Source organism: Streptomyces sp. NPDC020780 (assembly GCF_044334475.1).
Lineage (GTDB): Bacteria > Actinomycetota > Actinomycetes > Streptomycetales > Streptomycetaceae > Streptomyces.
The window spans coordinates 1-57671 of sequence record NZ_JBIRTB010000006.1; the positions used below are offsets into that span (position 1 = coordinate 1).

Genomic DNA, 57671 nt, shown 5'->3' on the forward strand with positions numbered 1-57671 from the left:
AGGACCTCGACAATCCTCATTCTTGCTGGTCAGAGGCACTTTCTGCGTTTCTGATCAACCACTGGACAGCCCACCTCGTGAAAGCGCGAGGCTAAAGGAGCAGTTCCTGCTTCTCGCGGTCGATCACCTTCGCCAGCTTGAGCGACCTCGCCGTCGTCGGGTGACTGAGGGAAGTAAAGGGCATCCACCATGACGGAGATCATTCGCGCGCTGTCACTTGTCCGAGAACTTCGGTGTACGGCCCAAACTCCGACACCGGCCTCAGCCGCCCCAGCTTCCGGTAGTCCACTTGTACCGCGAGTGCCACGTACAGTGAACATCCCAACGGCTGCCACTGCCGGCTCGCCCGTCTGGGAGATCGAATATCAGCCGACCTGCGGCTCGCTTGCTGTCGAGAGGTGGGCGGGTCCGGCGTACGCACCGGACGTGACGGGTCACGGGGTGACGGTCGCCGGTCGATGAAGGCGAACCGCGCCCAGCTCAGTGAGTGTCCGGAAGGAGCGGCGGGGCGCCGGCCTCATGCCGAGGACGAAGGTCACCGTCTAATAGAGTTTTTGTTAGAGTCTTTCCATGACTACTCCTGCCCATGTTCCCGGGGAAGGGCCCACCAAGTCCGTATCCGTGTCCATCCACGAGGGCACCATCGAGGCTGTGCGCTCCCGTGTCGGCAAGCGTGGGATCTCCGGATACGTCGAGGCCGCCATTCAGCGCCAGATCGAGCGCGACGATCTCGCCGAGTTGATCGCCTCGAACGAGGAGATCCACGGCCCGCTAACCCCCGAGGACATCCGCACAGCCGAGGAGAGACTGCTCGGTCCTACCCACAAGGGCGACAGCAGCGCTGAGGCCGCAGCGTGAGCGGTACGTGGGTGCTCGACAGCGAGGCACTGTCCCTCTATCTGCGTGCCGACAGGGCAATGACGGCTCTCCTGGCCGTGGCAGCCAAGCGGGACATCCGCGTCATCGTCAGTGCGGTCACCCTCGTAGAGGCCGACCCCAGCGGTGCTCACAAGGCACGCATGTCCTGGGCTCTCTCCCGGCTCGTCGTCGTGCCTGTGACCAAGGAGACGGCGGCCCGCGCGGTCGATCTGCTCCGGAATACCGGCGGGCTCGCTGGCCATAAGTACGCCATCGACGCGATGGTTGCTGCTACCGCGCTCCGTGAGCCAGGGCCGGTAACGGTGCTCACCTCAGACACGGAGGACATGCTCATGCTGTGCGGCACGGCAGTGGCCGTCGTCAAGGTCTGACTGGCCGGACCGACCGGCCCGGCCGACGCATCGGCGAATGACTCCTCGGCCCGCGTCGGACAACTGGGCACTTCGCGACTGGTCGGGCAGATCGTTCGGGCACTTGGCGATGTCGGTCCCGCGGCGCAGCAACAGGAGGTAGCTAATAAATGACCACCTTCCATTCCTGGGACGAAGTGAAGCGCGAGGTCTTCGATGCCAGGGATCTTCAGGAGATCGAGCGCGGAGCACAGCGCTTGGTGGCTGAGGCACCAGCCCGAGACGCGCAAGAAGCTGGGGCCTGCCCCGGAACGAGATGAGGCTGCTCAGCTCAGCATTCCCGTCGTCACAGCTTCCCCGTGTCCGCTGCCCAGTAGGCGTCCGTGACTGCGATCGAGCGGATGCTGCCGCCGCCCACCAACCCGGACCCGTCCGCGTAGAAGCGGGTCCAGGTCCGTACCCCGTGAGAGCAGCCGGCCTGCCCCGGCGAAGGCGTTGACCGGAAGGGGCCCGGTTCATGACCAAGTCGAGCAACTCTCGCCAGTCTGATCGCTGACGCGGCAAGGGCTCTTCCGATCGGCCACGCGGTAGATCCCCGAGTGCGGGTCCGCCCCCGTCTATCTCCTCCAATGCCTGCAAACGGGCAGTGGTCCTCGCCCTTCGTAGGGCAAGGAACCACTGCCGACTCCGGTCAGCGGGCTCAGTTTGTGGACGTGTACGCCACGAAGACCGCCCACGCGTGGGGCGTGAACCCGAGCTCCGGGCCCCGCACGTTCTTGGAGTCGCGCACGTGGACCGCGCTGGGGAGCGCTGCGACCTCGACGCAGTCGGGGCCGTCGGCCGTGCTGTGGCTGCTTCTTATCCACTCCAGCGCGGGCCTGTCCTCGGCGGATGACTTGGTGATCATGTTTCCCCCAGCAGCTTCTCGATGAAGGCCGTCGACTCGTGAGGCGTAAGAGCCTGCGCCCGGATGATTCCATAGCGGATCTCAAGGATCTGTACCTCCTTGGGATCGACGATTACGCGGCTCATGAACTGGACTTCCGTGTGACCGACCGTGCTCCCGTCCTTGAGCCTGAGCAGCCGGAACGGTCCGTCGACACCGGAGTTCTCTTCGCGACTCAGCGGCAGGACCTGCAGATCCACGTTCCGCGACTGCCCCACCTCCAAAAGCCGTTCGAGTTGCCGCCTCATCACTACCCTGCCCCCGAGGAGGCGCCGCAGCGAGGCTTCGCACTGCACAAAGCTGAAAACAGGCCGTGCGGTGGAACCATGCATGATCTCCTGGCGGGCCATGCGAGCAGCCACGCGCTGTTCCAACTCGTCCTCGGTGAAGCGTGGACGACGACCGGCGAACACCGCTCGCGCATAGTCCTCGGTCTGCAAGAGGCCGTGGACGACCGAGTTGTTGTACGCCCCCAGCTCGCCTGCGTCCGCCTCCAACTTGGCCAGATCCCGGACCTTCTTCGGGTACCGCGCCTCCGCCACGTCGCCCCGCATCGCCGCGATCTTGCCGCCCGCCTCCAGGACCCGGTCCGCGTTGTCCAGGAACTCCGGCTTCGGGGCGCGTCTTCCCCGCTCGACGCAGGAGACCATCTCCTCGCTGTATCCGATGGCCGCGCCCAACTCCGCCTGCCGGAGCCCCGCGGACTCCCGCCACAGCTTGATCTGCCGGCCGACCGCCTTCATCACCGCACCGGAGTCGTCCTCCAGACCGCTGTCCCAGCGCGAACCGTCCGCACCGTCCGCACCGTCCGTCGTGTGACCCGCCCGCCCCGCACCACAACTCTCCACGCCCATGCACACCGTCTCCCTCGTACTCGTGACCAACCGCGCCCGCTGTCGGCACGTCACGGCGTACAGGCCGGACCGCTCCCGTACGCGGCCGGACAAGGACTCCCCGTACGGGCATCGCTCCTTCCGAGAGTAGGCACGAAACGACCACGCTGAGTGACGTGAACCAAGAAATCACCCGAACCGAACATTCCGCTCCTACCCGGCAGTTCACCGTGCTGCTGTCCCCGACCCGCCGGGCGGCCCGGCTCGCCCGGCTGCTCACCGTCGCGCACCTGGGCGACTGGGGGCTGCCCTCAGGGGCGGCCGCGCACATCGTCGCCGAGCTGGCCGGCGACGCCCTGATCCATGGCCGGGTGCCGGGCGGGACTTCCGGCTGGATCTCACCGTCCATGACGCCGTCCACCACGGCGGCACACTCCTGCGGATCGAGGTGACCGACACCCGGGGCGAGCGAATGCCCTCCATGGCCACCCCGCCCGACGACGCGGAGTCCGGAGCAGGGGCTGCTGATCGTCGAGGCGTTCGCCGACCGCTGGGGTGTGACCGCCGGGCCCGCGCCGCGCAGGACGATCTGGGCGGAGATCGACCTCGTACCGTGACCGCCACCACCGGGTCGCGGAAACCCACGACCCGGTGACCCGCGACACGGAATCCCACGACGTAAAAGGCTTTAAAGAACCAGGGAAATTACCCTTCCCACCCAGACCCGTCCCCACCCTCGCTCTCGTCACTCACACGGGTGACATATACCAACTCAGCTGGATTTTGGATGGGTTGGTCGGCAATGCTCGCCGCGACAACCACAGACATGCGACGGCCCCCGGCCGGGACTGCGAATCCCGATCGAGGGCCTGACCAACGAGAAGAGCAACCTTCCCGATGGATACCCAGCAGATTAGCGCGCCCCCGTGCGCCCCACCCCCTGTTCCTGGGGGCTCCACCCCGTCAGCCGGTGTCATTCACATCAACTTCCGGCACGCCGTCGGCTTTACGGTCATCGGCAACCACCTGGCCCAGCACCGCGGTCTCTCCCTCGTCGCCATCGGGCTCGCCGTACACATCCAGTCGCTGCCCGCCGGAGCCAGGATCAGCATCAAGGTCCTCGCCGACCGCTTCCCCGAGAGCGAGACCCGCATCGCCGCCGCCCTGCGCGAGCTGGAAGCCACCGGCTACCTCCACCGCAGCCGCATGCGCCTCCCCGACGGCCGCATCACTACCCGCACCGTGTCGTACAACCAGCCGGGCGCGGCCGTATCGGCGGGCGCGGGAGCGAGTGCACCAACGGGCGCAACTACCGGCGCAACGAGCGAACTGCGAACCAGACGCAGCAGACCGGCCGCCCCGCTTCCCGTACCACCGCCGCCGTTGCCGACGCGCGAAGTCGCTCTCACCCCTGCGCCGCAGCCCGCTCCGGCCCCGGCGCGCACACACGCTCCGCAGCCCGCCTCCGTGCCAGCACCCACCGCCCGCAGGACGCCGCCGCCACCACTCCCCCGGCCGCAGACCGACAGCCCGGAACTGCACCACAGGGCTGCCGCCCTCCTCGCCGACCTACGCCGCGAGGCACCCCAGCTTCTCCTCTCCGAGGGCGACGTCCACACCCTCGCTCCCGGCGTCGCCACCTGGCTCGAACGTGCCGCCCACCCCGACAGCATTCGCCGCACCCTCACCGCCGACCTGCCGATTCCGCTGAAGCACCCGGCGAAGCTCCTGCGGCACCGGATCACGACTCTCGTCCCACCCCCGCTGCCCGGCACCCGCGACCTCGCTCCCCTGCACCATCGCGTCACACCCACCCCATTCCAGGAGTGCGACGGCTGCGGCCGGCCGTTCCGCTCCCGCACCCAGCACCCCACCCGCTGCCGCGACTGCCGCGACGACCTGCACACCGCCGCCTGACCACCGGGAACACCACCCATAACCCGAACGGACCGCAATGGTCAGCTCGCCCCACGAAGCAATGCACCGCATCTTCCAGGAGTACCCCGGCCTCTTCTCCCGCCTCTCCGAAGTTCTCGGAGTCGACTTCCCGGAGTCCACCTCCGCCACAATCGAACCAACGGACCTCACCGAAACCCGGCCACTCGAACGCCGGGTCGACACCCTCCTACGCATCGAAACAAAAGACGACGGACCTTTCCTCCTGGCCATCGAGGCCCAAGGCAAGAAGGACCTCAGCAAGCCGGCGAGCTGGGCGTACTACTGCACCCACCTGCTCGAGAAGTACCGACTCCCCACCATGCTGCTGATCGTCTGCCAGGACCGCGTCACCGCAGAATGGGCCGCCCGCCCGGTCCCGCTCGGCTTACCCCAATGGCCCGTGATCACGCTGCACCCACTCGTCGCGGGACCGCACAACATTCCGGTCATCACCGACGTGGCCGAAGTCCGGAAGGACCTCGCCCTCGCCACACTGTCCGCTATCACACACGCGGCTGATCCGGACGTGGATGCCATACTGAAAGCAGTGTCTACCGCGCTCCGGGACACGCCGGAGACGATCTCCAACCCCCTCGTCGAACTCATCGCACAGGGCCTGGGCAACCGCCCGGCCGCACAACAGTGGAGGAACCTGGTGGCCGTGGACCTCTCTTTCTACAAGTCACCGCTCTCGGAAGAAATCCGGGACGAAGGCCGGGTACGGGGCCAAGCGGAAGGCCTTCTGCTGATCCTCGATCTGCGCGGCATCGTCGTCACCGACCAGACCCGTGAACGCATCACCACCTGCGACGACCCCCAGCTCATGAGCCAGTGGCTCCACCGCGCCGCCACCGCCACCTCCGCGAGCGAGATCTTCGCCGACGAGTAGGCCCCACGCCGCCGCGTCGCTCCAGCCCCTGGAGCGACGCAGCACAAGGCCAGGGCAACCGCCCCACCGCACTGGAAGAAACGGCCGTCGCGGTCGGGCAGGGCATGGAGGACGACAAGCCGTCACCGAGGTGGCAGCGATCCGCGCACATCGCCGCGTACATGCTCAGGAGACGACTACGCGAGTCCTGCGGGAGGTGGCGACCCTCCCCAGTCGGCCGCCCAACTCGCTGCTCACCCCTGCACGAGCCCCAGATACGGGCCGAACTCCGAGGCCAGCGTCAGCCGGCCCAGCTTCTGGTACTCCCGCTGGATCGCATGGATCAGCGTCGACATCGTCACCGCTCCCCCCGTGTCCGCCGCCAGGTACGCCGCCGTCACCGCGATCGAGCGGATGTTGCCACCGGCCAGCTCGAAGTTCTCGGCGCAGAAGGCCAGATCCAGGTCCGCACCACGAGGAAGAAGCGGGCCCAGGCAACGTTCCCAGAGGGTGAGGCGCTGGTCGGGGTCCGGGACCGGGAAGTCGACCACCAGGTCCAGGCGCCGGGTGAAGGCGTCGTCGAGATTGGCGCGGAGGTTGGTGGCGAGGATCGCCAGGCCGTCGAAGGACTCCATGCGTTGCAGGAGGTACGCGCTCTCGACGTTGGCGTAGCGGTCGTGGGCGTCCTTCACGTCGGAGCGCTTGCCGAAGATCGCGTCGGCCTCGTCGAAGAGCAGAACGCCGTTCACGCCGGCCGCCTCGGTGAAGATGCGTTCCAGGTTCTTCTCGGTCTCGCCCACGTACTTGTCGATGACCGTGGCCAGGTCGACCGTGTAGAGGTCCAGGCCCAGGTCGGCGGCGATCACTTCCGCCGACATCGTCTTGCCCGTACCGGAATCCCCCGCGAAGAGGGCCGACACGCCGCGGCCCCTCCCGCCTCCAGGACGCATGCCCCATTCCCCCAGGACCCTGTCCCGGTGACGGGCCCGGGCGGTGAGTTCGCGGAGCTGAGCGTGGGCGTCGGCTGGGAGGACCAGGTCATCCCAGGTCACCGCCGGTTCGATGCGGCGGGCCAAGCGGTCAAGGCCGGCGGCGTTCTGGGCGCGGGCTCCTTGGCGTACGTGGTCCGGGGTGAGGGTTCCGCCGTCGAGCCGGGCGGTCTGGGCCGCGCTGCGGGCCGCCCCCGTGACCTGCTCCGGAGTGAGGAGGAAGGGGGAGAGCAGATGATCCGGGTCGATCGCGGCCGGGACAGGGCCCGCCGTCGTACGCCGGTAGGCGTCCGCCCACAGGGCGCCTCGCGCCGACGGCTCAACCCTCGGGGCGTGCAGGAGGAGAGGGGGCCTGGTCGACCAGGATGCGTCCCAGGGCACCCTGCCCACCATGACCGTCGGTACAGGGGTGGTCGTGAGGTGCCTGAGCAGGTGCGGGCGTTCACGGGACACGGCTTCCACGGGGGCGCAGACCAGACCCGCGTTCGTCAGGCGGGCCTCGCGTACCAGGGAACGTATCGCCTCGGCGGGCGACGGGTCCTCGACCAGGCGGTCCAGATCCAGACCCAGGACCGCCCGGCCCGCCAGGGTGAGCGCCGAGGCGGCCAGGGCCGTGCCGGCCCCACCCTGGTCCTCGCTGAGGTAGGCCAGCGGGAGGCCCCCTGCGAGTACCCCGGCCAGGGGCGCCGGGTCGCCCACGCCGGCCACCGCATGCCAGGGGACCAGGAGTTCGGCGAGGCGCGGGTCAGGGGTGTCGTCCCCCAGGAGGTGGGCCGTGACCCGGTCCGGGACGCGGAGGGCGCGACTCAGGAAGGGGCGGTCCAGGTCCTCGACCAGGAGCAGCCCGCCCTCGCGGAGGGGGGCGCGGGCCGACAGCCTGCCACGCGCCACCTGATCGGCGGGGGACAGGCCGCACAGGCCGAGGGCCAGGCCGACGGACGGGCGGCGGCGGGTCACGTCGTCGTTCAGGTAGCCGTAGAACGCCTCGAAGCGGTCGTCCAGATCCGGTACGAGCGCGACGAGCAGGATCTCGACATCCAGCGGAGTGAGCCCGAACCCGTCCTCCAGAGACGTGAGACGGGAGGTGGGGACCGGCTCGGAGGGGGTTTCCGGGAGCGGCGCGGGAAATCCGCGCACCCCCTTCTCGTCCAGCAGCCTCACGACGTTCTCGTCCGTGAGGTAGAGGCCGCGGAACGCGTCGTCCGGATCCGGGTCGGTGTGCCGGCGGGCCTCCACCGCACGGCGGACGCGCTGCTCCACGGCGACCGCCCGGCCGAGGAGATGGCGCAGGTTCGGGTCGTCGTCCGGGGGGCCCGGGGGCGGCGTCATGGGGTGCTGTCCTCCGTATCGCCGTCCGGCGCAACACGGTTCTCGGTGATCCGGAGCGACAAGCTCCGGCGAGGCCCTGCCGTCCCGGCTGCCGCGGGTTCCTCGCGGACGGGGCGGCCCGGGTGGCTGCCGTACACCGGCAGGCTCCCGTGGCCCGGCATCGGCTGCCGGGGCTGGGGCGGAGGTGCGTGGATGTCGCCGAAGCGTGCCTGGAAACCCTCGTCCCCCACCGGGGGACCCGCCGTGTAGCTCGGCGAGGCCGTCACCGGCACGCTGATCACCAGGTCCAGCGAGGGTTTCAGCTCACCGCCCAGCGCGCTCCACACGTCCGCGAAGGAGCGGTCCTCCGGCGGCGGCAGTGCGATCGACATCGGTACGGCCGCTCCGATCTCCGCCAGGGAGCCCGCAAGCCGTTCCGGGGGCAGGGTCTCGTGCCGCAGCAGGCACGCCAGCAGGGAGGACAGCAGCCGGTGCTCGTCCTCCGGGCGCTTGGTCCATGCCGTGATCAGGTACGACAGCTTGAAGTAGCGGGGCGGGCGGCGCCGCGCGACGACCGCGCCACGCTCGTCGTACTCGTTGTGCAGGCCACGCTCCCGGCGCCGTACGTCCTCGCGGATGTCGTAGAGGTAGAGGTTGACCATGGGTGCGTTGACCTTGGCCGCCCACTCCCTGGTCGGTGCGTCGAAGACGACCGCGATCTGACCGCCCTCGATCACTTCCGCCCTGATCAGGGCCCGTAGGACGTCGTCCACCTCATGGATCATCCAGCGACCTCCCCCCTCATGATCGGCCCGCGAAGTCCGGTGGCTGGAGGTTGCGTTGCACCACCAGGACCGGTTTCTGCAGGCGCGGAAGGTCGCGTACGTCCGCCCGCAGCATGCGCGGGCCGAGCGTGTCCTTGCGCAGCACCAGCATCTGCACTTCGAAGGTGCCGTCGCGGCTCACCCGCAGGCCCGAGCGATCGGCTGTGATGCCGATGTTCCACGTGAAACGTACGGTCTCCCCGGGTGGGTAGTCCTTGCCGCGGGCCAGCACGGGCTGCCCCGGCCTGGCAACCTGCGGAGTGACGGTGAGCGAGGGCTTCAGGACGCGCAGCCGATCCGTGTCCTTGTTGTTGCCCGTTCGACGGTCGGGCAACTTGCCGCGCACCGTGGCCCGTACGTCACCGGCGATCGCCGCGCGGTAGGTCGCCGTCTGTGTCACCTCGATCCGGCCGCCTGCGGGGATCGTGCACGGTTCGGCCGTCGTGCAGCGCGTGAGCCCGGCCAGACTGCGGTCCTTCGCTTCGGTGGGCTTCGGCCAGGCCGCGCCGATGACGACCCCGGTCGCCGCATCCGGGCCGGCGTTGGTGACCGTGACGCGGGCACGGGCCGGGCGGCCGACGTACGTGCGGTCCGGGCTGATGTCCACCTTCACCGCCACGTCCGCCTCGCGCAGCACAGGAGGTGGTGGCTTCGGCGGATCCGGTGGCACGGGCGGTTCGAGTACCTCGAACTCCGCGGTGTCCGTGCCGGTGTTCCCCGACGCGTCCGTCGCCGAGCAGGTGACCGTGGTCTTTCCGACGGGGAAGAGCGAACCGGAGGCGGGCGTGCAGGTCACCGGCAGCGTGCCGTCCTGCGCGTCCGTCGCCGTCGCGGTGTAGCTGATGCGTGCGCCGTCGTCGTCCAGTGCCCTGGCGATGCGGTCGTCCACCGTGACGACCGGGGCATTGACGTCGTTCACGTCGATGCTGATCTGCTGCTGGAAGTCCGGATCGGGCACGGCGGCCGGCCCGACGGTGTCCGTCCCCGGCGCCTGGGTCCCCTGCAGGAACTGCACGGTGCAGGTGAGCGTGGTGCCCTGCGGCGCATCTGCCGAGACATCGATGGTCTCGGCGAAGTGCGCGGTCTGGCCGCTCGTCAATTGGCGGAGGGGCGGGTCGAGGGTCACCGTGAGATGCGGGTCACAGTCGTCGAGGCGGTGACCGACGGAAGTGGGGAGGTTGTCGAAGCCCTCCATGATGGCCTCAGCCACCTCGTTCCCCTGAATCTCCTTCAACAGACGGCCGTTGGTGGCGTTGATGATGCGGGTGGCCTGGCCGGGTGCGGTCCGCGGATTCTCGATGTATTCCGGGTTGCCTGCGTATCCGGTGCCGTCCAGGCCATCGCCGATGGTGCTCTCCACGTCGACCCCGATCACCCGGACGCCCTTGTCCTGAAGGTCGAAGATGGTGTCGTCGATGGTGTGGTTGTTGCTGGGCGCGTGGCTGGAGGCGTCACCGACCAGCACGACGACCGGGTTGGAGCCTTCGCGGAAGACGGTTTTCCCTCCGGCCCCGTTGGCGATCTCCCACAGCCCGTTGATCCAGTCCTCGGAGGGTCCCATGCTCTTTCCGCCAAGGTCCGTCTTGAGCGCGTTCACGCCTGTCCGCACCTTGCTGACGTCGTCCGTCAACTCCTGCAGCACCTCGAACCCGGCATTGGGATCACCCTCCTGGTCACCGAACGTGGCGACGGCGAAGCGCGAGTCGGGCTGCTCGGCCAGGATCTTGTCGGTGATGGCGGGGAGATTCTCCCGAACGCTCTTGATCGGGTCGGCCATGCTGGCCGTACCGTCCACCAGCAGCACCACCTCCGGCTTCGGCGGGATGGCCGGCGTACGCACCTGCTTGTCCACGCCCGTCGAACCACCGGGGTCGAGCGCCTCGTGCAGGCTCGCCGGGGTGACCCACGGCTCCGGCGGCCCGGATGCTGCCGTGGCCACGCCCGCCCCGCCCGATGCCGGAGCCGGCCCAGCGGCCAGCAGGAGTAGAACGAGCGCCGAGGAACGGCGCGCCCCGGTGGGCGTTCGCTGCCGTTTCACCGGACGAATCCATCGCACAAATCTCTCCCCGCACCCGGACCTCCCGCAAGAACACCGCGCATACGGTCCCCCAGCCATTACCTGCGGACAGCGGGAGGTGAGCCACTCCCGCGGGAAGACGCGTCTGCCCTTTGGGGCAATAGGCAGAGCCCGGAGCGGGCGACGATCAATTCGAGACCGGATCACTTCGGGCGCGTGATCGCTCGGGGCCGTTGATCACATCAGGCCGGTGATCAAATCAGGCCCTGCCGCATCGCGTACGCCACCGCATGAGAGCGATTTCGCAATTGCAACCGAGTCATCACCGAATGCAGAACGTTCTTGATCGTGCGCTCGGAATAGGCCAGCTTCGTCGCGATGTCCGCGGTGTCGTACCCCTCGGCGACCAGCCGCAACACGTCGACCTCACGCGCCGCGAGACCCGTGAAGTGCAGGCCTCGCGGCCCCAGCACCTGCCCCTGGAGGCGGCCGACCTCTTCGAGGAGGCGGCCGAGCAGATCGGAGGGAAGGTGGCCCTCGCCCCGCGCCACCGTCCCGATGACCTGCACCAGGTGCTCCGGCGTCGACTCGGAGCGTCGGATCACGCCGGCGACCCCGCACTCCGCCGCACTCACCAGCTTCTGCTCGTCGATGTCCGTGGTGACCAGGACCGCGCGGGACGTACTCGTGCGCTGGATGTTGCGCAGCAATCGCAGGACGTCCTCGTCGACCGTGTCCACGACGACGACGACGACCTGGGGCGACGCTTCTCCCTCGCCCCATTCCATGACATCGACCTCGGGACGGGCCCTCAACTGACTGGACACGCCTGCCCGTGAGATAGGATCTTGGGCCCGTAATGCGACAGTGGTGCGTTCCACGCGGAAACTCCCCCCGAGAAAACGGCCGGAGGATCACAGCGGGCTCACGCCTCACGGCCGCATTCGTCCGCCTCATAGATGTGAGGCGGACAGAAGATTCCCGTCTTCACTCCCGAGGAAACTAAATGGCCGTTCCGGGCATTGAATCTGCCCGAAAGTGTTCCTTCGAGGCCGATGCCCTGCCTCGGCTGCGCCTCTACGGTCCGCCGTATGAGTCTCACGGCAAGCCTCGACGCGTCGTCCGTCACCGCCGCACCAGGCGTGGAGACGGCCATTCCCCTGCAGGTCCTCAACTCGGGTCAGACCGTCGAGGAGTACCGCTTCGAGGTGGTCGGCGAGTGCGCCGCCTGGTCGGCGGTGGAGCCTGCCGTCCTGTCCCTGTACCCGGGTGACTCCGGGACAGTGTCACTCACACTGCGTCCGCCGCGCGATTCGACCGTACTCGCGGGCGAGACGGCGTTCGGGATCCGGGTGGCTCCCACCAGCGAGCAGAGCGAGACGGTGGTCCCGGAAGGCCGGGTGACGGTCCTGCCGTTCACCGAGACCACCGCCGAACTGGTACCGCGCAGCTCACACGGCTCACGGAGCGGGCGGCACCAACTCGCGGTGGACAACCGGGGCAACACACCGGTCACCGTGAGGCTCGGCGCCCAGCCGGGCAGCGAGCTCGCTCGCGTCGCCTTCGCCGCCCCGGAGTTCGAGATCGCGCCCGGACGTGCGGAGTTCGGGAAGCTGCGTGTCCGCCCGGCGAAGCGCATGTGGCGCGGTACGCCCGTGACGCATCCCTTCCAGGTGTCCGTGACCACGCTGGTGGCCGAAGGCCAGGAACCGGTCGAGCCGGTACTCGTTGACGGCTCGTACCAGCAGGAACCCCTCCTGCCGCGCTGGCTGCCCCGGGCGCTCATCACGGCGGCCGTGCTGCTGATCGCGCTGGTCGGGCTCTGGTACGCGCTGCTTCGTCCGGCCGTGAAGTCGGCTGCTCGCGAGGCAGTCACACCGGAAGCCGTACGCTCGGCCGCCGCGGCCGACAAGAGCCACGCGCCGGAGGAGGGCGGATCGTCGGAGACCGGCCCGGCGGCCGGGCCTGGGGCCGCCGACTCCGCCGGTGCGGGCGCAGACGGCGGCGAGTCGGCACCCGTGCCCGCGCCGAGCCCCTCAGCCGCGGCAGAAGCGGCAGCCGCCGCACCGACCAGCGCACAAGCCCGGGTGAGGGACTCGGTGGGTGGCGGCACGAACACCGCGACGGCCCTCCAGGTGCCGGACGGACACACGTTCCAGCTGACCGACATCGTGGTGCAGAACCCGCAGGGGGATGCCGGGACCGTCGTTGTGTCCGCCGGCCCCGACAGGCGGGTGCTGAGCCTCGGGCTGGAGAACTTCCGTGACTCCGACTACCACTTCGTGACGCCGATCATGGTCCCGGCGGGCGGCAAGGTCACCATGACCATCGACTGCCGGAAGGTGGGCAGGCCGGTGGGCGCGCCGACGCCTCCGCGCTGTTCGGAGTCGCTCTTCCTGGGCGGCACGATGCGTCCGGACTCCGCCGGCTGACACACCCGGCGGACCGTGGAACGGGAAAGACCTCGCGGACCGGCCGGCCGCCGTAAGGACGCCAGGACGCCCGGGCCGCTCAGGCCGGTACTCAGCCCGGCGCTCAGGCCGGTACTCAGGCCGGTACTCAGGCCGGTGGCGCGTCTTCCTCCTCCTCCGGATCCTTCTCCTGCGCCCGTTGCACGAACAGACCCTGCACATCGGCCGGCTGCTCGTCCTCGTCCTCCGTGGCCGCCCGCTGCACAGCGGGCCCGGCGGCCGCCGGGGACGATACCGCGGCGGGGGCCGGGTCCGACAGCACCCGGTCCGCGTTGGCGACCGCTTCGCGTTCGAACCTGTCGGACGGGTCGCTGACACGGATGCCCCCGGGGGCCTCCGTACCCTCCACCGGGCCGTGGCGTTGCTGGATCACATGGGTCAGCTCATGGGCCAGCGTCGTGCGGCCCTGCGCGGACGACGGGTCGTACGCCTCGCGCTGGAAGACCACGTGGTTGCCCACGGTGTAGGCGTGCGCACCGACGCTCTTTGCCGACTCGTGCGCGTCGGAGTCGTTGTGGACACGTACGTCGGAGAAGTCCGCGCCCATCCGGCTCTCCAGATCCGTACGGGTATCGGTGTCCAGGGGTGAACCTCCGCCGGACGAAACGACGTCGTGCACCGGCGACCGCTGCTCCTCCTCGGTGGGTTCCACCAGGCCGGCCTTGGAACGCTGGATCATCGGACCGAGGGCGCCGTTGCCGACGGTCCGCTGGAGTACGCCCATCCCGGCCGTGCCGACCACGTCGGCCCGGCCGGCGGCAGCGGCCCGGTAGAGGTGGTACGTACCGGCGCCCCCGTCGGGGGCGTGCCCCGCCCGGGACCCGGCAGGCACGCCGTCGTGTCCCAGGTCCCCGTGCACACTGTCGTGCCAGGGCCCGTCGACGCCCGAGTGGTTTCGCTCGTGATGCTGCTCGGGGTCGTGGTCGTGCACGTTCATCGTCATCTCCCCTGACCGCACCGTCACCGGCCGACACCGCGCGGATCCGCGCGGCCCGCCTCTTCCCGGCTCTCCACCATCACGGCAGGCTCCCTGTGCCGTCCAGCCCGCACCCGGTCCGTCCGGGGCAGCCGGTGCTGCCTCTTCGGGCAACCGGACAGGCCGAGCGGCCCAGGCCACCGGGTCCCTTCGGCAACCGCTGGAGTCGCCGATGCCCGCCGTCCTGGCGATGATCAAAGGTATGACCGACAACAGGACGGGCGAGAACGCCTCCGTGTGCATCGCCCAGCAGCCGGAGGCCGATGAGCTCCTGGGGCGCAGTCCGCTGGCCGCCCTGGTCGGCATGCTGCTGGACCAGCAGGTGCCGATGGAGTGGGCCTTCACCGGCCCCTTCACGCTGGCACGGCGTATGGGGTCGGACGACCTGGACGCCCGGGAGATCGCCGCGTACGACCCGGACGCCTTCACCGAACTCTTCACCACGAAACCCGCCCTGCACCGCTATCCGGGCTCCATGGCCAAGAGGGTGCGGCAACTCTGCCAGTTCCTGGTGGCGGAGTACGACGGCGACGCGAGCGCGGTCTGGGCGGACGCCGCCACCGGGACCGAGCTGCTGACAAGGCTGGGCGCGCTGCCCGGGTTCGGCACCCAAAAGGCGCAGATCTTCCTGGCCCTGCTGGGCAAGCAGTTCGGCGTACGCCCCACGGGGTGGCGAGAGGCGGCGGGGCCGTACGGGGAAGCCGGCTCGCACCGCTCGGTGGCCGACATCACCGGCCCCGAGTCGCTCGCCGAGGTACGGGCGCACAAGCAGCGGGTGAAGGCGGCGGCCAGGGCCGCGAGCCGGGCCAAGTGATCACCGACAGGCCATAACCGATCACATTCGGCCGTAGCGGTTCCCAGACACCGGCCGACTCGCTAACTTTCCTGCACATCCGTTCACGCCGGAAGGACTCCTGTGCACGCAACTCGTCGCAGAGCCGCAGCTGTTGTGGCCGCCACCGCCCTGGCCACACCGCTCCTCCTCGCCGCGTCCCCGCACCAGGGACACACCCCGCACGACCCGGCGAAGGAGGCTGCCAAGCTGTCGCAGAAGCTGGTGCAGCGCTCGTCGGCCGCGGACGCCTACCGGCATCTGCAGCGGTTCCAGGCGATAGCCGACTCGGCGGACGGCCACCGCGCGGCGGGCTCGCCCGGCCACGACGCCTCCGCCGCCTACGTCTACCGACTGCTCCGGAAGGCGGGGTACGAGGTCGGCTACCAGACCTTCGACTTCGTCTACACCGAGACGCTCGCCGAAAAGCTCTCCGTCGTCTCGCCCACACCCCGGGACGTCTCCATCAGGGCGATGACCTACACGAAGTCCACCCCCGTCGGCGGCCTCCGCGCCGCTCTCGCGGCCGTCCCCACCGACGACACCACGGGGTGCGAAGCGGCCGACTACGCCTCCGCCACCTTCACCGGGAAGATCGCCCTGATCAAACGCGGCGGCTGCTCCTTCGCCCAGAAGCAGGCGGCCGCCGCCGTCGCGGGCGCGGCGGGTGCGGTCATCTACAACAACACCGAGGGCGTGCTGTCCGGCACCCTCGGGGACGCCGCCTCGGCGAAGATCCCCACCGGCGGACTCACCAGGGAGGAGGGCGAGAAGCTCGTCGCCGACCTGGCCGGGGGTGAGGTGGCGGTCTCCTTCGAGATCCGCGAGCTCCAGGAGGAGCGCACCACCCGCAACGTCGTGGCGGAGACGCGGGGCGGGGACGCGACGAGGACGGTCATGCTCGGCGCCCACCTCGACTCGGTCACCGACGGCCCGGGCATCAACGACAACGCGTCCGGTTCGGCCGGCCTCCTCGAGGTCGCCCTGGAGCTGGCACGCACCCACCGGACGCCCGCCAACAAGGTGCGCTTCGCCTGGTGGTCGGCCGAGGAGAACGGCCTGCTGGGCTCCGAGGCGTACGTCGCCCAGCTCTCCCAGGCCCAGCGGGACAAGGTGGCGCTCTACCTCAACTTCGACATGATCGCCTCCCCGAACGGCGCCCAGTTCGTCTTCGACGGCGACGACTCCGACGGCGTGGGCGCGGGCCCGGGCCCCGAGGGTTCGGCGCAGCTGGAACACGACATCACGGCGTTCCTGGACAAGCAGGGCAAGCCGCACACCGGTACGGACTTCACCGGACGCTCCGACTACGGTCCGTTCGTCGAGGCCGGCATCCCGTCCGGCGGCACGGACACCGGCGCCGAGGGCATCAAGACGGCCGCCGAGGCGAAGACGTTCGGCGGCACGGCAGGCATCGCGTACGACCCCTGCTACCACGCGGCCTGCGACGACCTGGACAACCTCGACATGGCGCACTTCGACACCAACATCGACGTGATCGCCAACGCCGTGGGCACCTACGCCTACGACCTCCGCTCCCTGACCCGCCCCGCGCCCGCCGCCCCCAGCGCCGCCGCGACCGCCGGGAAGGGCGTCCTGCGCGAGGGCCACGCGCACGGCGTCACCGCGTAACGACGCGCCGTCCCGACACGCGTACGCCGCAGGCACCCGCACGCGCCTGCGGCGTACGCCCCCCGTGAGCGCCCCTCCGGCTGCCGCTCCCCGCCCTCCCGGCCGCGATGGGGTGATGACCGGCATCGCAGTCCCGCGCCATGGCTGCGCCAGGAGGCCCATGCCCGGTAGGCTTTCCGTGTGATCTTCAAGCGCATCGGAAATGGGCGGCCATATCCCGACCACGGCCGGGAAAGCACCCGACAGTGGGCGGATGTCGCGCCGCGTCCGGTCCGCCTGGACCAACTGGTGACGACCAAGGGCCAGCTGGACCTCGAAACCCTCCTCGCCGAGGACTCCACGTTCTACGGTGACCTCTTCGCGCACGTCGTGAAGTGGCAGGGCGACCTCTATCTGGAGGACGGGCTGCACCGCGCCGTCCGCGCCGCACTGCAGCAGCGCCAGGTGCTGCACGCCCGCGTCCTCGAAATGGGCTGACCGGCGCCACTCCCACCCGTGGCCCATTTCGGGCCTTTCGGGTGCTTTTGTGCACGTACGGGTGCCATCTGCTGATCGTTTAAGTAGGCATCATCACCAGGTCGCACTACGCTGCGGCCATGAGCATGCTGACCCCTCCCGGCATGGGCGGAAAGTACCGCGTCACGGGCAACACGTACCCGCGCATGCGTCGCCCGCGGAACCGCCGCAGACTGATCCTTTCGGGGGCCGCCGCCGTGGTGGCGCTCGGCCTGGCCGGCTGGGGCACGCTCCAGATCGTCGACGTGTTCACCGGGAGCCACGAGCAGGCGAACGCGGCGGACCGCCCGAAGACCTGCCCCTCCCCGACGGCGCCGGCGCCCGTGAAGACACTGCCGAAGCCCGCGGCCATCAAGGTCAACATCTACAACGCGACGCCCCGCAGCGGACTCGCCAAGGCCGCTGCGGACGAGCTCAAGAAACGCGGGTTCGTCATCGGCAAGGTGGACAACGCACCGGCCGCGTACGACAAGAAGGTGCCCGGCACCGGTCTGATGCTCGGGGCCCCGACCGCGGCCGACGGCTCGTTCCCCGTGCTCACCACCCAGCTGCCCGGGGCCGTAGGCAAGACCGACGCCCGCCGAACGGCGGACATCGACCTGATCATCGGCACGAAGTTCAAGGCGTTCAGCACGCCGGAGGCGGCGGCCTCCGCGCTCGCCGCCCTGACGAAGCCGGCCCCGGCCCCGTCCGCCTGCTCCTGAAAGCGCCGCGCGGCGCCGTCACCCGGCGGTGCCGCGCATTCGTTCGGACGCCGGGCCGGGCCGGCGGGCCCTTCCGACCGCTCGGCCCGCTCGAATCGGCGTCAGCCGGCGGTGCCGTACATCCGGTCACCGGCGTCCCCGAGGCCCGGCACGATGTAGCCGTTCTCGTTGAGCCGCTCGTCGACCGAGGCGGTGACCACCGTGACCGGCGTACCCGCCAGCTCGCGCTCCATGACCTCGACGCCCTCGGGCGCGGCGAGCAGCACGACTGCGGTGACATCGTCCGCACCGCGCTTGATCAGCTCACGGATGGCCGCCACGAGTGTGCCGCCGGTGGCCAGCATCGGGTCCAGGACATAGACCTGCCGCCCGGAGAGGTCCTCGGGCATCCGCGTCGCGTACGTCTCCGCCTGGAGCGTCTCCTCGTTGCGGATCATGCCCAGGAAGCCGACCTCGGCGGTCGGCAGGAGCCGCACCATGCCGTCCAGCATGCCGAGCCCGGCGCGCAGGATCGGGACGACCAGGGGGCGCGGGTGCGACAGCTTCACCCCGGTCGTGGCCGTCACCGGAGTCTCGATGTCGACCTGCTCGGTCCGCACATCCCTGGTGGCCTCGTACGCGAGGAGGGTGACCAGTTCGTCGGCGAGCCGCCGGAAGGTCGGGGAGTCGGTGCGCTTGTCGCGCAGCGTGGTGAGTTTGTGCGCCACCAGCGGGTGGTCGACGACGTGGATCCGCATGCCGTCAACAGTAGCCGGGCCCCGGCCGCGCTCTTCGCCGGTCTGCGCTGGCATCAAGCACCTGTTCGGAGGGAAGGTGGTGCCATATGGACCCAGCTTGGGGTGGTGTGTCGATTGCCCGACGGGGAGCAGCGGAATCAGGCACGGCGGGAACGCGACGCGCGCGACGTGCCCGAGGCGCAGGAGAGCGCGCCGGACGCGCAGGAGAGTGAAGCGGCGCGCCGCAGGCGCCGGGCACAGTTCCTCCGTGAACTGCACGAGGCGAAGCAGCTCCGCGACCGGGTCCAGCCCCGCCGCGCCCGTGCGGCCCGTATGCGCCAACAGATGCGGATGCGCACATTCCGCTGGTGACCGCCGGACGCCGGGCCCGCGGACAGGCCCTGTGAGGACGGTGCAAGGGCTGCCGCCGACCGGGCACTCCAGGAACTGATGGCCGACGCAACGGCCGAAGAGGTCTCGCAACGCGCTCGTTTCTGCCACGATGCCGATTGGGCGGGGCCCAGAGCAGCCGGATGACCGTCTGCCCTCCCGTCGGACCGATTCGCCTATGACCAGTGGGAGAGTCACGGTGTACTTCGCCGCACTGCTCGCGCGCACCGAAGACGGGTGGGAAGCGAGCGATACAGAGCTCGACGATGTGGAAACCCTGTCCGACCTGACGGATCTGGCCCGTGAGGCCTCGGTGGACGAGGACACGGTCCTGGTCTACATCGAGCAGGAGGACGCCTGGTTCGGCGTCGTCCGGGTGGACGGTGAGGAGGACCCCCGTATCTACGTCTCGGACGCGTCCGCCGCCGCCCGCTCCTCGTACGGGGAGATCCTGCTCACCGACGAACTGCTCGGCCGCGAACCGGGGGCCGAGGACGAGATCGCCGCACTCGAGGAACTCGTCGACCTCGACGTTCTGGAGGACGGCGAGCCCGACGCACCGAAGGACGGCGCCGACGATCCGGCCGACGCCGCCGTCCCCGACCTCGATCCGGACCACGATCCCGACGCCGTACCGGCCGGGCCGCTCGGCGATCTCGGGCTCCTGGCCGACCTCGGCCTGTCGGAGAAGGGCCTGTTGACCCTGCGTACCGACGCGCTCGCGGAGATCGCGGAGGCGCTCGGCGCCTCCGACGTCCTGGAGTCCGTCCGTTAGGGTCCGCGGGTGACCGCACCACCCCCACCTACCTCACCCCCTCCCACCGATCCCGTACGGGACCCGTGGCAGGCACCCATGCGCCAGGCCATCGACGAGGCGGCGCAGGCGGCGCTGGCCGGCGATGTGCCGGTCGGCGCCGTCGTGCTGGGCCCGGACGGCGCCCTGCTCGCCACCGGCCACAACGAACGCGAGACGGCCGGCGACCCGACCGCGCACGCCGAGGTGCTCGCCCTGCGCCGGGCCGCCGCCGCCCTCGGTGCCTGGCGGCTGACGGGGTGCACGCTGGTCGTCACCCTGGAACCCTGCACGATGTGCGCGGGGGCGCTGGTGCAGTCCCGGGTGGGCCGGGTGGTCTACGGCGCGCGGGACGAGAAGGCCGGGGCCGCGGGTTCGCTCTGGGACGTCGTCCGCGACCGCCGGCTCAACCACCGCCCCGAGGTGATCCCCGGTGTCCTGGAGGAGGCCTGCGCGGCCCAGCTGACGGCGTTCTTCCGCGACCGCTGACGTGCCCTTCCACAGCGGCCCGCTCCCGCCCGGAACGCGACGCGTGGGCCTGGAGGCTGTCCCCCAACTCCCGGCGGGCGCGCGACGACAGCTACGGCACCTCGCCGCGCTGCCGGAACGTCCCCGGGCATCCGACGGCGCGCGCCGATCCACCGGGAATTGCGGGACGGGACCTCAGAGGGAATCGGATGTCGAACCACGGCCCGGAATGGTCTAAGCTCTCTCTCGGTAGCGTGTCCGAGCGGCCGAAGGAGCTCGCCTCGAAAGCGAGTGTGGGGAAACTCACCGAGGGTTCAAATCCCTCCGCTACCGCTCTTCACGAAGGGCCCGGCGCAGTGCGCCGGGCCCTTCGAGCGTTCCTGGCCCCGGAGCACGGGCCGCAGGACACGGTGGGTGAGACCGGGGGAAGCGGCATCGGGGGGACAAGCCGCTTCCCCCGGGGAGGACGGGGACCCAGGCCCTCACCGCGGCCGGGGGGAAGTGCCGCGGCGCGGACCCCGAAGAGGTCCTGTCCCTCGGCCCGCGCAGTGATGACACATACGGCGGGCCGTCCCCCATTCTCCTCCCCACCGGAAGCCGCGCCGGTGGGCGAAGGACCCGGATCGTCAGGCCCTTGGTCCCTGAGAACGGCGTCAGTGATCGCAAAGGGCCCCTGTATACGGGCATCCGTGCGGCTAGAATCACGCGACTGCACAGGTGATCGAACGGAGGGGCCGGGCTGTGGTGCAAGCGAAGAAGATCGCGCTCTACATGATTGTGGTCTTCGTGCTGTACACGATCATCACCTCCCCCGCCCGGGCCGCCGACCTCGTCCAAGTAGGGTTCGAGGGCATATCGAGTGCCGCTCAGGGCGTCGGGGACTTCATGTCCGAGCTCGTGAAGTAGGAGAAGCCGTGATCCGCCACCTGGTCCTGTTCAAGCTGAACGACGGCGTCGGACGGGACGATCCGCGGGTCGTCGCGGGGGCCCGGGCCTTCCAGGAGCTCGGCGGGAAGATCCCCGAGTTGGAGTTCTGGGAGTGCGCCTGGAACATCACCGATCGGCCGATCGCGTACGACTTCGCCATCAATTCGGCGGTCGCCGACGAGGACTCCCTGAAGCGCTACATCGAGCACCCGGCCCATCAGGAGGCAGCCGGTCAGTGGCGTGCTTTCGCCACTTGGGTGATCGCCGACTACCCCTTCTGACGTTCCCACTCCCCGGCCCGCCAAGTCCCTCCCCGTACAGGAGAGGGGCTTTTCGGCATGTTTAAACCACAACACCCTCAACACGACTCTATGCGGTGCTTGCACACAGTGGGCATGTCTTGTGATGCTATGACCGCTTTTGACGGATGAGTTGACCGTAGTTGACCGCAAAGGGGTGGCGACACCGTGCCGGCCAGTACAGCGCCTCAAGTCCCGCCCCAGAACGTCCAGACCGACGACATCCAGACCGAGACGCCCGACCCCTCCGCACCGCCCACGAGAACCAGGGGCGCGGACACCAGGGCACTCACCCAGGTGCTGTTCGGCCGCCTCAAGACCCTGGAGCCCGGCACCCCGGAGCACGACCGGGTCCGTACCGCGCTGATCGAGGCGAACCTGCCGCTCGTGCGGTACGCGGCGGCCCGGTTCCGCAGCCGCAACGAGCCGATGGAGGACGTCGTCCAGGTCGGCACCATCGGCCTGATCAACGCCATCGACCGTTTCGACCCGGAACGCGGCGTCCAGTTCCCGACGTTCGCCATGCCGACCGTGGTCGGCGAGATCAAGCGCTACTTCCGGGACAACGTGCGGACCGTGCACGTGCCCCGGCGGTTGCACGAGCTCTGGGTGCAGGTCACGGGGGCAACCGAGGACCTGACGACGGCTCACGGGCGTTCACCGACCACCTCGGAGATCGCCGAGCGGCTGAAGATCGCCGAGGAAGAGGTCCTCGCCTGCATCGAGGCCGGCCGTTCGTACCACGCGACCTCACTGGAGGCAGCCCAGGAGGGTGACGGACTGCCAGGTCTGCTGGACCGGCTGGGGTACGAGGACCCGGCGCTGGCCGGAGTCGAACATCGCGACCTCGTACGGCACCTGCTCGTCCAGCTGCCCGAGCGCGAGCAGCGGATCCTGCTGCTCCGCTACTACAACAACCTGACCCAGTCCCAGATCAGCGCGGAACTGGGCGTCTCCCAGATGCACGTGTCAAGGCTTCTTGCCAGAAGCTTTGCCCGTCTGCGATCCGCAAACAGGATCGAGGCATAACCGGAACGGGTAGACCCCACACAGGCTGTTTCCCGGGGCGTAAAAGCCGCACACCCCCCGTTTCCTGCACGGCTCCGGCGCTGACTTGTCGACAAGTCACTACAGCGTGTTGCCGACATGTGACATTCTGCTGGAACCGCGTTTGCCGCAGCCCTACCTCCGGTATTCAGGTGGAGGCTGCGTTCCTCCGATGGTCGTGGCCACCGCGACCGTCCGCGACCTCAAGGGGGTGGCATGTCCGCAGAACAGGGCAGCTCGAAGGTGCTCACGCTCACGAAGAGCGTGCCGGCACCCGCCGTGCTCACCAGCTCGCCGGAAGCCATCGACACCCGCACCCTGTCCCGCTCCCTGTTCCTGCGGCTCGCCGCGCTGGGCCCCGCCTCGGGTCCCGACGGAACGGACAGCCCCGAGCGGACCTATGTGCGGGACACACTCATCGAGCTCAACCTCCCGCTCGTGCGGTACGCGGCGGCGCGGTTCCGGAGCCGTAACGAACCCATGGAGGACATCGTCCAGGTCGGGACGATCGGCCTGATCAAGGCCATCGACCGTTTCGACTGCGAACGGGGCGTGGAATTCCCCACGTTCGCGATGCCGACCGTGGTGGGCGAGATCAAACGCTTCTTCCGCGACACCTCCTGGTCGGTGCGGGTGCCGCGTCGGCTCCAGGAGTTGCGGCTCGCCCTCACCAAGGCCAGTGACGAGCTCGCCCAGAAGCTCGACCGCTCGCCGACCGTCCCGGAGCTGGCCAAGGCGCTCGGCGTCTCCGAGGAGGACGTCGTCGACGGCCTGGCCGTGGGCAACGCCTACACGGCCTCCTCGCTGGACTCCCCGTCCCCCGAGGACGACAGCGGCGAGGGCTCGCTGGCGGACCGCCTGGGGTACGAGGACGCGGCGCTGGAAGGCGTCGAGTACCGCGAGTCCCTGAAGCCGCTGCTGGCCAGACTCGCCCCGCGCGAGCGGCAGATCATCATGCTGCGCTTCTTCGCCAACATGACCCAGTCGCAGATCGGCGAGGAGGTCGGCATCTCGCAGATGCATGTCTCACGGCTGCTGACCCGCACCCTCACCCAGCTCAGGGAAGGGCTCATCGCCGACTGAGCCGGCGCACGGGCCTGGTGGGAGGGAGCGGCAGGCCTGCCGCTCCCTCCCACCAGGTCCGTCGGTCCGTCCGGCGACGACGCCTCGCCCGAGACGCGGCTCCACCGGCCGCCGCCGGCCGTGCTCACCGCCCCGGCTGCCGCGCGGATCGCCCCCGGGACCGTCCGGACCTCCGGCGCCGTCCGGCCGCGGGCGGGACGGCCGGGCAACCGAGGAAACGGGAGGCACCCGCCTCCCCCGTAGGTCGCACGCGGGAGGCGGGTGCGCGCCAGGGCAGGCTACGCCTGTACGGGCCCAGGCCGGCCCCGTTCGGCCGCACGGCTGCCGGGCGGGCCTGCCGGGTCACCTGCGTACCGCCGCTCCGGATCCGGGCAGGCGAGCAGGGGCGCCGAGGGGAGCCGGCAGGGGGCCGGACAGGTCAGCCGAGCGCCAGCCAGGCGACGGCGCCGAGGACGATGACCACGGCGACGATGGCCACGATCACCCCGGTCCTGGAATCGGACGAGGCCGCGGCCGGCTGCTGCCTGCGCTGCGGCTCGCCCTCGTCGACAAAGGCGCGGAACATCTGGGTGCTGCCCGCCGGATCGTGAGTGCCCTCGGGGCCCGGCTGCGGGGCGTGGGGGTTGTGTGCCATGGCCCAGGACCCTAGCGAACGCGGCCGTACCGCCCAACCCCCGGGTCCGCTAAGGCCGATGCCCCTCCCGTACGTCCACGGCCTCTTCACCCGGCCGTCGTAGCGGCCGCACCGTCTCCGCGAGCCCCGGCCCCGGCGTCTGCCTCAGCCCTTTCCGGCCTGCCCTCTCCACGCCGTCTCCTCCTCTCCCTTCTTTCCGGGCCTCTCCTCCGGCCCCCTCCGACCCCCGTCCGACACTCCTGCGACCCTCCGGAATGTGCCGAGGGACACATCCGGACCAGGGCACCCTGCGTGCGCTGGGCGCTTGACCGGGAGCCTACGGAGCCTTTTGGCTTCCTTTACTTCTGCAAGCCCCATTTCGTTTGCCTGTAGCAACCAACGGCTTATATCGTTGCCCTAAGCAACAAGATGTCCCGTAGATGCCAGGAGGGCCGGTGGCCGCACGGAGCCAGTACGAGGAACTGGCCCGGCAGCTCAGCGCCGTCGGGGCCGTCAAGCGCGGCCTCGCCCGCATCCTGCCTTCCGAGTGCCCCAGCGGTTCGGCCGCGGTCCTCACGCTCCTGGCCAAGTACGGCGAGATGCGGATCACCCGGCTGGCCGAGCTGCTGGCCGTCGACATGTCTGTGACCAGCAGACATGTCGCCCACGTGGTGGACAACGGCTGGATCGAACGGTTCCCGGACCCGGCGGACAAGCGGTCCCGCATCCTGCGGCTGACCCCGGCCGGCACGGCGCTGCTCGACGAGCTGACTCGGCGCACCACCGAGATGTTCGCCCACAACCTCATCGACTGGTCCGACGAAGAAGTCGGACAGCTCAACACGTTGCTGTCCCGGCTGCGCGACAGTTTCTCCTGCCGCGGCTCCGGTGGATGCGTCCCCGGACGACACAGCGGCGACTGCCGCGCCGGGCACTTCGACGACTCGTACACCCGTACACCCGTGTAACAGAAGCAAAGACAAGGATTTTCATGGCTACGACCACACCGACCGGTGTGCGGGGCGGCCACGCCAAGCACGGGGGCTCGGAAGCCCCCGGCGGCGCGCCGATGACACACCGTCAGATCATGGAAGCGCTGACCGGGCTGCTGCTCGGCATGTTCGTCGCGATCCTGTCGTCGACGGTCGTTTCCAACGCCCTGCCCGAGATCATCTCCGACCTCGGCGGCGGCCAGAGCGCCTACACCTGGGTCGTCACGGCCTCGCTGCTGGCCATGACCGCCACCACGCCCCTGTGGGGCAAGCTCGCCGACCTGTTCAGCAAGAAGCTGCTGGTCCAGATAGCCCTGGTCATCTACGTCGCCGGTTCGGTGGTGGCCGGCCTGTCGACCAGCAGCGGCATGCTCATCGCCTGCCGTGTCGTGCAGGGCGTCGGCGTCGGCGGTCTCTCCGCCCTCGCCCAGATCGTGATGGCCGCGATGATCTCCCCGCGCGAGCGCGGGCGCTACAGCGGCTACCTCGGCGCGGTCTTCGCCGTCGCCACGGTGGGCGGGCCGCTGCTCGGCGGCGTCATCACCGACACCAGCTGGATGGGATGGCGCTGGTGCTTCTACGTGGGCGTGCCGTTCGCCGTCATCGCCCTGATCGTCCTGCAGAAGACCCTGAAGCTCCCGATCGTCAAGCGCGACGTCAAGGTCGACTGGTCGGGCGCGTTCTTCATCAGCGCCGCCGTCTCGCTGCTGCTGCTCTGGGTGACCTTCGCGGGCGACAAGTACGACTGGGTCTCCTGGCAGACCTACACGATGCTCGGCGGCACCGTCGTGCTCATCGCGCTCTTCCTCCTCATCGAGTCGCGGGCCAGCGAGCCGATCATCCCGCTGCGCCTCTTCCGCAACCGCACCATCACGCTGGCCTCGCTGGCTTCGCTGTTCGTCGGTGTCGCGATGTTCGCGGGCACCGTCTTCTTCAGCCAGTACTTCCAGCTGGCGCGTGACAAGTCGCCGACGATGTCAGGCGTCATGACCATCCCGATGATCGCCGGTCTGTTCCTCTCCTCGACCGTCTCCGGCCAGGTCATCACCAAGACGGGCCGCTGGAAGGCCTGGCTGGTCAGCGGTGGCTTCCTGGTCACCGCCGGTCTCGGGATGCTGGGCACCATCCGGTACGACACCACGTACTGGCACATCGCGATCTTCATGTTCGTCATGGGCCTCGGCATCGGCATGATGATGCAGAACCTGGTCCTCGCCACGCAGAACCAGGTAGCCCCCGCCGACCTCGGCGCGGCCAGCTCCGTCGTCACGTTCTTCCGTTCGCTCGGTGGTGCGATCGGTGTCTCCGCCCTGGGCGCCGTCATGGCCAACCGCGTCACCCACTACGTCAAGGAGGGCCTCGCCGACCTCGGCCCCGAGGGTGCGGCCCTGGGCCACGGCGGAACCGGCGGCGGGGGCATCCCCGACCTGGACGCGCTCCCCGCGCCCTTCCGCACGGTCATGGAGGTGGCGTACGGACACGGTGTCGCCGACGTCTTCATGTACGCAGCACCGGCCGCGCTGGTCGCCTTCGTCGTGACCCTCTTCATCAAGGAGGTCGCCCTGAAGACGCACGCGGGCAACGACTCCGTCCCGGCCTCGGCCGAGGCGCCGGACGCGAAGGCCCTCGCCTCCTCCGACACGACCACCGCACTCGTCGCCGAGGGAACGGCCGGAGTCACCTCGGTCGCCGTCGGCACCGAGGCGGCTGCCGCGCCGGCCCCGGCCGTCCAGGGCACGCCCGTGCGAGGGGTGGTCCGTGGTGCCGAGGGCGCACCCGTCGCCCAGGCGGCCGTCACGCTCATCTCGCTGGGCGGCAGGCAGCTGGGGCGCTGTGTCGCCCAGGCCGACGGCGGTTACGTACTGGACGCTCCGGGCTCCGGCTCGTACGTCCTGATCGCCTCCGCCGACGGTTTCCAGCCGCAGGCCTCCACCGTGGTCGTCTCGGACGAACCGCTGGCCTACGACATCCTGCTCGCCGGTACGAGCGGCCTCTCCGGGACCGTACGGACCTCTGAGGACGCCACCCCGGTCGAGGGCGCGATGGTCGTCGTGACCGACGTGCGCGGCGATGTGCTGGCCACCGGGGTCTCCGGTGGCGCCGGGGAGTTCGGCTTCGGCGAGCTCGTCCCCGGTTCGGTGACCGTGGCCGTGACGGCCGCCGGCTTCCGTCCGCTGGCCCTGCCGGTGGAGATCGGCGGCCAGGGCGTCACCCGGGTCGCCGCGGTACTGCAGTCCGGCGCCCTGGTGCGCGGTGTCGTCCGGGCCGGTTCCGGGCGGGCCCCGCTGCCCGACGCCCGCGTCACGCTGATCGACGCGGCGGGCAACGTGGTCGCCACCTCGACGACCGGCGAGGACGGCGCGTACGCCTTCGCCGACCTGGACGCGGGTGAGTACTCGATCATCGCGACCGGCTACCCGCCGGTGGCCGGTGCGCTGACCGTGACCGGCGGCGGAGTCGACGGCCACGACATCGAACTGGCCCACCCGGGCGTGTAGCGATTACGGAGATCCACCAAGACCCCTGGCGGTACAGCACTCCCAGCGGAGAGGCTGTGGTCGTCGGCGGAAAAGGGCCCCGCGGTGGGAACGGCAGGCAGGGGACGGCCTGCCGTTCCCGCCCGCGGGGCCCACTCATCGAGTCACCGCGTCGCCGCGTCACGGGTGACCGAGTCACTGAGTCACCGGGCCACCGGGTGACCGAGCAAGGAGAGAACACGGGATGGGACTTCGCGCACAGGTACGCACGCGGGACGGCTGGGCGGTCCAGCACGCGGTCGTGACGGTGACGGACATGACGGGCACCCAGGTGCTCCGGGCCGCCGCCGACGAGGACGGGGCCGTCCGCACCGGTGACCTCCTGCCGGCCGGCGCGTACACGGTGATCGTGACGGCCGTCGGGTACGCCCCCGCCGCGTCCACCGCGCTCGTCACGGCCAGTGGACGCGTCGAGGCGGGCACCGTGGTGCTGGCCCGGCAGGGCGGCGTGGAACTTCCCCCGCCGGGCACCTGGTCGCTCGACCCGGTCCACTCGTCGGTCGCCGCCGTCGCCCAGCACCTGGGGATCTCGAGCGTGCACGGCCGGTTCACCGAGTTCGGTGGCCGGATCGAGATCGCCCAGGACGTCCAGCGCTCCCGGGTGGAGGCCTACATCACGTCGGCCAGCATCGACACGGGCAACGGCATGCGGGACAAGCACCTGCGCTCGGCGGACTTCCTGGACGTCGAGCGGTACCCGGAGATCACCTACCGCTCCCGGGCGCTGACCCCGGCCGGTCCCGACCGCTGGACCGTCGACGGCGTCCTCACCATGCACGGCATCGCCCGGGACGTCGAACTCGACCTGAGCTACCTCGGCACCGGCCCCGACCCGTGGGGCGGGCTGCGGGCGGCCTTCCACGCGTCGGCGGAGCTGCGCCGCGCCGACTTCGCCATGAACTACAACCAGGTGGTGCAGGCGGGCATCTCCGCGATCGGCACCACCGTGCGGGTGGAGCTCGACATCCAGGCCGTGCAGGGGGAATCGGCCGAGGCATAGGCTGCCCGTATGGCACCCAACATCGCGACCAACACCCCTGTGGAGCTCGCCGAGCTGCTGGACTTCGTGCGGCCCCGGCACCGGGCGATCCTGCTGACCACCCGGTCCGACGGCCGTCCCCAGGGCTCGCCGCTCACCTGCGGTGTCGACGACGCCGGGCGGATCGTCGTCTCGACCTACCCGGAGCGGGCCAAGACCCGTAACGCCAAGCGGGACGAGCGGGTGAGCGTGATCGTCCTGTCGGACGACTGGAACGGCCCGTGGGTGCAGGTCGACGGATCCGCCGAGGTGATCGACGCGCCGGATTCGGTGGAGCCGCTCGTCGAGTACTTCCGGAACATCTCCGGGGAACACCCGGACTGGGACGAGTACCGGGCGGCGATGCTCAAGCAGGGCAAGTCCATCATCCGGATCACCCCGGAGCGCTGGAGTCCGGTCGCCACCGGCGGTTTCCCCGCCCGGCTGGCCACCGGCGGCTGACGGCCGTATGACACCGCCCCACCCCGGCGTGCTCGCACAGGCGCGGCTGCTGACCGCACCGGACCTCGGGCCGTCGGTGGTCCGCGCGCTCGAAGGGGTCACGGGACGCCGGGCCGGGCGTCCGCACGGCACCGCGCCGGACGGCCCCTTCGTGTACGTGGGAGCCGCACTGCCGGACGCCTTGCGGGCGCCGGAGCTGGTGTGGTTCCACAGCGTCAACGCGGGTACGGACGCGCTGCTCGCCGCCGGGCCCTGGCCGCAGGGTGCCCTGCTGACCCGGACCGTCGGCCGGATGGGGGAGCGGATCGCCCAGTATGTGGCGGCCTGGATCCTCGCCGAGAGCCAGTCGGTCACGGACCACGCCGAGCAGCACGCCCGTGCCGAGTGGCGGCGGCTGCCTTCCGGGCTCGTCGGCGGCCGGACCGTCGTCGTCCACGGAACCGGAGCCGTCGGAACCGCGGTCGCCGGGCTGCTGCGGAAGCTCTCCCTGCGCACGGTGGGTGTCCGCCGCACACCCGGTGGCACGGCTCCGGGCTTCGACCGCGTGGTCCCGGCCGGTGGCCGGGAGGAGACGGCGGAGCTGTCGGCCGCGCGGTGGGTGGTCTCCACCCTGCCGCTGACCGGCGCCACCGAACGGTTCTTCGACGGCGCCCGCTTCACCGCGATGGACGGCGCCTCCTTCATCAACGCCGGCCGCGGCGGGACCGTCGACATGGCGGCGCTGGAGTCGGCGCTGCACGCCGGAACCCTGCGGCGCGCCGTCCTCGACGTCCTGCCCGACGAGCCCGCGGGGCCGGAGGACCCCGTCTGGCGGCTGCCGCGCACGGTGATCACCTCGCACTCCGCCGGCATCACGGCCGACGAGGACGTCGTCACGGACTTCACGGCCTGCTGGGAGGCGGTGGCCCGGGGGCAGACCCCCGCCCTGGCCGTGGACACCGCCCGCGGCTACTGACGCCGCACGGCGTGCGGCCCGGGGACTGCCCGCCCACCGGATCGTGACCTCGCCGGGCCGCGCCGCACCGGACTCCCGCAGGCGGCCGGTCTCGGGCAGCGCCCGCCGCGTGTGGTCGGGGGCCCGGACCGCGCGCCCCGGGCCCGTCGGTTCCTGTTCCGGCACCGGCACGTCCCGTACGCCGGGCAACTCGTTTGCGCACCGTGCCCCGTGGGGTAGCTCTCCCGACGGCCCGGCACCTCGTTGAGCGGATGAGTGGAGTGGCATGACCCTGCGTCGTCGTACGGTGGGCTTCCTGATCGCCGCGGGTCTGTCGGCGACGGCACTCGCGCCGCCCGCGGTGGCCGCCGACCGGGCGCACGGGGTGCCGCTCCGCGTCGCCACGTACAACATCCACGCGGGTGCCGGCATGGACGGCGTGTTCGACCTGGACCGCCAGACGGACCAGTTGTGGGCCCTGGACGCCGACGTGATCGGTCTCCAGGAGGTCGACGCCCACTGGGGCACGCGCAGCGAGTGGCGGGATCTCGCGGGCGAACTGGCCCAGCGGCTGGACATGCGGGTCTCGTTCGCGCCCATATACAGCCTCGATCCACCGGCTCCGGGCGGGCCCAGGCGCGAGTACGGGGTGGCGCTGCTGTCCCGGTATCCCGTCGTGAGCGCGGAGAACCACGAGATCACCCGGCTCTCCACCCAGGACCAGAACCCGGTCCCGGCACCCGCCCCGGGCTTCGCCGAGGTGGTGCTGCGCGTGAAGGGACTGCCGCTGCACGTGTACGTCACGCACCTGGACTACCGCCCCGATCCGTCCGTACGGGCGGCACAGGTGGCCGACACCCGGCGGATCATGGGCGAGGACCGGGGCCGGAAGATCCTGCTGGGTGACTTCAACGCGGAACCGGACGCCCCCGAACTCGCCCCGCTCTGGCGGGAACTGACGGACGCCGACCCGGAAGCGCCGACGTTCCCGGCGCTGGACCCGGTGAAACGGATCGACTTCGTGGCGGTGTCGAAGGACGGCCCCGGGTCGGTCCGGGTGCACGCGGCGGCGGTGACCGAGACGCTCGCCTCGGACCACCGCCCCGTCGTGGCCGACCTCGAACTCCGGCGATAGCGAACGGCCCTGGCCGGGGAGGAGATGGGCGACCCCGGCCCCCAGGGCTGTCCCGCACCTCCCGGCGGGCGCGCGGCGACACCTACGGCACCTCGCCGCGTGGCCGGAACGTCCACATGCACCTGGAGTGGGGACATCCCTCCGCCGTGCGAGGCACCGCATCCGGCGCCGCGCGCCGATCCACCGGTGGTGCGGGACAGCCCTCAGCCGGCGTCCCTCAGCCGGCGTCCTTCGGCCGGGTGAGGTCGTAGAAGGTCGCGCTGCCCGCTGTCACCTCCGCGAAGTTCTCCTCCACCCAGGACGAGATCCGGGACGAGGTGCCGGCGCCGCCCATGCCGCCGCCCATGCCGCCGCCCATGCCGCCGCCCGTTCCGCCCGAGATCAGGTAGTGGATCCTGCCGTCCGCCACGTACTTCTTGAACTGCGCGAGCGTGGGTGACGGGTCACTGCCGTTGAAGCCGCCGACGGCCATCACCGGCTCACCGGTGGCCAGCTGGTAACTCGCCGCGTTCTGCGAGCCGATGGCCGCGGCGGCCCAGGTGTAGGCGTCGGCGTCCTGCGTCAGGAGTGCCTTGGCCCGGGCGTCGACGGACGCGCCGTTGAGGAGACCTCCCATACCGCCCCCGCCCATGCCGCCCTCGCCCATGGCGCCCGCGGGCAGGCCGCCGCCCGGCGCGTTCCCGGGTACCTGGCCCTGGCCCTGTTGTCCACCCCGTTGTCCGCCGCCGGGGAGACCGCCGCCGCCCTGGGTGGCGCCCGGAGCGTTGCCCGGTACCTGGCCGGCCGGTCCCGCCCCCTGTCCGGGAGGCCGCGTCCCCCCGCCGGGAAAGCCGCCTGGGAAGCCGCCGTCGCCCCCGCCGGGGCCTCCCCGGCCGCCGCCCGGTCCGCCCCTGCTCGCCCCCGCGGGTCCGGCGGTGACGATGGAGCCCTGGTGCCCGGTGTTCAGCGTGCCGGCCGTGTACGCGGCCGGTCCGGCCAGCGACGCCGCCAGTCCCAGCCCCACCACGCCCAGGACGAGCGCCCGCCCCAGCCGTGCGGCGAACACCAGCCCCACCGCGCCCAGGAGGCCGCCGGCCAGGACGGCCCAGCGCAGCCACGGGAGGTGATCCGGAGTGCGCCCCAGCAGGACGTACGACCAGAGGGCCGTCACCGCGACGGTCGCGGCGAGCGTGGTGCCCGCCCACCACCGGGCCCGCTCCTCCCACAGCACCGTGGCCCCCATGCCGGTCAGCGCCGCGATGGAGGGCGCCAGGGCGACCGTGTAGTACTGGTGGAAGATGCCGGCCATGAAGCTGAAGACCAACGCCGTCATCAGCAGCGAACCGCCCCAGGCCAGGAACGCCGCGCGGGCCGTGTCACTCCGCCCGGCCCGCCAGGTCAGCCACACGCCCGCGGCCAGCAGGAGCAGCGCGGCCGGCAGCAGCCAGGAGATCTGGCCGCCGACCTCCGCGTTGAACATCCGCCCGATGCCGGTCTCGCCCCAGCCGCCCCCCTGTCCACCGCCGCCACCGACGCTTCCGGTCTCCTCACCACTGAGGCGGCCGAGTCCGTTGTAACCGAAGGTGAGTTCGAGGAAGGAGTTGTTCTGCGAGCCCCCGATGTACGGGCGCGAGGAGGCGGGCCACAGTTCGACGACCGCCACCCACCAGCCGCCGGCGACGACCGTCGCCAGGGCGGACAGGCCGAGCTGGCCGAACCTCTTCCGTACGGGCACCGGCGCACACACCGCGTACAGCACGGCCAGCGGCGGCAGGATCAGGAACGCCTGCAGGGTCTTCGCCAGGAACGCGGCGCCGACCGCGGCCCCCGCCCACACCAGCCACTTCGTACGGCCGCCCTCCAGTGCGCGGAGCACGCAGTAGACGGTGGCGGTCATCAGGAGCGCGAGCAGGGCGTCCGGGTTGTTGAAGCGGAACATCAGGGCGGCGACGGGCGTCAACGCGAACACGGTCATCGTGAGCAGCCCGGCGGCGGCGCTGAAACGGCGGCGCACGGCGGCGTACAGCACTCCCGCCGTGGCGACGCCCATCACCACCTGGGGGATGAGGATCGCCCAGGAGTTCAGCCCGAAGATCCGTACCGACAGGGCCATCGGCCAGAGGGCCGCCGGGGGCTTGTCGACGGTGATGGCGTTCGCCGAGTCCAGCGAGCCGAAGAAGAAGGCCTTCCAGCTCTGGCTCCCGGCCTGTACGGCCGCCGAGTAGAAGGAGTTGGCGTAGCCGGAGGCGCTGAGGTTCCACAGGTACGCGAGCGCGATGACCAGCAGCATGCCGAGGAACGCGGGCCGCGCCCAGCGCGGGTCCTCGGGCCTGCCCCGGCGGATGCGCCGCGCGAGCGGCTCGGCCCGCACGGCGGCGTGCGCGGGCGGCCGGGGGGTGTGCGGCGGCGCCGGGAGCGGGTCGGGGTGGACGGCGGTCATCGGACGTTCCTCACGTCGTGGGCAGAACCCTTGTGGGTGTCCCGGTGGTCCGCGTGCGGGTCGGGGAAGACCCAGGCGCGGAAGAGCAGAAACCGCAGCACCGTCGCCGCGAGGTTGGCCGCGACCAGCACGGCGACTTCCGTGCCGTGCGAGGAGGAGCCGGTGACCGTGCCGAGCGCGGCCAGCGAGCCGCTGGTGAGGGCGAGCCCGATGGCGAACACGACGAGCCCCTGGGCCTGGTGGCGTACGGCCCCGCCCCGGCCGCGTACGCCGAAGGTGAGCCTCCGGTTGGCCGCCGTGTTGGCGACGGCGGAGACCAGGAGGGCCGCCGCGTTGGCGGTCTGCGGCCCGGTGCCCAGCCGGAAGAGGGAGTACAGGGCGAGGTAGACGAGCGTGGAGAGCGCGCCGACGACGCAGAAGCCGACCAGTTGCCGGGCGAGGCCGCGCGGTACGCCCGGCACGGCCCGGTCGCGCGGGTCGTCCCCGAAGGGCCGGGCCAGCCGGTCCAGCGGCAGGGCACCGGTGGCCAGGGCCCTGCCCACGCGCCAGACACCCTTGAGGTCCTCGGTGGCGGTCTTCACGAGGTGCACCGAGGAGTCGGGGTCGTCGACCCAGTCGACCGGCACCTCGTGGATACGCAGCCCGGCCCGCTCCGCGAGCACCAGCATCTCGGTGTCGAAGAACCATCCGGTGTCCTCGACCATGGGCAGCAGCCGCTGGGCGACCTCGCGCCGTATCGCCTTGAAGCCGCACTGGGCGTCGGTGAACCGGGCGGCCAGCGACGACCGCAGGATGAGGTTGTAGGACCGCGAGACGAACTCCCGCTTCGATCCCCGCACCACCCGCGAACTGCGGGCGAGACGCGAGCCGATGGCCAGGTCCGAGTGGCCGGAGATCAGCGGGGCGACCAGGGGCAGGAGCGCGTTGAGGTCGGTCGAGAGGTCGACGTCCATGTAGGCGAGGACCGGGGAGTCGGAGTGCGTCCACACGGTACGCAGGGCCCGCCCCCGGCCCTTCTCCTCCAGCCGGTACGACCGCACCTCCGGGATCCGGGCCGCCAGCCGGGCCGCCACCTCGGGGGTACGGTCGGTGCTCGCGTTGTCCGCGACGGTGATCCGGAAGCGGTACGGGAAAGTCCGCGCCAGGTGGTCGTGCAGGCGCAGCACACAGGGTTCAAGGTCCTCCTCCTCGTTGAAGACGGGGACCACCACGTCGAGTACGGGGGCGCCGGCCGCGTCGACCGCTGCGGCCAGGAGATGTTCCCGGGCAGGCAAGGAGCTCCATGGAGTGTCGGTTCGCATGGCACCGACATTCGCCAACCGCGCTGTCACGCCCGTGTGCTGAGCCTGTGGTCCGGCTGTGAGTACCCCGGTCGCGCGGACCCTTGGTACTCGGGGTGCACGGGGTGCTCGGGGTGCACGGGGTGCACGGGCTACTCCCGGTGCCCCGGGTGCGCGGGCGCGAGCCCGTCGGCACGGGCGTCCCCCGGGACGGCCGCCGTCCCGTCTGCCGGACTGCCGGCCGGCCCGGCTCCCGGAGCGCCGGGCCGGGCCCCCTCGTACACCGGGTCCGCGGGCAGACGGATCGCGAACACCGTGTTCCCCGGCACCGACCGCACCTCGGCCAGCCCGCCGTGCGCGGCGACGACGGCCTGCACGATGGCGAGCCCCAGTCCCGTCGAGCCGGCATGGCGGGAGCGCGAGGCGTCTCCGCGCGCGAAGCGCTCGAAGACATGCGGCCGCAGCTCGTCGGGGATGCCGGGCCCGTCGTCCTGGACCTCCAGGGTCACCCAGGGCAGCTCCCGGCGTGCCTGGCGCACCCGTACCGTGACCGTCGTCCCCGGCGGGGTGTGCGTACGGGCGTTCGCCAGCAGGTTGACCAGGACCTGGTGGATCCTCGTCGGGTCCGCCCGTACGGTCGTGGGCACCTCGGGCAGTTCCAGCCGCCAGTGCCGGGTCCGCCCGTCCCCTTCAAGCCGGTCAGGAGGCCCGCCGAACGCGTCCGACGCGCCCGGCCGCCCTGTGCGGTCGGCGGCGCGGGCGTCGCTCACGGCGTCGATGACGAGCGTGGAGAGATCGGTGCTCTCGTACGAGAGCGGCCGTCCGGCGTCGAGCCTGGCCAGCAGCAGCAAATCCTCGACGATGCCCGTCATCCGTTCCGCCTCGGACTCGATCCGGCTGAGGGCGTGGCGGGTGTCGGGCCCGGCGTCCTCCCGCCCGCGCCGCGTGAGTTCGGCGTAACCGCGGATCGAGGCGAGTGGGGTCCGCAGCTCGTGGCTGGCGTCCGCGACGAACTGCCGGACCCGCGTCTCACTCTTCTGGCGCACATCCAGGGCCGAACCCACGTGACCGAGCATCCGGTTGAGGGCGGCCCCGACCTGGCCGACCTCCGTCCGCGGATCGGCTTCGGCTTCGGGCACCCGCTCGAACAGGGCCACCTCGCCGCTGTGCAGGGGGATTTCGGAGACCCGTCGCGCCGTGGCGGCCACCCGGCGCAGCGGGCGCAGGGCGACACCGACCACGGCCGCTCCCGCGATCCCGGCGGCGATCAGCCCCGCACCGGTGACGCAGACCTCGACGACGATCAGTGCGGTGAGCGCGCCGCTCACCTCGGCGGTCGGGATACCGACGAGCAGCGTCGTGCCGCCGCGCGACCGGACGGCCTCCACGCGGTAGCCGCCGAGCCCGGGCAGGTCGACGTCGTGCGCCTCGCCGTCCGCCGGGACACCGGCCGCCTCCAGGGCGTCCGTCTGCGCGCCGGTCAGTGGCTCCGTGTTCGGCTGCGTGAACTTTTCCCGGGCCTGCACGACCTTCGACTCGGTGACGGCCCCGTCCACGGACACGGCCCCGAACGTCTTGAAGGGCTGGCCGCCGCCCATGCCGACGAATCCGAGCGGTTCCACGCCGTCCGGCCCGCCCGGGGGAATCACTCCGCCGGGCGGCCCGCCGGAGGCGGCCCGCACCGTGATGTCACGCAGCTGACCGTCCAGCTTGCCGTACAGGTAGCTCTGGAAGGCGAGGGCGGTGACGGAGCCGATCACGGCCGCGACCACGGCGATGAGGGTCACCGCGTACACGACGAGCCGGGTCCGCAGCGTCCACGGACGCCGGGCTCCCGTCCGCCTCCCGGCCACCGCTTCACTCACCGGGCTTGATCAGGTATCCCGCCCCGCGCCGGGTGTGGATCATCGGGCTCCGCCCCGCGTCGATCTTCTTGCGGAGGTAGGAGATGTACAGCTCGACGACGTTGGCCTGGCCGCCGAAGTCGTAGTTCCACACCCGGTCCAGGATCTGGGCCTTGCTGAGCACCCGGCGCGGGTTGCGCATCAGGAAGCGCAGCAGTTCGAACTCGGTCGCCGTGAGGTGGATCGACACGTCTCCCCGGCTCACCTCGTGGCTGTCCTCGTCCAGCACCAGGTCACCGACGACGAGCGTCGACTCACCACGGGCCGCCGCGGCCGTGCCGGAACGGCGGATCAGCCCGCGCAGCCGGGCCACGACCTCCTCCAGGCTGAACGGCTTGGTGACGTAGTCGTCGCCACCCGCCGTGAGCCCGGCGATCCGGTCCTCCACAGAGTCCCGCGCGGTCAGGAACAGCACCGGCACGTCGGAGAGCTCGCGCCGCAACCGCCCCAGCACCGCGAGCCCGTCCATGTCGGGGAGCATCACGTCCAGGACCACCGCGTCGGGCCGGAAGTCACGTGCCGTACGGACGGCGCCCGCACCGTCACCGGCGCTGCGCACCTGCCACCCCTCGTACCGCAGGGCCATGGAGAGCAGCTCGGCCAGCGGAGCCTCGTCGTCCACGACCAGGACACGTACGGGATTGCGGTCCGGCCTGAGGAGTTCGGTACGCCCCTGGGGCGAGATCGTCGTCATGCCACCAGCCTTCGGGGCGGCCGTGAGAAGGACCTTTCCCCCACCTGTGAATTCCCTGAGAATCCTCAGGCCCGGCCGAACAGCGCACGCGCGTTCCCGTGGCAGACGGCTCGCAGCCACGGGTCGCCCAGCTCCAGACGTTCCAGGGCGTGCAACTGGTGGGCGTACGGATACGGGATGTTCGGGAAGTCCGTGCCGAGCAGGATCCGGTCCCCCAGATCCGCGAGCCGCCCCCGTTCCGCGACGGGGAACGGGGTGAACCTCTCCGTGAAGTCCGTGAAAGCCATGGTCGTGTCGAGCCGCACCTCGGGGTACGCCGCCGCCAGCTCCAGGAACTCCGTGTACTCCGGCATCCCCATGTGCGCCACCACCAGCCGCAGCCGCGGATGGCGGGACAGCAGCCGGCCGACCGGCCCGGGCCCGGTGTACGCACCCGGTGCGGGACCCGACCCGCAGTGCATCACCACCGGGACACCGGCCTCCGCCAGCAGACCCCAGACGGGCTCCAGCAGCGGATCGTTGGGGTCGTACCCGCCGACCTGGAGATGCGACTTGAAGACCCGTGCCCCCGCCTCGACCGCCTCGCGCACATAGCGGTCCACCCCCTCCTCCGGGAAGAAGGTCGCCGTGTGCAGACAGTCCGGCACCCGCGCGGCGAAGTCCGCCGCCCAGCCGTTCAGCCAGGCCGCCATCCCGGCCTTGTGCGGGTAGAGCATCGAGGTGAAGCGCAGCACACCGAACGCCCGCAGGAGCGCGAGCCTTTCGTCCTCGGCGTGCCGGTAGGTGATCGGCCACTCCATACCTGTCAGCGGACCCGCCGAGTCGAAGTAGGCCCATACCTTGCTGAGCACCCGCTCCGGCATGAAGTGCGTATGGACGTCGATGATCCCGGGCAGCCCGAGCCGCTTCCAGAACTGCCGTACGTCGTCCCGATCGCGGTCACGGTCCTGATCCCGGTCGGGGTGGGGATCGCGGTGCTCGTCACCCATACTCATCCGCCCCATTCCCTGCCCGTTCCACTCTTGCACTGTCTCCGCCGCTCTCGCCGCTCTCGGCGCTCCCGGCGACCATGTCAGAACAGACCGTCCTGCACACCCCCACCCCCCACGCCGACGACCGGCACGGTCACACCCGCCCGTGCGTCGGCCCCGACCAGATTCCAGCCGGTGATCAGCCGGGTGTCCAGGACCACGATCCCGTCCGCCCCGGTCTCCAGATGCAGATCGGGCCCGGCGGCCGCAACCAGTCGTCCGGCCACCACCCCGCCGTCCGCGAGCCCGGTCACCGCCCGCATCCCCGGGCCGCCCTCCGCCGGCACGGATCCTGCCGGCCCGGCACCCTCCAGGCCGAACACCCGGCCATGGTCCACCGCTTCGAACGGCAGCCGCTCCAGCGCCTCGGGCCACCCGGCGCCCTCCAGCGCCACGGCCCGCCCGTACAGCACCGCGAGCTCGGCGGCCCGTTCCGCCGGTCCGGGCAGCACACCCCGCACCGCACGCTTACGTGCGTACGGAATCCGGTCGGGCACGCCGAACGCCGAGCGCAGCAGTTCCTCCGTACGCCGCGCGGCCATCAGCGGTCCGCGGCCCAGCCAGCTGAACACCACCGCGCCCTGCTCCCGCAGCCGAGCCGCGTCCCGGGCCTCTCCGGTGATCCCGACCTTGACCAGCCCCGGCCCGAACCAGGCGAGGTAGACGCGGTACGGACGAGGATCGTCGGCCATCGTGTCCGCGGCCACCGAGTGCGCCCGGTCCAGCCGCCCGCACTCCGTGCACCGCGCCCCGGTGCTCCGCACCGGCACCACGGCCCCGACCGGGCACGCGTTCCCACGCGCACCCACACAGTGCCGCTCCCCCTCGGCCCGGAACCCGAGCTCCTTCCCGTACGCCAGGGCACTCACCCTCCCCGGCCCCACCCGGCCGGACCGCCGCCACATCAGCACGGGCCCTTCCCCGGACCAGCTCAGCCCGGCGCACTGCCACCCCATACGCCCACTCCTGGCTCGTCGTCGTTTCGGCACCACAGCATCACAGCACCGCGAGGACGACGTGCGAGATCCGGGCCGTGCCGCGTGGGCCGAGGACTCGTGACACCGATTTTGGTGACGGTTCCGCCGCTGGTGAACCTCGACCCGCCACCGAAGCGTCACCGCCTAGCCTCCGCACATGGCTGATCACCGCTCGGTCGACGTGGGAGGGATCCGGCTCGCCTACGAGGTGTCGGGGCCGCCGGACGATCCGCCGCTCGTCCTGCTCCACGCGCTGGGCGAGAACGCCATCGACTGGGAGCAGGTGGTGCCCGCCCTGGCCCGCAGCCGACGTGTGTACGCCCTCGACCTGCGCGGACACGGTCGGAGCGACTGGCCGGGGAACTACTCGCTCGAACTCATGCGGGCCGATGTGCTGCGGTTCCTGGACGCGCTGGGACCCGGCCCCGTGGACCTGATCGGGCATTCCCTGGGCGGGATCGTGGCCTACCTGCTCGCACAGGACCATCCGCAGCGGGTGGGCCGACTGGTCCTGGAGGACGTACCGGCCCCCCGTCCCCGGGAGCCGAGCACCCCGGTCAGGCCGGACGGCGAGCTGACCTTCGACTGGGAGATGGTCCTGGCCGTCAAGCCGCAGCTCGACCGGCCGCATCCCACGTGGCTGGAGCGGCTCAGCGGCATCACCGCCGAGACCCTCGTGCTGGCCGGCGGCCCGCGCAGCCACGTGCCCCAGGAGGGCGTCGCCGAGCTGGCCCGCCGCGTCCCCGGCGGGCATCTGGTCACCATCCCGGTCGGACACCTGATCCACCGGGCAGCGCCGGAGGCGTTCACCGACGTGGTCGCCGCGTTCCTGCCAGCGGGGAAGACCGCGCGTCACGCCCGCCGCCCGTGATCCGCGCGAGCACCGCCCACGGCGCCGTCACAGCCGACAGCCTGTCAACGCCGGAGGCCCTCAGGCTTTTTCCTGAGGGCCTCCGGCCTGCTGTGCGTCCGGCAGAGATTCGAACGTACGACCTATTGATCCGTAGGTGCGTCCGGAACGGTCCGGCGGTCACACCGGTCGCGGACCGGCCCGACGAGGACTCCGGCAAAAGGGGACGGATGCCGGAGTCCTGGTACGTCGCCGCTGTACCGCACTACGACTCCGCCGCGCCCCCGCGCGCCCACCGGGCCGCGGGCTCCGTTCGGGCCCGCGGCCGACGCTCCGGCTACGTGTCCAGCCAGTCGGTGGGCGTCACGGCCTGGTCGGTGAGGACCTGCAGGTTCCTTCCGTCGACTGCGTCCACGGCATAGGTGCGGGGGGTGTAGTCGAATTCGTCCGTGGCGGAGAAGGCGATCCGGGTGCCGTCGGGCGAGAAGACGGGGCCGCGGATGCTGCCGAGCGTGGTCGTCCAGTTGCTCTGCAGCTCGGTGACGGCGCCGGTTGCCACATCGACGGCACTCAGGCCGTTCACGGTGACGTAGACGATGCGCTGCCCGTCGGGAGACCAGTCGACGGGCGCGGACAGCGCGTTGCGGACGGTGCTGATCTGCCGTGCCTGCCGGGTGCCGGTGTTCATGACCCAGACGTCCCTGCCGTACTCCCAGCCGTCGGCGGTCTCGTACGCGGTCGTCCGCACGAAGGCGATGCTCCGGCCGTCAGGCGAGAAGGTGCCTGCGCCACCGGCCGCCGTGAGCACCTCCTGCCCGGTTCCGTCGCTGTTGATCCACTCCATACCCCTCGGGCTGTCGTACACGACCCGCTTGCCGTCCGGGGACCAGTCGGGGTGCCCGACGTACGGGGCCTCGCCGGTCTCGGGCGCGATACCCCGGACCAGAACCTTTTGGCCGCTGCCGTGGGCCTCCGCGACCACCAGGTTCCGGGCGTACATGCAGCCCTCGGTCTGGGGAATACAGGTGTCGTCGCGCTGGACGTACGCGACGGTTGAGCCCTTCGGGGAGAGGACGCCGTCCTCGGCGTTCTGCGCGAAGATGATGATGCCGCCACTCACAGGGTCGAGCGAGCCCAGAGCGGGAGAGCCGGAGGAGTAGTCGGTGGCGGTGATCCAACCGGCCGTCGTCCCCTGCTCCGCCGCTGCTGTCCCCGCCATCGGCAGAGCAGAGGCGACGACGATCCCCACGGCCAGTACGGCGCGTCTGAAAAGCACTTGAGTCCTCCTGGGAAACCGGGAACCGGCGTTCCCGGCCCCAGTACAAGAGCGCAAACGGATCAAGAAACGTCACCCGGGGCACAGGCGATCCGCCGGGCGGTGCCGATGCCCTCGGCGAAATCGCTGTCCACTACAGCTGTCAGGCCCGCTTTTCCAGCTCCGGCCCTCGTATGGCCCCGCCCGCACAGCAGCGCCCCGGCCCTCAGCGGACGCGGCGTCAGCGGACACTCGCACCATGGGCCGCGGGCGAACCGAGCTTCCCGAGCCGAGGCCATGGGTCCGGAGTCGTCCGGTCCCTGACCGGGCTGCTCCGAGCCCGTCGCTGCACCCTGCTGCTGTACGCAACGCCGGAGGCCCTCAGGATTCCTCCTGAGGGCCTCCGGCCTGCTGTGCACTCGGCAGGACTCGAACCTGCAACCTTCTGATCCGTAGCTGTAGCCCGGACCGGTCAGTGACGGTCGTACCTGCCGCGACGGGACCGCGGAGAGCGACCAGCGGCCGGACGCGGTTGCTCAGGTTGCGGTACTCCACTGCTGTACAGGAGCGAGGCACCGTCGCTCCTCCTGGAGCCGGACCGTTGACGCTCCTCTTGTTGTCAGTGCCGCTTGCTAGATTGCCTGGTGGGTAGAGACCGGTCAGAGAACCTTCGAGGTCCGCGGTCAAGGGGGGTGGGCACAAAGGTCCCCGGGAGCCACCTCGGGACTATGTTGCAGGCCGTGGATCCCCGCCCCCCTCATCCGTCCATGAAGCCGGCGGTCGGCACCTCCACCGAACGCGCCACTGTACGAACGACCTTGACGCCCTGGGCCGCGACTGCTCGGCTCTTCCTGGGTCGAAGGTGGTCGGGATGGGAGCCCACCACGCCCACCACGAATCCGCCGGCACCCCCGAACGGCATCCCTCAGCCGAGACTTGGCTCACCCGTCCACAACCTCCCGGGACAGAACAACTAGGGCAGTCGCTATGACGAGTTTCGCCTGCTGGTCAGCGCCCACCCCGCTGGCCCAGCAGGCGGGCTTGCTGCTCCTTCAGGTGAGCGAAACCCTGGCGGGCGTACCCGGCGATCTCTTCACCGGGAAAGGACACCAACGAGAGGTGTTGGTCGAAGTTGCCCTGCTCCCAGCGTGCAGTCGTGATCTCGTAGCCCGACACGTGAGCACACAGTTGCAGCAGGATCGGCGGCATCACCGGCTCCCGCAACAGATCTGCGTTCCTGATGACGAGATCACGCATGGCGCGGATGTTGGGCAGGAAGACTGTGGTCACCCACAGCCGCCACTCGGCTAGCTCCTCCTCGGTGGGAGGTATCTCGTGATCGAACGGCGATCTGCCGCCAGGACGGGCGTTGCGCTCTTTGAACGCCTGGAAGCTGCGGCTGTTGGCCTCGGTGAGAGCGAACAGTGGGCCGTAGAAGTCGCTGAGCTGACGATTCACACGCGCGAGGCGCTCTTGGCGCTGTGCCAGGCGAAGGCCGTTCAGATAGGTGGCGATGTAGCCAGCGAACGCAAGCCCGATGGTGGCAACCAGAGCGATCATGCATCGCGATGCTAATCAGGTAGCAGCGCCGTGTCAGCGGCCAGTGAGGATCGCCCTGGTCCTCGGACAGCACAGGTCCGCGCCGATAGGTGCCCCACCGACGCAGCCGCGTTGATGTCACCCGCTGATGTCAGAAGCCCCGCCGGGCGAACCGGCGGGGCTTCTGAACTGTGTGCACTCGGCAGGATTCGAACCTGCAACCTTCTGATCCGTAGTCAGATGCTCTATCCGTTAAGCTACGAGTGCCTACCTGCGGTCTTCACCGCCGGTGTTGCCTCCCCGGCTTTTTCTGCCTGGTCGGCGTTGCGGGAACAACATTACATGACCTGCGCCGTCACGCGAAATCCATTACCCATAGGCGCTCTGACCTGCGGAAACACCACTCACGGGCCAATTCCAGGCAGGACGTCCCCATGCTGCCGGAGCCGGGCGCGTTGCCGACCGAACCGGAGACAGGACCGGAGAACGGCCGAAGCCCCGTGCCTGGGGCACGGGGCTTCGGTTTCTGCGGAGGCGGAGGGATTTGAACCCTCGATGGGCTTTAAGACCCAAACCGCATTAGCAGTGCGGCGCCATAGACCGGACTAGGCGACGCCTCCAGCACACCCCGCGCAAGCGCGGGTGGTGCGTGCAGATGATGACACAGTCGAGCGCGCTGTCACCAATCGCCGCCCACGGTACTAGGCAGGTGGGCGGCGAGGCAAAGCGCCCTGCGGCAGACGATCGAGGGGGCGTGGGTGGCCACGAGGGGACCCGGGCGGCCGGTCCCGGGGCAGCGCGGAGGACGGGACCCACGGGCACCTGGGCCGCGCCGGAGACGCCCGGCCGTACGGCACCCCTGGGGGGATCAGGGGCGGGGCGCCAGGGGTGCGGGCGCCCCGTGCAGGACGCCAGGAGGGCAGCCGGCCGCACCCCGGTGGGCGATGCCGGGGATGACGAGGAGCGGGCCGACGGCACCCCCGCGGCCGACCCCTCCGGCGCGGGCCCGCCGGACCACGCTCCGGACCCCCGTTCCGCACACTGTTCCGGTCGGCCCCCCATGAGTTGCGCAACGTGTGGGCGTGCGGAGCGTTAGAGAGTGCGAGGGCTCCGCCCTCCGTCCGTCACCGCCTATCTGACCGGCGCGCGCACGACCACCGCGCGCGTGCCGAGCAGCCCGGCGCGCGCCCCCGTGCGCCGGAACACAACAGGAGCCCGCATGCTGCGCCGTCTCACCGTCACCGCCGTCGCCTCCCTCGCCGTGCTGTCCGCCGCCGCGCCCGCCGCCACGGCCGCCTCCCCTCTCGTACCGCTGCCCCCGCTACTGCCCGTGCTCCAGGGCGACTGGCACGACGGGAAGGAAGCGCAGACCCGGCTCACGGTGACCGTCTCGGAGTCCGGCAACCCGGCGGCCGACGGCACGTTCGAGCTGGAGTGCGGGCCGGCGGGCGGCAGCCACCCCGCGGCGCAGCGGGCCTGCGACCTGCTGGACGAAGCCGCCGCCTCGGGCGAGAACCCCTTCGTGCCGACGGACCGGAACGCCATGTGCACCCTCCAGGCCGGCGGGCCGGCGGCCGCCCGGGTCCAGGGGACGTGGCAGGGCGAGGAGGTCGACGCCCGCTTCAGCCGCTCCAACGGCTGCGAGATCTCCCGCTGGAACAACCTGGTGCCGGTCCTCCCCTCGGCGAGGTAACCCCCGCACACGGGCGTGGGGGGGGGGGGGCCCCGCGCGGGGGCGGCGCCCCCCCCCCCCGGGCGGGGGGGGGGGGGGCGGGGGCCCGCCCCCCCCCCCCCCCCCCCCGGCCGGGCCCCGCCCCCCCCCCCCGCCCCCGCCCCCCCCACGTCCGCGCATGTCGTAGGGGGCGCGCGCGGTCACAGTCAGACCACCGGCGTGCACCGTGTGCACAGAACCTTGGTGAGAGCTCCCCCTCATCCGCCGCCCCATGGGCCGTCCCAGCCTTTAGACTCGTCCCATGACAGCCTGAGGCCCGAGGGGCAGGATGGGGCCCGCTGTCGGCAAGGTGCGGTATTCAGGGAGGAAGCGTCGCGTGAGCAGCAGGCCATCCAGAGGCGCTGCTCGCCTCGCAGCCATACTCGACGCCCTCCCGGACGGGCTGCTGCTCGTCAACTGCAACGGCACGGTCGTCAACGCCAACACCATCGCCCTCGAGATGTTCGAGACCCCGGGCACCGCCCTCGTGGGGCGCGGGCTGCTCGATCTGCTCCCGGAGTTCGACTCCAGGCTGATTCCGGGGTCGATGCGCAGGCCGGATGCCGCGGACGAGCAGGGCAGGACCAAGCCGACGCGGATGACCGCGCGGCGCACCGACGGCAGCGAGTACCCCGTCGAGGTCACCAGCGCCAGCCTGGACAGCGGCCAGGCCGGGTACAACGACATCCACTCCAGCTACACGGGCGACGAGCTCCTCATGCTCGTCGTGCGGGATCTCTCCGGCACCGTCGACACCGAGGCCGAGCTGGCCCGTTCGCAGCGTCAGACCGAGATGATCCTGCGGGCCGCCTCCGAGGGCGTCGTCGGTACGGACATGGACGGCCGGGTGGTCCTGGTCAACCCCGCCGCCGCACAGATCCTCGGCTTCCGCGCCAGCGACCTCGGCGGCAAGGAACTCCACACGCTGGTCCTGCACTCGCGGGCGGACGGCGAGCCGTTCCCGTACGACGGGTCTCCGCTCGCGGACACGCTCAAGTCCGGCCGCAAGCACCGGGTGCGCGGGCAGGTGCTCTGGTCCAAGAGCGGCGCCCAGGTACCGGTCGACCTGACGACCGCACCGGTGCGCGACGGGGACCAGCTGGTCGGCGCCGTCATGACGTTCACCGACCGCAGGCCGTACGAAGAGCTGACCCAGCAGCACACCGGCGAGGTCACCGGGCTGACCGAACGGCACGCCGCCGAGGTCGCCGAGCTCACCGAGGCCCATCGGGCCGAGATCGCCGAACTCACCGAACGGCACGCGGCCGAGCTGGCCGACCGGACCGAGCGGTACGCGTCCGAACTCGAGGAGCAGGCCGAGCGCCTGGCCGATCTCGGCGAGCGGCACACCCAGCTGACCGCGGTGCTCGGGGAGTCCCTGCGCGGTCCGCTGGAGGAACTCCGCGGCGAGCTGTCCGCACTCGCCGCCGACCCCGCCGGCCAGCTCTGGCCCGAGGCCAACCAGATCCTGCACCATCTGGCCGCCGGCTACGCCCGGATGACGACGCTCGTCGACAACGTCCTGGGGTACCAGCGGCTGGACAGCGGCGCGGAGGAGCTCGTCAAGCAGCGGGTGCTGCTCGACTCCGTGGTGACGGCCGCCATCGACGGGGCGGTCGAGCTGATCGGCCCCGGCCGCGCCCAGTTCGCGGTGCACGCGCCCCCCATCGAGGCCGAGGTGGACGCAGGCCGGCTGATCACCGCACTGGCCCACCTCGTCGCGGACGTGGCCGGCGTCGACTCGACCGGTAAGGCACGGCTGGTCCCGGGCGGCGGCTACGTCGACTCGACGGTCGTCGTGGCCGCGGCGCAGCGTGGTGACGTCGTACGGATCGAGGTGCGCGGGCCGTTCGCCGGGGGAGACCCGGTGCATGTGCCCATCGTGCGCGGAATCGTGCGGGCGCACGGCGGCGTGCTCCAGACACACGAGATGCCGGGGATGAGCGGCAGCGCGTACGTCCTGGAGGTGCCCATCGGTGCGGGTGCCGGGACGGTCGCGCCCCCGCCGCCTCCGGTGCCCGAGGAGGCTCCTGTCCCGGAGCCCGAGGCCGTGCCCCAGCCCCAGCAGGGTGGCCGGCGCAGGGCGCGCAGGTCGTCGACGGACGCTTTCCTGGAGAGTTCCGTCGAGGCGCCGCCGGCCGGGGACACCGATGCGTCGGAGCCCACCGGGCGGCGCAGGGCCCGGCGTGCGGCGGCCCCCGGCGAACAGCAGGGGCAGGACGTGGTCCTGCCGCAGCAGAGTGAGGGTTCCGGCCGCCGGCGCGGCCGTCCCAGCCCTGCCGAGACGGGTACGGAGGCTCCGGCGGCCGAGCCCCGCCGGGCGCTGGCCCTTCCCGCGGCCGCCTCCGCGGCTCCCGCTCCGTCCGAGGGTTCCGTGGTGACTGCGGCGGAGGGCGCGCAGGGGGCCAACGGGCGCCCGCAGCGCGGCCGGACCGTGCCGCCGCAGGGTGTGCCGCACGGTGCCCAGGGGCGTCCGGAGGGCGGCCACCAGCCGGCGCTCCCGGCCCTCGCCTCCTCCGAGACGTCGTCGCAGCAGGCGCACCAGCAGTCCGCGCAGCAGCCCGGGGGGCGGCGGGCCCGGCGGGCTCTCGCCGCGGCCCAGGAACGCTCCGCCGCTGCCCAGCCGACGGGCCCGCGTACCGCGTTCGCGCTGCCGCCCGCCGACGCCGACCGCGTACCGCCGATCGCACCCGACGCCTCCGGTGCTCCGGTCCCGCCCGCCGCACCGGTTCCGTCACCCTCCGCCGCCCCGGCACCCTCCGTCGCCCCGCCGGTTGCTCCGGACCCGCCCGCCGCACCGGTCCCGTCGGCCCCCTCCGGGGTGCCCGCGTACCCCGGCCCGGTGGGCCCGGGGGCTCCGGGTATGCCGGTCGCTCCGGACGAGTTCGACGCGGCCGGCGCGCCGGTGGAGCGGCACGACAGCACCCGTGCCGCACCGGACGCGGACCACCTCCCTCCGCAGGCCCGTCCCGTACCGTCCGGCCGCCGCAGGGCGCGCCACGCGGACGTGCCGGAGCAGCCCCGGCCCGGCCACCCCGTCCCCGGGCAGCCGCTGCCGGCCGTTCCCCCGCAGCCCGACTGGGCACAGCCGGGCGCCCCGGGGCAGGAGTCGGCCGTACCGATGGCGGACGAGTCCGCTTTTGCCGCACCTGGTCAAGCCGACGACGAGTCCTGGGCCGGCCCCGGCAGCACCACGCACACCTCGGGCACCATGCGTGTGCCGGGCGCGCCCGTCCCGGCCCCGTCCCCCGCGGCGGCGCATCATCCCGCCGACGCCGACGCGCAGGCCCTCCCCGTGCGGGACGCCCGGCGGCAGCCGCTGCCCGCGGAGACGCAACCGCCCGGGGGCGCCTCGTCGGACTCGACGCAGGGACGGGCGTTCAGCGTGCGGACGCTGGGTCAGGGAGTGCCGTTCGCGCAGCACCTCGCCCATCAGCAGAACCAGACGTCCAGCGGTGCCGGACGCCGACGCAAGCTGGCGGCCCCACCCGAGGCGGAGCACGCGGCCGCACCCACCACGGGTCCCGTCCCGTCGCAGCCCGGCACGGCCCCCGTTCCGCCGCAGCCCGGCGTGACGGGAGCGCCCGGTGCCGCGCAGGGCAGTACGACACAGGGCTCGGGGCAGTTGCTGTCCCCGCCCCCGGCGGAGGGGCGCTCCTACGCCATAGGGGCGCCCGACGAGGGCGCCGAGGGTCCGGAGCCGCTGGACGGCCCCGGAGGCGCGGTGGAGGTGGCCAACCGCCCGCAGCCGCTGCCCGTCGACGACGAACTGCCCCCGGAGCCGCTGGACAACCCTCGCCGGCTGCTCGTCTGGCCCGCCCCGGACGCCTCCACCCAGCAGGCCCTCAGCGACCGCGGCTACCGTCCGGTGATCGTGCACTCCCGCGAGGAGGTCGACGCCCAGATCGCGGCCTTCCCCGCCGCGCTGTTCGTCGACCCCCTGACGGGGCCGATCACCCGCACGGCACTGCAGTCGCTGCGCCAGGCCGCCGTCGCCGCGGAGGTACCGGTGCTGGTGACGGCCGGCCTGGGGCAGGCGACCCGGGAAGCGGCGTACGGCGCCGACCCCGCCGTGCTCCTCAAGGCACTCGCTCCGCGCGACAGCGGCCAGCACCCGCCGCGGGTGCTGGTGATCGAGGAGCACGAGGAGATCGCGCTGGCGCTCACCGAGACGCTGGAGCGCCGCGGCATGCAGGTCGTCCGGGCGTCCGGTGACAGCGAGGCGGTCGACCTCGCCACCCGGATGCGGCCGAACCTGGTGGTCATGGACCTGATGCAGGTACGCCGCCGGCGCGCCGGGATCATCGACTGGCTGCGGGCGAACGGGCACCTGAACCGCACGCCGCTGGTCGTCTACACCTCGGCCGCCATGGACGAGTCGGATCTGGCGCGGCTCGGTTCGGGGGAGACCGTGCTCTTCCTGGCCGAACGCTCCACGAGCGACGAGGTGCAGTCCCGGATCGTGGATCTGCTGGCGAAGATAGGAACCAACTGAGCACCGGGCGCGGGACGCAGCACGCCTACGTCGAGGGCGGTACGGGAACACCCGTACCGCCCTCGAGGCGAACCGGTCCCGCACGGCCCTCGCCCCCGGAACCGTCCGGGACCGTCAGAGCCGGGTGACGTCCAGCTCGCCCTCCGCGTACTGCCTGCGGATCACCTTCTTGTCGAACTTGCCGACACTCGTCTTCGGTACCGCCGGGACGATCGTCCACCGCTCCGGCAGTTGCCACTTGGCGACGGACTGGGCAAGGAACGTCTTCAGGGAGGCGTAGTCGGCCGTGGCCCCCTCCTTGAGGACGACGGTCGCCAGCGGGCGCTCGCCCCACTTGTCGTCGGGAACGGCGACGACGGCGGCCTCGGCCACATCCGGGTGCGCCATGATCGCGTTCTCCAGCTCCACGCTGGAGATCCACTCGCCGCCGGACTTGATGACGTCCTTCGCCCGGTCGGTGAGCGTGAGGAAGCCGTCCGCGCTGATCACCCCGACGTCGCCGGTCTTCAGCCAGCCGTCCTCGCTGAACTTGTCCTCGGGCCTCAGATGCTCGCCGTTGGCACCGCCGTAATACGCGCCGGCGATCCAGGCTCCGCGTACCTCCAGTTCACCTGCGGACTCGCCGTCCCACGGCAGGCGCTCGCCGCCGGGGCCGGCCAGGCGCGCCTCGACGCCTGCCGGGAAGCGGCCCTGCGTGATGCGGTAGGGCCACTCCTCCTCGTCCGTCAGTCCGGCGGGCGGGTTGGCCATCGTGCCGAGCGGTGACGTCTCCGTCATGCCCCAGGCGTGGTGGAGCCGGACGCCCAGCTTGTCGTAGGCCTCCATCAGGGAGGGCGGACAGGCCGCGCCGCCGATCGTGACGCTGGCCATGGAGGTGAGGTCGCGCGGGCGGGCGGTGACCTCGGCCAGCAGCCCCTGCCAGATGGTGGGGACCGCGGCGGCGTGCGTCGGCCTCTCGCGCTCGATCATGTCGGCGAGCGGGGCCGGCTGGAGGAAACGGTCGGGCATGAGCATGTTGACGCCCGTCATGAACGTCGCGTGCGGGAGCCCCCACGCGTTCACGTGGAACTGCGGGACGACCACGAGGGTCGTGTCCTTGTCCGTCAGCCCCATCGACTCGGCCATGTTGACCTGCATGGAGTGGAGGTAGATGGAGCGGTGGGAGTAGACGACGCCCTTGGGGTCGCCGGTGGTCCCGGAGGTGTAGCACATGGCGGCGGCCTGGCGTTCGTCCAGCTCGGGCCAGTCGTACGTGGTGGGACGGCCGGCGAGCAGTTCCTCGTACTCGTGCACCCGCGGTGCGGCGCCCTCGAGTACCGACCGGTCACCCGGTCCGACGACGACCACGTGCTCGACGGAGGGCAGGTGAGGGAGGAGCGGTACGAGCAGCGGCAGCACGGAGCCGTTGACAAGGACGACCTTGTCGTCGGCGTGGTTGACGATCCAGATCAGCTGCTCGGCGGGGAGCCGGAGATTGAGCGTGTGGAGCACGGCGCCCATGGACGGGATCGCGAGATAGGCCTCGACGTGCTCCGCGTTGTTCCACATGAGGGTCGCGACGCGCTGATCGCCGTCGATGCCCATCTCCTCGCGGAGGGCGTGCGCCAGTTGCGTGGCGCGCTCGCCGATCTCCGCGAAGCTGCGCCGCTGCGGCTCCGGATCGCCGGTCCAGGTCGTCACCTGCGACTTCCCGTGGATGGTCATCCCATGGTTCAGGATGCGGGTGACAGTCAGCGGTACGTCCTGCATGGTGCTCAGCACGGCGTCCTCCCGGTGGGCGCTACGTGGCAGTGGGGTTCCGCTGATTCTGCTCACATACCGAGCGGTATGTCACTACTCCCGGGAGTACCAATCGATGACGGCGGGCAGACCGGCGGGCCGGAGACCGGACCGCGACGGCTGCGCCAACCGTGACAGGAGCACGGCCGACGGCCGTGACAGGGGGAGCGTGTCCGGTCCCACAGGCGCCACGCAGGCCATCTCACGGGGCGGCGGGCGGGCGGCCGGATCAGCGGACCGGAGTGAGTTCCGGGTCCGCACGGAGCTTCCCGAGGGCCCGGGAGACGGCGCTCTTGACCGTGCCGACGGACACCCCGAGGAGCTCGGCCGTCTGGGCCTCGCTGAGGTCCTCGTAGTACCGCAGGACGACCATGGCCCGCTGCCGGTCGGGGAGCTTGAGGACGGCACGCCACATCGCGTCATGCAGGGTCTGGTGCTCCGCCGGGTCGGGAGCGGGCGCGGCCTCCTTCTCGGGGAGTTCCTCGCAGGCGAACTCGTCGACCTTGCGCTTGCGCCACTGCGAGGTGCGGGTGTTCACCAGAGCGCGGCGGACGTACCCGTCCAGGGCGCGGTGGTCCTCGATCCGCTCCCAGGCCACGTACGTCTTGGTGAGCGCGGTCTGCAGCAGGTCCTCGGCATCGCTCGGGTTGGCGGTGAGCGAGCGGGCGGTACGCAGGAGTACGGGCCCTCGCGCCCGTACGTAGGACGAGAACGACGGGTAGCGGCGGTTTCCGGCGGAGGCAGCGAGCGCCGTGGAGGCGCCGGTGCACACTGGCGTGGTCATGGCTCCACGCTAGGAGCGGGTGCCGTCGGGGGGATCGGCCCCAGGTCGCGAAGCGGCGTCCGCCTCAGGTCGGAGAGGTGGGGCAGGCCCCACCTCCTGAAGGTGGAGGGCCTGCCCGGGCACCTCGGGGTCCGCACCCCGAGGACGCCCGCCCCCCGCGGAGGGCGGGCGGCACGGCAGTGGCGCGACGCTGCCGGGTGGGCCGCCGCCTCATTCGGCCGGCCGGTTCACCGGGTTGCGACGTCGCGAGACCGAAGCCGCGCACCACGTCACCGGCGAATCACCCGCGCCGCACCGGCCCCCGCAGGCGGGAGGAATCACCGCCGAACCCGCCGTGCTCCCGCAAGCCGCGCGCACGCTCCTGAGCGCCCCGACGCCCCCTTCCCTTCTTCGAACGCACGTACGAAACTAGCACCATGGCCACCACCGATCGGCAGACCGCCACCCTGGCCCTGGCCCATGCACTCTCCGCCGCCGAGCACGGGCTCCCCGTCTTCCCGCTGTCCGCCACCAAACTGCCCGCCCTGCGCTCCCCCCATCGCGGCGAGCACCCTCCCGTCCGCTGCCGGGGCGCCTGCGGGCTGCCCGGCCACGGAGTCCACGACGCCACCACCGAGCCGGCCGCCGTGCGGGCCCTGTTCGCCGCAGCGCCCAGGGCGACCGGCTACGGGATCGCCTGCGGACGGCCGCCCCACCGCCTGATCGGCATCGACCTCGACATCGGCCCCGCCTACGGCACCGACTCCGCCACCGCGCTCCAGCAGCTGGCCTTCCAGCACCTGTTCACCCTCCCGGACACCGTCACGGTGCTCACACCCAGCGGCGGCCGGCACCTCTGGCTCACGGGCCCCTCCGGCGTCTCCGTACCCAACTCGGCCGGCCGGCTAGCCCCCGGCATCGACGTCCGCGGGGCCGGGGGATATCTGGTCGGGCCCGGTTCGGTCACCATCCACGGCAGGTACCGGCTCGCCCCAGGGACAGCCCACCTCTCCCCGGCTTCCTGCCCCCGCGCCCTCCTGCGCCTGCTCACGCCCCCGGCCCGCCCGCGCCGACCGGCGGCGCAGAGCCGACCCTCCGCCGTACGGCAGGGTCAGGGCCTGGTGCAGTTCGTGCTCGCCGCCCATGAGGGCCAGCGCAACACCCGCCTGTTCTGGGCGGCCTGCCGCGCGTACGAACACGGCTTCGGCGACGCCCTCGCGGACGCCCTCACCGACGCGGCGGTCCGTACGGGCCTGTCCGCACACGAGGCCCGAGCCGCGATAGCCTCGGCCGCCCGCCTGACCGTACGGCCCCCGGACCACCCCTGACCCCGTGCTGATCGCCAACCTCGGTGTCACGCAGGCACGTTGTCACGACCGCGCCTGGGCCGCCGTCCACCCAGGCGCGACGCAGGTAGCGCCACGGCCATGAGTGCCGCCACAGCGGCCATGCTCACCGCAGTCGCCGGAGTCCTCGGTACGCTGTTCGTACCTCTGGTCGCCCGTTGGCTGACGAAGCGTCAACGCGCCGAAAAGCCCTGGCCGACGAGAAGCGCAGTGTCCGGGAGACGGGTGTCCCGGGGGGCGGGACGTGCCCCTGACGTGCCCGCTCAGCGGAGGGACGGCGTCAGAACCGTGGTTCCCGACGACTGCGCGAAAGGGAACGGCCCCCGACCGATTCGCCTGGTCAGGAGCCGTTCACCTGCGGTGGGTGTGGGATTTGAACCCACGGTCACATCGCTGCGACGACGGTTTTCAAGACCGTTCCCTTAGGCCGCTCGGGCAACCCACCCCGCGTCGTCGGCCCCGGCAGCGGGGTCCGGCTCGACGCGAGGGACAGCCTAGCCGGTCAGCTGTCGCCCTTGCGCTCGCCCAGGGTGAGTTCTGCCGTCGCCGTCCTGCCGTCGCGCTTGTAGGTGAGGGTGACCTTGTCGCCCGGCTTGTGGGTCCAGATCTCGCCGATCAGGGTCGGTCCGCTCTCGACCACCGTGTCGTTGAACTTGGTGATCACGTCGCCTGCCTTCAGCCCCGCCTTGGCCGCGGGGCCGCCGGGGGTGACGGCCGGGGTGCCGCCCGCGCCCTGGTCGGAGATGACGGCGCCGCCCGTCTTCTCCTCCATCGTCACCGTGGCGCCGATCACGGGATAGACGGGCTGGCCCGTCCTGATCAGCTGCTCGGCGACGTTCTTCGCCTGGTTGACCGGGATGGCGAAGCCGAGGCCGATGGAGCCCGCCTGCGACTGGCCCACACCGCCTCCGCTGGTCGACTGGATGGCCGAGTTGATTCCGATGACCGCGCCGCCCGCGTCCAGCAGCGGGCCGCCGGAGTTGCCCGGGTTGATCGAGGCGTCCGTCTGCAGGGCGCTCATGTACGAGTTCTTGTTGCTGGAACCGTCCCCGGAGGCGACCGGACGGTTCTTCGCGCTGATGATGCCGGTGGTGACCGTGTTGGAGAGGCCGAACGGGGCGCCGATCGCGATGGTGGAATCGCCCACCGCGACCTTGTCCGAGTCACCCAGGGGCAGCGGGGTCAGTCCGTCAGGAGCCTTCTTCAGCTTCAGCACGGCCACGTCGTAGCCCTGTGCCCGGCCGATGACTTCGGCGTCGTACTTCTTGCCGTCCGAGAACGTCGCTGTCAGCTGACCACTGTCCGCCGCGGAGGCCACCACGTGGTTGTTCGTGAGGATGTGGCCTTCCTTGTCGTACACGAAGCCGGTGCCCGTCCCACCCTCGCCGTCACCGGACTGCGCGTCGATGGTGACGACGCTGGGCAGTGCCTGCGCCGCGACGCCCGCGACCGTGCCCGCGGCGCGCTTGAAGTCCTTGGGGCTGTTCGAGGCGGCGACCGTGGTCGAGCCCGCCGAGGAGCCGTTGTCCCTGCTGTCGGCGGCCCAGAAGCCGAGGGCGCCGCCGATGCCGCCCGCCACGAGTGCGGCCACCGCCACGGCGGCGACCAGACCGTTGGCACGGCGCTTACGGGGCGGTTCGTGGGCCGACGGTGCCGGGGCACCCCACTCCGTGGTACCACCGCCGTCCGCGTAGGCCGGGACCGCCGGGGGCGGCGGGGGCCAGCCGGCCGAGCCTGCGGGAGGCTGCGGCGGGGCCGGGGGCTGGTGGGGCGGCTGCTGGTGCCGATCGAAGGGCGACTCGGCTCCGTGCCGGTGTGCCGCGCCCGGAACCTGCGAAGTCGGCGCGTCCCCGTGGGCCGCCGGGGCCGCCGGGGCCGCGGGGACCCCGTCGGCGCCGGACACGGGCGGGGCCCCCGGCGGGGTGCCCTCAGGAGCGGCAGCCGGCACGGGAGGTACGGACGGAACAGACGGTACGGGCCGAACCGTGTTGTCCTCGTTGCCCTCGTTCTCGGTGCTCACAGCTCTTTACTCCTCGGTTCCACTCGGCATTCGGCAAGAGATCCGCTGTGCACGTGTCTGCGGTCAGCTTTTCCCACAGCACGTCAGGCCACTGTAAGCAGGACCTGTGCATCCGCACACCAATCTTTACATCAGACAAAACGGTCCGCCCTGACACGGGGGCGACCTCCCTCGCGTCACGGTGACACCATGTGGCCGTGACTCACGCACGTCTACCCGCCCCGGACCGCCCCATCCAGGTCATCGCGCACCGTGGAGCCTCGGACGACGCCCCCGAGCACACCCTGGCCGCGTACCGGAAGGCGATCGAGGACGGTGCCGACGCCCTGGAGTGCGACGTCCGTCTCACCGCGGACGGTCAGCTCGTCTGCGTGCACGACCGCAGGGTGAACCGCACGTCCAACGGCAGGGGCGCCGTCTCCGCACTGGAACTCGCCGATCTGGCCACCCTCGACTTCGGCTCCTGGAAGGACCGCGAGGAGTCCCCGGACTGGGACCCGGTGCCGGGTGAGCTCACCTCCGTACTCACCCTGGAACGGCTCCTCGACCTGTTCACCGAGGTGCGGGCGGCCGGGCGGCCTCTGCAGCTCGCCATCGAGACCAAACACCCCACCCGCTGGGCCGGACAGGTCGAGGAACGGCTGCTCGACCTGCTCAGGCGCTACGGCCTGGACGAACCGCCGGCCGACGGACCGTCCCCGGTGCGCGTCATGAGCTTCTCCGCACGGTCCCTGTACCGCGTCAGGTCCGCCGCGCCCACCCTGCCCACCGTCTTCCTGCTGCAGTTCGTCTCACCGCGGCTGCGCGACGGACGGCTGCCCGCCGGTGCGCGGATCGCCGGGCCGGGGATGCGGGTCGTACGCAATCACCCCGGTTACATCGAACGCCTGCACCGTGCGGGCCACCGCGTGCACGTCTGGACCGTGAACGAACCGGCGGACGTGGAGCTCTGCGTGCGCCTGGGCGTGGAGGCGATCATCACGAACCGCCCCAAACAGGTTCTTTCGCAACTAGGACGCTTTTAGCATCAGTTACCCGGAGTGCACCGGCGCACTCACTGCGTATCCGATCGTTACGAGTGCATCACCGACAAGGCTTTGGCCGGTTTCCGGCAGAGTCCAGGGGGGCATCCCCATCGTGGCATGGGGCAAAGGAGGTCTCGGGGGTGGCGTTTGTGGTGGCACAGGAAGCGCCCGCGTCGTCGAGCATGGCCGTACCCCATGGTCCCGCGGGTGTGGGACAGGCGCGGCACCGCATGCGGGAGCAGCTGCGCGGCAACGGGGTATCGGACGCAGTGGTCGACGACGCAGTCCTGATCCTTTCCGAACTTCTCAGCAACGCCTGCCGTCACGGCAGGCCGCTGGGCCGGCACACGGAGGTCGGTGACGGCGACATCCGCGCCGCGTGGCGCGTGGACGGAGCGGGCGACCTGACCGTCGAGGTCACGGACGGCGGCGGCCCGACCCGGCCGGTCCCGGCCACACCGTCGGTCACCGCGCGCGGCGGACGCGGGCTCAACATCATCAGTTCCCTCGCCCGGGAATGGGGTGTACGGGACGGCACCTCGGGCGAGGTCACCGTCTGGGCGCTGGTCTCCGGGCACCACGCGAAGAAGGCCCACGGGCCACGCGCCGCAGCCCTCGGCCGTACGGCTTCCGGCCGCGCGGCCCCCGGTCGGCGGGAGGCGGGCAGGCTGCACGGAAAGGGCGGGCACAGCGGGCTCGGCTCCCTGGACGGACTGGACCTCTCCGAGATCCTCGACGCCTTCGACGACGTGGGCTGAGCACAGGGCCGGCGACAGGGGCACGCGGTGGCCAAGCGCGGCGCCTGGGACCGGTGGGCACCGTCCGCGGGACCGGCGACGCCGGGCACGCGGACGGCAGGCGCGGGGCCCGGGACCGCTGGGAACCGCCTGCGGAACGGGCGTACCCGGCGCCCAGGACCGGGGGGTGCGGGGCCTTCGTACGCGGCACGCGACGCCGGTGGGGCGGGGCGGCACGGTGACACCCTCGCGGCCGGGCCTGGAACGGTGTCTTCGGGCGGAGACGGGGACGGCTAGGCTCGCGGCGAGACGCCACTGTCGCAATCGGGAGAACGCCCACCATGGCCAA

49 protein-coding genes, 4 tRNA genes and 1 pseudogene (1 of these 54 running past the window's edge) are annotated in these 57671 nt (G+C 71.3%); 31 read left to right on the top strand and 23 right to left on the bottom strand.

The genetic code is table 11. The features are described from left to right. Window positions 1-570: 570 nt before the first annotated feature. Together ACH4VO_RS12830 and ACH4VO_RS12835 are read left to right on the top strand one after the other, a co-directional pair. On the top strand, window positions 571-858 hold the full coding sequence (locus ACH4VO_RS12830) for a hypothetical protein (RefSeq protein ID WP_360994184.1): 288 nt from the start codon (window positions 571-573) through the stop codon (window positions 856-858). After that, the gene (locus ACH4VO_RS12835; RefSeq protein ID WP_360994186.1) at window positions 855-1250 is read left to right on the top strand and encodes a PIN domain-containing protein; all 396 of its coding nucleotides are present in this window, start codon (window positions 855-857) and stop codon (window positions 1248-1250) included. Before ACH4VO_RS12830 ends, ACH4VO_RS12835 begins: the two co-directional genes overlap by 4 nt. A 679-nt stretch (window positions 1251-1929) precedes the next feature. Here ACH4VO_RS12835 and ACH4VO_RS12840 read toward each other — a convergent pair. Both ACH4VO_RS12840 and ACH4VO_RS12845 read right to left on the bottom strand, forming a co-directional pair. Next, the gene (locus tag ACH4VO_RS12840; RefSeq protein WP_360994188.1) at window positions 1930-2136 is read right to left on the bottom strand and encodes a DUF397 domain-containing protein; all 207 of its coding nucleotides are present in this window, start codon (window positions 2134-2136) and stop codon (window positions 1930-1932) included. Beyond that, complete coding sequence (locus ACH4VO_RS12845; protein WP_398440937.1) at window positions 2133-3029, bottom strand: helix-turn-helix domain-containing protein; 897 nt, start codon at window positions 3027-3029, stop codon at window positions 2133-2135. The genes ACH4VO_RS12840 and ACH4VO_RS12845 overlap by 4 nt, the downstream gene beginning before the upstream one ends. A gap of 155 nt (window positions 3030-3184) precedes the next feature. Here ACH4VO_RS12845 and ACH4VO_RS12850 point away from each other — a divergent pair. The 3 genes and pseudogenes from ACH4VO_RS12850 (at window position 3185) to ACH4VO_RS12860 (ending at window position 5835) form a co-directional block, all read left to right on the top strand. Then, window positions 3185-3625: pseudogene (locus tag ACH4VO_RS12850) on the top strand (ATP-binding protein). Window positions 3626-3905: 280 nt separating this feature from the next. Beyond that, window positions 3906-4925: a helix-turn-helix domain-containing protein gene (locus ACH4VO_RS12855; RefSeq protein ID WP_360994191.1), complete on the top strand. Its 1020-nt coding sequence runs from the start codon at window positions 3906-3908 to the stop codon at window positions 4923-4925. A 37-nt stretch (window positions 4926-4962) separates the two neighbouring features. Next, a complete protein-coding gene (locus tag ACH4VO_RS12860; RefSeq protein WP_360994194.1) occupies window positions 4963-5835 on the top strand; it encodes a hypothetical protein in 873 nt (290 codons plus the stop codon). 233 nt (window positions 5836-6068) lie between these two features. Here ACH4VO_RS12860 and ACH4VO_RS12865 read toward each other — a convergent pair whose 3' ends face one another. The 4 genes from ACH4VO_RS12865 to ACH4VO_RS12880 form a co-directional block, all read right to left on the bottom strand. After that, entirely contained in the window at window positions 6069-8132 is a 2064-nt protein-coding gene (locus tag ACH4VO_RS12865; protein WP_360994197.1) for an ATP-binding protein, read from the bottom strand. Beyond that, window positions 8129-8896 carry a DUF4255 domain-containing protein gene (locus tag ACH4VO_RS12870; RefSeq protein WP_360994200.1) on the bottom strand — a complete coding sequence of 256 codons (768 nt, stop codon included), beginning with the start codon at window positions 8894-8896 and terminating at the stop codon, window positions 8129-8131. Before ACH4VO_RS12870 ends, ACH4VO_RS12865 begins: the two co-directional genes overlap by 4 nt. A gap of 16 nt (window positions 8897-8912) precedes the next feature. Further along, window positions 8913-10874, bottom strand: a complete 1962-nt coding sequence (locus tag ACH4VO_RS12875) for an HYR domain-containing protein (protein WP_360994203.1) — start codon at window positions 10872-10874, stop codon at window positions 8913-8915. Between the two features lie 332 nt (window positions 10875-11206). Then, entirely contained in the window at window positions 11207-11779 is a 573-nt protein-coding gene (locus tag ACH4VO_RS12880) for a response regulator transcription factor (protein WP_360994206.1), read from the bottom strand. Between the two features lie 264 nt (window positions 11780-12043). On the opposite strand from ACH4VO_RS12880, the gene ACH4VO_RS12885 reads away from it, so the two are divergent. After that, a complete protein-coding gene (locus tag ACH4VO_RS12885; protein WP_360994209.1) occupies window positions 12044-13384 on the top strand; it encodes a hypothetical protein in 1341 nt (446 codons plus the stop codon). A gap of 127 nt (window positions 13385-13511) precedes the next feature. Here the strand turns inward: ACH4VO_RS12885 and ACH4VO_RS12890 are convergent, their stop codons facing one another. After that, window positions 13512-14366 carry a DUF4157 domain-containing protein gene (locus ACH4VO_RS12890; RefSeq protein WP_360994212.1) on the bottom strand — a complete coding sequence of 285 codons (855 nt, stop codon included), beginning with the start codon at window positions 14364-14366 and terminating at the stop codon, window positions 13512-13514. 235 nt (window positions 14367-14601) lie between these two features. On the opposite strand from ACH4VO_RS12890, the gene ACH4VO_RS12895 reads away from it, so the two are divergent. The 4 genes from ACH4VO_RS12895 to ACH4VO_RS12910 all read left to right on the top strand — a co-directional run bounded on the left by ACH4VO_RS12895 (window position 14602) and on the right by ACH4VO_RS12910 (window position 18083). Then, the gene (locus tag ACH4VO_RS12895) at window positions 14602-15213 is read left to right on the top strand and encodes an HhH-GPD-type base excision DNA repair protein (protein WP_360994215.1); all 612 of its coding nucleotides are present in this window, start codon (window positions 14602-14604) and stop codon (window positions 15211-15213) included. Window positions 15214-15315: 102 nt separating this feature from the next. Then, a complete protein-coding gene (locus tag ACH4VO_RS12900; protein ID WP_360994218.1) occupies window positions 15316-16863 on the top strand; it encodes a M28 family metallopeptidase in 1548 nt (515 codons plus the stop codon). A 180-nt stretch (window positions 16864-17043) separates the two neighbouring features. Beyond that, window positions 17044-17340: a type II toxin-antitoxin system VapB family antitoxin gene (locus ACH4VO_RS12905; RefSeq protein WP_014155093.1), complete on the top strand. Its 297-nt coding sequence runs from the start codon at window positions 17044-17046 to the stop codon at window positions 17338-17340. A gap of 143 nt (window positions 17341-17483) precedes the next feature. Next, the gene (locus ACH4VO_RS12910; protein WP_360994446.1) at window positions 17484-18083 is read left to right on the top strand and encodes a LytR C-terminal domain-containing protein; all 600 of its coding nucleotides are present in this window, start codon (window positions 17484-17486) and stop codon (window positions 18081-18083) included. Window positions 18084-18184: 101 nt separating this feature from the next. Here the strand turns inward: ACH4VO_RS12910 and upp are convergent, their stop codons facing one another. Further along, entirely contained in the window at window positions 18185-18820 is a 636-nt protein-coding gene (gene upp / locus ACH4VO_RS12915; protein WP_360994221.1) for a uracil phosphoribosyltransferase, read from the bottom strand. A gap of 114 nt (window positions 18821-18934) precedes the next feature. Between upp and ACH4VO_RS12920 the strand changes: the two genes are divergently transcribed. From ACH4VO_RS12920 to ACH4VO_RS12955, 8 genes are all read left to right on the top strand, one after another. Beyond that, a complete protein-coding gene (locus ACH4VO_RS12920) occupies window positions 18935-19171 on the top strand; it encodes a hypothetical protein (RefSeq protein WP_069172101.1) in 237 nt (78 codons plus the stop codon). A 217-nt stretch (window positions 19172-19388) separates the two neighbouring features. Continuing rightward, complete coding sequence (locus ACH4VO_RS12925) at window positions 19389-19964, top strand: hypothetical protein (RefSeq protein WP_360994452.1); 576 nt, start codon at window positions 19389-19391, stop codon at window positions 19962-19964. Window positions 19965-20042: 78 nt separating this feature from the next. Continuing rightward, entirely contained in the window at window positions 20043-20471 is a 429-nt protein-coding gene (gene tadA / locus ACH4VO_RS12930; RefSeq protein WP_360994454.1) for a tRNA adenosine(34) deaminase TadA, read from the top strand. Window positions 20472-20698: 227 nt separating this feature from the next. Next, a tRNA-Ser gene (locus ACH4VO_RS12935) sits at window positions 20699-20783 on the top strand. A 408-nt stretch (window positions 20784-21191) separates the two neighbouring features. Then, window positions 21192-21356, top strand: a complete 165-nt coding sequence (locus tag ACH4VO_RS12940; protein WP_360994224.1) for a hypothetical protein — start codon at window positions 21192-21194, stop codon at window positions 21354-21356. Window positions 21357-21364: 8 nt separating this feature from the next. After that, window positions 21365-21658, top strand: a complete 294-nt coding sequence (locus tag ACH4VO_RS12945) for a Dabb family protein (protein ID WP_360994227.1) — start codon at window positions 21365-21367, stop codon at window positions 21656-21658. 186 nt (window positions 21659-21844) lie between these two features. Continuing rightward, complete coding sequence (locus ACH4VO_RS12950) at window positions 21845-22705, top strand: RNA polymerase sigma factor SigF (RefSeq protein ID WP_360994230.1); 861 nt, start codon at window positions 21845-21847, stop codon at window positions 22703-22705. Window positions 22706-22939: 234 nt separating this feature from the next. Continuing rightward, window positions 22940-23806, top strand: coding sequence for an RNA polymerase sigma factor SigF (locus ACH4VO_RS12955; RefSeq protein ID WP_360994233.1), 867 nt, complete (start codon window positions 22940-22942; stop codon window positions 23804-23806). A gap of 418 nt (window positions 23807-24224) precedes the next feature. Here ACH4VO_RS12955 and ACH4VO_RS12960 read toward each other — a convergent pair whose 3' ends face one another. After that, window positions 24225-24440, bottom strand: a complete 216-nt coding sequence (locus ACH4VO_RS12960) for a hypothetical protein (protein ID WP_360994236.1) — start codon at window positions 24438-24440, stop codon at window positions 24225-24227. A 434-nt stretch (window positions 24441-24874) separates the two neighbouring features. Between ACH4VO_RS12960 and ACH4VO_RS12965 the strand changes: the two genes are divergently transcribed. The 6 genes from ACH4VO_RS12965 (at window position 24875) to ACH4VO_RS12990 (ending at window position 31497) form a co-directional block, all read left to right on the top strand. Beyond that, entirely contained in the window at window positions 24875-25387 is a 513-nt protein-coding gene (locus tag ACH4VO_RS12965; protein ID WP_360994239.1) for a MarR family winged helix-turn-helix transcriptional regulator, read from the top strand. A gap of 23 nt (window positions 25388-25410) precedes the next feature. After that, the gene (locus tag ACH4VO_RS12970; protein WP_360994242.1) at window positions 25411-27909 is read left to right on the top strand and encodes an MFS transporter; all 2499 of its coding nucleotides are present in this window, start codon (window positions 25411-25413) and stop codon (window positions 27907-27909) included. Window positions 27910-28132: 223 nt separating this feature from the next. Beyond that, entirely contained in the window at window positions 28133-28948 is an 816-nt protein-coding gene (locus tag ACH4VO_RS12975) for a YceI family protein (RefSeq protein ID WP_360994245.1), read from the top strand. A 9-nt stretch (window positions 28949-28957) separates the two neighbouring features. After that, window positions 28958-29428 (top strand): PPOX class F420-dependent oxidoreductase, encoded by a 471-nt coding sequence (locus ACH4VO_RS12980; RefSeq protein WP_360994247.1) that lies wholly within the window; start codon window positions 28958-28960, stop codon window positions 29426-29428. A 7-nt stretch (window positions 29429-29435) separates the two neighbouring features. Then, the gene (locus ACH4VO_RS12985; protein WP_360994250.1) at window positions 29436-30383 is read left to right on the top strand and encodes an NAD(P)-dependent oxidoreductase; all 948 of its coding nucleotides are present in this window, start codon (window positions 29436-29438) and stop codon (window positions 30381-30383) included. 265 nt (window positions 30384-30648) lie between these two features. Next, window positions 30649-31497 carry an endonuclease/exonuclease/phosphatase family protein gene (locus ACH4VO_RS12990; RefSeq protein ID WP_360994253.1) on the top strand — a complete coding sequence of 283 codons (849 nt, stop codon included), beginning with the start codon at window positions 30649-30651 and terminating at the stop codon, window positions 31495-31497. Window positions 31498-31714: 217 nt separating this feature from the next. On the opposite strand, the gene ACH4VO_RS12995 is transcribed toward ACH4VO_RS12990, so the two are convergent. The 6 genes from ACH4VO_RS12995 to ACH4VO_RS13020 all read right to left on the bottom strand — a co-directional run bounded on the left by ACH4VO_RS12995 (window position 31715) and on the right by ACH4VO_RS13020 (window position 39781). Continuing rightward, a complete protein-coding gene (locus tag ACH4VO_RS12995; protein ID WP_360994256.1) occupies window positions 31715-33916 on the bottom strand; it encodes a glycosyltransferase family 39 protein in 2202 nt (733 codons plus the stop codon). Beyond that, window positions 33913-35217 carry a bifunctional glycosyltransferase family 2/GtrA family protein gene (locus tag ACH4VO_RS13000; RefSeq protein ID WP_360994259.1) on the bottom strand — a complete coding sequence of 435 codons (1305 nt, stop codon included), beginning with the start codon at window positions 35215-35217 and terminating at the stop codon, window positions 33913-33915. The genes ACH4VO_RS12995 and ACH4VO_RS13000 overlap by 4 nt, the downstream gene beginning before the upstream one ends. A gap of 131 nt (window positions 35218-35348) precedes the next feature. Beyond that, window positions 35349-37061: a HAMP domain-containing sensor histidine kinase gene (locus ACH4VO_RS13005; protein ID WP_360994262.1), complete on the bottom strand. Its 1713-nt coding sequence runs from the start codon at window positions 37059-37061 to the stop codon at window positions 35349-35351. Next, the gene (locus ACH4VO_RS13010; protein WP_360994265.1) at window positions 37054-37794 is read right to left on the bottom strand and encodes a response regulator transcription factor; all 741 of its coding nucleotides are present in this window, start codon (window positions 37792-37794) and stop codon (window positions 37054-37056) included. Before ACH4VO_RS13010 ends, ACH4VO_RS13005 begins: the two co-directional genes overlap by 8 nt. A gap of 65 nt (window positions 37795-37859) precedes the next feature. Continuing rightward, complete coding sequence (locus ACH4VO_RS13015) at window positions 37860-38783, bottom strand: amidohydrolase family protein (protein WP_360994457.1); 924 nt, start codon at window positions 38781-38783, stop codon at window positions 37860-37862. A gap of 83 nt (window positions 38784-38866) precedes the next feature. Next, the gene (locus ACH4VO_RS13020) at window positions 38867-39781 is read right to left on the bottom strand and encodes a DUF2797 domain-containing protein (RefSeq protein ID WP_360994268.1); all 915 of its coding nucleotides are present in this window, start codon (window positions 39779-39781) and stop codon (window positions 38867-38869) included. A gap of 178 nt (window positions 39782-39959) precedes the next feature. Between ACH4VO_RS13020 and ACH4VO_RS13025 the strand changes: the two genes are divergently transcribed. Next, entirely contained in the window at window positions 39960-40673 is a 714-nt protein-coding gene (locus ACH4VO_RS13025; RefSeq protein WP_360994270.1) for an alpha/beta fold hydrolase, read from the top strand. Between the two features lie 316 nt (window positions 40674-40989). On the opposite strand, the gene ACH4VO_RS13030 is transcribed toward ACH4VO_RS13025, so the two are convergent. From ACH4VO_RS13030 to ACH4VO_RS13045, 4 genes are all read right to left on the bottom strand, one after another. Continuing rightward, the gene (locus ACH4VO_RS13030; protein WP_360994273.1) at window positions 40990-41928 is read right to left on the bottom strand and encodes a hypothetical protein; all 939 of its coding nucleotides are present in this window, start codon (window positions 41926-41928) and stop codon (window positions 40990-40992) included. A gap of 987 nt (window positions 41929-42915) precedes the next feature. Beyond that, window positions 42916-43467, bottom strand: coding sequence for a hypothetical protein (locus tag ACH4VO_RS13035; RefSeq protein ID WP_360994276.1), 552 nt, complete (start codon window positions 43465-43467; stop codon window positions 42916-42918). 173 nt (window positions 43468-43640) lie between these two features. Next, a tRNA-Arg gene (locus tag ACH4VO_RS13040) sits at window positions 43641-43713 on the bottom strand. 262 nt (window positions 43714-43975) lie between these two features. Beyond that, window positions 43976-44066, bottom strand: a tRNA-Ser gene (locus ACH4VO_RS13045). Window positions 44067-44665: 599 nt separating this feature from the next. Between ACH4VO_RS13045 and ACH4VO_RS13050 the strand changes: the two genes are divergently transcribed. Together ACH4VO_RS13050 and ACH4VO_RS13055 are read left to right on the top strand one after the other, a co-directional pair. Further along, window positions 44666-45139, top strand: coding sequence for an SSI family serine proteinase inhibitor (locus ACH4VO_RS13050; protein WP_360994278.1), 474 nt, complete (start codon window positions 44666-44668; stop codon window positions 45137-45139). Between the two features lie 355 nt (window positions 45140-45494). Beyond that, window positions 45495-49652, top strand: a complete 4158-nt coding sequence (locus tag ACH4VO_RS13055) for a PAS domain-containing protein (protein ID WP_360994281.1) — start codon at window positions 45495-45497, stop codon at window positions 49650-49652. Between the two features lie 114 nt (window positions 49653-49766). Here ACH4VO_RS13055 and ACH4VO_RS13060 read toward each other — a convergent pair whose 3' ends face one another. Both ACH4VO_RS13060 and ACH4VO_RS13065 read right to left on the bottom strand, forming a co-directional pair. After that, on the bottom strand, window positions 49767-51413 hold the full coding sequence (locus ACH4VO_RS13060; protein WP_360994283.1) for a long-chain fatty acid--CoA ligase: 1647 nt from the start codon (window positions 51411-51413) through the stop codon (window positions 49767-49769). 247 nt (window positions 51414-51660) lie between these two features. Then, a complete protein-coding gene (locus ACH4VO_RS13065) occupies window positions 51661-52215 on the bottom strand; it encodes a SigE family RNA polymerase sigma factor (RefSeq protein ID WP_360994284.1) in 555 nt (184 codons plus the stop codon). 416 nt (window positions 52216-52631) lie between these two features. Here ACH4VO_RS13065 and ACH4VO_RS13070 point away from each other — a divergent pair, with 416 nt between their 5' ends. Next, window positions 52632-53522, top strand: a complete 891-nt coding sequence (locus tag ACH4VO_RS13070; protein ID WP_360994286.1) for a bifunctional DNA primase/polymerase — start codon at window positions 52632-52634, stop codon at window positions 53520-53522. A gap of 376 nt (window positions 53523-53898) precedes the next feature. Here ACH4VO_RS13070 and ACH4VO_RS13075 read toward each other — a convergent pair. Both ACH4VO_RS13075 and ACH4VO_RS13080 read right to left on the bottom strand, forming a co-directional pair. After that, window positions 53899-53985: transfer RNA gene (locus ACH4VO_RS13075), tRNA-Ser, on the bottom strand. Window positions 53986-54042: 57 nt separating this feature from the next. Continuing rightward, window positions 54043-55560 carry a trypsin-like peptidase domain-containing protein gene (locus ACH4VO_RS13080; RefSeq protein WP_360994289.1) on the bottom strand — a complete coding sequence of 506 codons (1518 nt, stop codon included), beginning with the start codon at window positions 55558-55560 and terminating at the stop codon, window positions 54043-54045. Window positions 55561-55757: 197 nt separating this feature from the next. Here ACH4VO_RS13080 and ACH4VO_RS13085 point away from each other — a divergent pair, with 197 nt between their 5' ends. The 3 genes from ACH4VO_RS13085 to ACH4VO_RS13095 form a co-directional block, all read left to right on the top strand. After that, complete coding sequence (locus ACH4VO_RS13085; protein ID WP_360994292.1) at window positions 55758-56585, top strand: glycerophosphodiester phosphodiesterase; 828 nt, start codon at window positions 55758-55760, stop codon at window positions 56583-56585. 140 nt (window positions 56586-56725) lie between these two features. Next, window positions 56726-57343, top strand: a complete 618-nt coding sequence (locus tag ACH4VO_RS13090) for an ATP-binding protein (RefSeq protein WP_360994295.1) — start codon at window positions 56726-56728, stop codon at window positions 57341-57343. Between the two features lie 320 nt (window positions 57344-57663). Beyond that, window positions 57664-57671, top strand: partial view of a DUF5926 family protein gene (locus ACH4VO_RS13095; protein WP_360994298.1) — the 5' end (the start) only. The gene runs 958 nt beyond the window's last position; 8 of the gene's 966 nt are visible here — the first part of the coding sequence; its start codon is at window positions 57664-57666; its stop codon lies beyond the right edge, outside the window.

Coding starts and splice junctions, on each gene's coding strand:
- ACH4VO_RS12830 (WP_360994184.1), top strand. CDS start 571: ATGACTACTCCTGCCCATGTTCCCGGGGAAGGGCCCACCAAGTCCGTA.
- ACH4VO_RS12840 (WP_360994188.1), bottom strand. CDS start 2,136: ATGATCACCAAGTCATCCGCCGAGGACAGGCCCGCGCTGGAGTGGATA.
- ACH4VO_RS12845 (WP_398440937.1), bottom strand. CDS start 3,029: ATGGGCGTGGAGAGTTGTGGTGCGGGGCGGGCGGGTCACACGACGGAC.
- ACH4VO_RS12855 (WP_360994191.1), top strand. CDS start 3,906: ATGGATACCCAGCAGATTAGCGCGCCCCCGTGCGCCCCACCCCCTGTT.
- ACH4VO_RS12860 (WP_360994194.1), top strand. CDS start 4,963: ATGGTCAGCTCGCCCCACGAAGCAATGCACCGCATCTTCCAGGAGTAC.
- ACH4VO_RS12865 (WP_360994197.1), bottom strand. CDS start 8,132: ATGACGCCGCCCCCGGGCCCCCCGGACGACGACCCGAACCTGCGCCAT.
- ACH4VO_RS12870 (WP_360994200.1), bottom strand. CDS start 8,896: ATGATCCATGAGGTGGACGACGTCCTACGGGCCCTGATCAGGGCGGAA.
- ACH4VO_RS12885 (WP_360994209.1), top strand. CDS start 12,044: ATGAGTCTCACGGCAAGCCTCGACGCGTCGTCCGTCACCGCCGCACCA.
- ACH4VO_RS12890 (WP_360994212.1), bottom strand. CDS start 14,366: ATGACGATGAACGTGCACGACCACGACCCCGAGCAGCATCACGAGCGA.
- ACH4VO_RS12895 (WP_360994215.1), top strand. CDS start 14,602: ATGACCGACAACAGGACGGGCGAGAACGCCTCCGTGTGCATCGCCCAG.
- ACH4VO_RS12910 (WP_360994446.1), top strand. CDS start 17,484: ATGGGCGGAAAGTACCGCGTCACGGGCAACACGTACCCGCGCATGCGT.
- upp (WP_360994221.1), bottom strand. CDS start 18,820: ATGCGGATCCACGTCGTCGACCACCCGCTGGTGGCGCACAAACTCACC.
- tadA (WP_360994454.1), top strand. CDS start 20,043: ATGCGCCAGGCCATCGACGAGGCGGCGCAGGCGGCGCTGGCCGGCGAT.
- ACH4VO_RS12955 (WP_360994233.1), top strand. CDS start 22,940: ATGTCCGCAGAACAGGGCAGCTCGAAGGTGCTCACGCTCACGAAGAGC.
- ACH4VO_RS12960 (WP_360994236.1), bottom strand. CDS start 24,440: ATGGCACACAACCCCCACGCCCCGCAGCCGGGCCCCGAGGGCACTCAC.
- ACH4VO_RS12970 (WP_360994242.1), top strand. CDS start 25,411: ATGGCTACGACCACACCGACCGGTGTGCGGGGCGGCCACGCCAAGCAC.
- ACH4VO_RS12975 (WP_360994245.1), top strand. CDS start 28,133: ATGGGACTTCGCGCACAGGTACGCACGCGGGACGGCTGGGCGGTCCAG.
- ACH4VO_RS12980 (WP_360994247.1), top strand. CDS start 28,958: ATGGCACCCAACATCGCGACCAACACCCCTGTGGAGCTCGCCGAGCTG.
- ACH4VO_RS12985 (WP_360994250.1), top strand. CDS start 29,436: ATGACACCGCCCCACCCCGGCGTGCTCGCACAGGCGCGGCTGCTGACC.
- ACH4VO_RS12990 (WP_360994253.1), top strand. CDS start 30,649: ATGACCCTGCGTCGTCGTACGGTGGGCTTCCTGATCGCCGCGGGTCTG.
- ACH4VO_RS12995 (WP_360994256.1), bottom strand. CDS start 33,916: ATGACCGCCGTCCACCCCGACCCGCTCCCGGCGCCGCCGCACACCCCC.
- ACH4VO_RS13000 (WP_360994259.1), bottom strand. CDS start 35,217: ATGCGAACCGACACTCCATGGAGCTCCTTGCCTGCCCGGGAACATCTC.
- ACH4VO_RS13010 (WP_360994265.1), bottom strand. CDS start 37,794: ATGACGACGATCTCGCCCCAGGGGCGTACCGAACTCCTCAGGCCGGAC.
- ACH4VO_RS13015 (WP_360994457.1), bottom strand. CDS start 38,783: ATGGGTGACGAGCACCGCGATCCCCACCCCGACCGGGATCAGGACCGT.
- ACH4VO_RS13020 (WP_360994268.1), bottom strand. CDS start 39,781: ATGGGGTGGCAGTGCGCCGGGCTGAGCTGGTCCGGGGAAGGGCCCGTG.
- ACH4VO_RS13025 (WP_360994270.1), top strand. CDS start 39,960: ATGGCTGATCACCGCTCGGTCGACGTGGGAGGGATCCGGCTCGCCTAC.
- ACH4VO_RS13035 (WP_360994276.1), bottom strand. CDS start 43,467: ATGATCGCTCTGGTTGCCACCATCGGGCTTGCGTTCGCTGGCTACATC.
- ACH4VO_RS13050 (WP_360994278.1), top strand. CDS start 44,666: ATGCTGCGCCGTCTCACCGTCACCGCCGTCGCCTCCCTCGCCGTGCTG.
- ACH4VO_RS13065 (WP_360994284.1), bottom strand. CDS start 52,215: ATGACCACGCCAGTGTGCACCGGCGCCTCCACGGCGCTCGCTGCCTCC.
- ACH4VO_RS13070 (WP_360994286.1), top strand. CDS start 52,632: ATGGCCACCACCGATCGGCAGACCGCCACCCTGGCCCTGGCCCATGCA.